The organism is Pseudochrobactrum asaccharolyticum (assembly GCF_003314995.1).
GTDB classification, from domain to species: Bacteria; Pseudomonadota; Alphaproteobacteria; order Rhizobiales; family Rhizobiaceae; genus Pseudochrobactrum; species Pseudochrobactrum asaccharolyticum.
Genome location: NZ_QNRH01000003.1, coordinates 57,328 through 114,998 on the forward strand (window position 1 = coordinate 57,328; position 57,671 = coordinate 114,998).

Annotated in this window: 50 protein-coding genes (2 of these 50 only partly in view); 25 read left to right on the forward strand and 25 right to left on the reverse strand. The window is 50.0% G+C overall.

Translation table 11 applies throughout. The features are described from left to right. The 5 genes in view from DFR47_RS08815 to DFR47_RS08835 are tightly spaced (at most 49 nt apart) and all read left to right on the forward strand, a layout consistent with a single transcriptional unit that may run on beyond the window. Positions 1-857: the 3' portion of an ABC transporter ATP-binding protein gene (locus tag DFR47_RS08815; protein ID WP_113944057.1), read on the forward strand. The gene continues 928 nt to the left of window position 1, outside the view; 857 of the gene's 1,785 nt are visible here — the last part of the coding sequence; its start codon lies off the left edge, out of view; it ends in the stop codon at positions 855-857. A gap of 31 nt (positions 858-888) precedes the next feature. After that, on the forward strand, positions 889-2,214 hold the full coding sequence (locus DFR47_RS08820; RefSeq protein ID WP_113944058.1) for an MmgE/PrpD family protein: 1,326 nt from the start codon (positions 889-891) through the stop codon (positions 2,212-2,214). Between the two features lie 17 nt (positions 2,215-2,231). After that, entirely contained in the window at positions 2,232-3,794 is a 1,563-nt protein-coding gene (locus tag DFR47_RS08825; protein WP_113944059.1) for an ABC transporter substrate-binding protein, read from the forward strand. A 49-nt stretch (positions 3,795-3,843) separates the two neighbouring features. Then, on the forward strand, positions 3,844-5,136 hold the full coding sequence (locus tag DFR47_RS08830) for an NAD(P)/FAD-dependent oxidoreductase (protein ID WP_113944060.1): 1,293 nt from the start codon (positions 3,844-3,846) through the stop codon (positions 5,134-5,136). A gap of 16 nt (positions 5,137-5,152) precedes the next feature. Then, positions 5,153-5,521, forward strand: coding sequence for a RidA family protein (locus DFR47_RS08835; protein ID WP_113944483.1), 369 nt, complete (start codon positions 5,153-5,155; stop codon positions 5,519-5,521). Positions 5,522-5,608: 87 nt separating this feature from the next. Here the strand turns inward: DFR47_RS08835 and DFR47_RS08840 are convergent, their stop codons facing one another. From DFR47_RS08840 to DFR47_RS08855, 4 genes are all read right to left on the reverse strand, one after another. Further along, positions 5,609-6,850: a Gfo/Idh/MocA family protein gene (locus DFR47_RS08840; protein ID WP_113944061.1), complete on the reverse strand. Its 1,242-nt coding sequence runs from the start codon at positions 6,848-6,850 to the stop codon at positions 5,609-5,611. Positions 6,851-6,954: 104 nt separating this feature from the next. After that, positions 6,955-8,136, reverse strand: coding sequence for an ABC transporter substrate-binding protein (locus tag DFR47_RS08845; RefSeq protein WP_113944484.1), 1,182 nt, complete (start codon positions 8,134-8,136; stop codon positions 6,955-6,957). A gap of 58 nt (positions 8,137-8,194) precedes the next feature. After that, positions 8,195-9,205 (reverse strand): N-acetylglucosamine-6-phosphate deacetylase, encoded by a 1,011-nt coding sequence (locus DFR47_RS08850; RefSeq protein ID WP_113944062.1) that lies wholly within the window; start codon positions 9,203-9,205, stop codon positions 8,195-8,197. Next, the gene (locus DFR47_RS08855; protein ID WP_113944063.1) at positions 9,187-9,936 is read right to left on the reverse strand and encodes a glucosamine-6-phosphate deaminase; all 750 of its coding nucleotides are present in this window, start codon (positions 9,934-9,936) and stop codon (positions 9,187-9,189) included. The genes DFR47_RS08850 and DFR47_RS08855 overlap by 19 nt, the downstream gene beginning before the upstream one ends. 212 nt (positions 9,937-10,148) lie before the next feature. Between DFR47_RS08855 and DFR47_RS08860 the strand changes: the two genes are divergently transcribed. After that, on the forward strand, positions 10,149-11,354 hold the full coding sequence (locus DFR47_RS08860) for an ROK family transcriptional regulator (protein ID WP_113944064.1): 1,206 nt from the start codon (positions 10,149-10,151) through the stop codon (positions 11,352-11,354). A gap of 167 nt (positions 11,355-11,521) precedes the next feature. On the opposite strand, the gene DFR47_RS08865 is transcribed toward DFR47_RS08860, so the two are convergent. From DFR47_RS08865 to uxaC, 6 genes are all read right to left on the reverse strand, one after another. Beyond that, positions 11,522-12,361, reverse strand: a complete 840-nt coding sequence (locus tag DFR47_RS08865) for an ABC transporter permease (protein ID WP_022710252.1) — start codon at positions 12,359-12,361, stop codon at positions 11,522-11,524. 1 nt (position 12,362) lies between these two features. Then, the gene (locus DFR47_RS08870) at positions 12,363-13,262 is read right to left on the reverse strand and encodes an ABC transporter permease (protein WP_113944065.1); all 900 of its coding nucleotides are present in this window, start codon (positions 13,260-13,262) and stop codon (positions 12,363-12,365) included. 8 nt (positions 13,263-13,270) lie between these two features. Next, positions 13,271-14,350 (reverse strand): ABC transporter ATP-binding protein, encoded by a 1,080-nt coding sequence (locus tag DFR47_RS08875; RefSeq protein ID WP_113944066.1) that lies wholly within the window; start codon positions 14,348-14,350, stop codon positions 13,271-13,273. 59 nt (positions 14,351-14,409) lie between these two features. Then, the gene (locus DFR47_RS08880) at positions 14,410-15,588 is read right to left on the reverse strand and encodes an ABC transporter substrate-binding protein (RefSeq protein ID WP_113944067.1); all 1,179 of its coding nucleotides are present in this window, start codon (positions 15,586-15,588) and stop codon (positions 14,410-14,412) included. Between the two features lie 119 nt (positions 15,589-15,707). Further along, a complete protein-coding gene (locus DFR47_RS08885) occupies positions 15,708-17,204 on the reverse strand; it encodes a mannitol dehydrogenase family protein (protein ID WP_113944068.1) in 1,497 nt (498 codons plus the stop codon). Then, positions 17,201-18,601 (reverse strand): glucuronate isomerase, encoded by a 1,401-nt coding sequence (uxaC, locus tag DFR47_RS08890; protein ID WP_113944069.1) that lies wholly within the window; start codon positions 18,599-18,601, stop codon positions 17,201-17,203. Before uxaC ends, DFR47_RS08885 begins: the two co-directional genes overlap by 4 nt. A 232-nt stretch (positions 18,602-18,833) precedes the next feature. On the opposite strand from uxaC, the gene DFR47_RS08895 reads away from it, so the two are divergent. The 4 genes from DFR47_RS08895 (at position 18,834) to DFR47_RS08910 (ending at position 23,303) form a co-directional block, all read left to right on the forward strand. Continuing rightward, entirely contained in the window at positions 18,834-19,544 is a 711-nt protein-coding gene (locus DFR47_RS08895; protein WP_374788411.1) for a GntR family transcriptional regulator, read from the forward strand. Between the two features lie 70 nt (positions 19,545-19,614). Then, complete coding sequence (gene uxuA, locus DFR47_RS08900) at positions 19,615-20,823, forward strand: mannonate dehydratase (protein ID WP_113944070.1); 1,209 nt, start codon at positions 19,615-19,617, stop codon at positions 20,821-20,823. A 3-nt stretch (positions 20,824-20,826) separates the two neighbouring features. After that, positions 20,827-22,359 (forward strand): UxaA family hydrolase, encoded by a 1,533-nt coding sequence (locus DFR47_RS08905; RefSeq protein WP_113944071.1) that lies wholly within the window; start codon positions 20,827-20,829, stop codon positions 22,357-22,359. Positions 22,360-22,421: 62 nt separating this feature from the next. Then, on the forward strand, positions 22,422-23,303 hold the full coding sequence (locus DFR47_RS08910) for a sugar kinase (RefSeq protein WP_113944486.1): 882 nt from the start codon (positions 22,422-22,424) through the stop codon (positions 23,301-23,303). A gap of 101 nt (positions 23,304-23,404) precedes the next feature. Here the strand turns inward: DFR47_RS08910 and ehuB (DFR47_RS08915) are convergent, their stop codons facing one another. Together ehuB (DFR47_RS08915) and DFR47_RS08920 are read right to left on the reverse strand one after the other, a co-directional pair. Beyond that, positions 23,405-24,292, reverse strand: coding sequence for an ectoine/hydroxyectoine ABC transporter substrate-binding protein EhuB (gene ehuB, locus DFR47_RS08915; protein ID WP_113944072.1), 888 nt, complete (start codon positions 24,290-24,292; stop codon positions 23,405-23,407). Between the two features lie 27 nt (positions 24,293-24,319). Further along, positions 24,320-25,567 (reverse strand): peptidase dimerization domain-containing protein, encoded by a 1,248-nt coding sequence (locus DFR47_RS08920; RefSeq protein WP_170137467.1) that lies wholly within the window; start codon positions 25,565-25,567, stop codon positions 24,320-24,322. Positions 25,568-25,759: 192 nt separating this feature from the next. On the opposite strand from DFR47_RS08920, the gene DFR47_RS08925 reads away from it, so the two are divergent. The 8 genes from DFR47_RS08925 (at position 25,760) to lhpI (ending at position 31,800) form a co-directional block, all read left to right on the forward strand. After that, on the forward strand, positions 25,760-26,137 hold the full coding sequence (locus DFR47_RS08925; protein ID WP_113944074.1) for a RidA family protein: 378 nt from the start codon (positions 25,760-25,762) through the stop codon (positions 26,135-26,137). 10 nt (positions 26,138-26,147) lie between these two features. Further along, entirely contained in the window at positions 26,148-27,020 is an 873-nt protein-coding gene (gene ehuB / locus DFR47_RS08930; RefSeq protein ID WP_113944075.1) for an ectoine/hydroxyectoine ABC transporter substrate-binding protein EhuB, read from the forward strand. 54 nt (positions 27,021-27,074) lie between these two features. After that, on the forward strand, positions 27,075-27,905 hold the full coding sequence (gene ehuB / locus DFR47_RS08935; protein ID WP_170137468.1) for an ectoine/hydroxyectoine ABC transporter substrate-binding protein EhuB: 831 nt from the start codon (positions 27,075-27,077) through the stop codon (positions 27,903-27,905). Then, positions 27,902-28,585 carry an amino acid ABC transporter permease gene (locus tag DFR47_RS08940; protein ID WP_113944077.1) on the forward strand — a complete coding sequence of 228 codons (684 nt, stop codon included), beginning with the start codon at positions 27,902-27,904 and terminating at the stop codon, positions 28,583-28,585. The genes ehuB (DFR47_RS08935) and DFR47_RS08940 overlap by 4 nt, the downstream gene beginning before the upstream one ends. Then, the gene (gene ehuD / locus DFR47_RS08945; protein WP_113944078.1) at positions 28,582-29,229 is read left to right on the forward strand and encodes an ectoine/hydroxyectoine ABC transporter permease subunit EhuD; all 648 of its coding nucleotides are present in this window, start codon (positions 28,582-28,584) and stop codon (positions 29,227-29,229) included. The genes DFR47_RS08940 and ehuD overlap by 4 nt, the downstream gene beginning before the upstream one ends. Before the next feature lie 16 nt (positions 29,230-29,245). Beyond that, on the forward strand, positions 29,246-30,013 hold the full coding sequence (gene ehuA, locus DFR47_RS08950; RefSeq protein ID WP_113944079.1) for an ectoine/hydroxyectoine ABC transporter ATP-binding protein EhuA: 768 nt from the start codon (positions 29,246-29,248) through the stop codon (positions 30,011-30,013). Positions 30,014-30,106: 93 nt separating this feature from the next. Then, the gene (locus tag DFR47_RS08955) at positions 30,107-30,763 is read left to right on the forward strand and encodes a GntR family transcriptional regulator (RefSeq protein ID WP_162993676.1); all 657 of its coding nucleotides are present in this window, start codon (positions 30,107-30,109) and stop codon (positions 30,761-30,763) included. A 62-nt stretch (positions 30,764-30,825) separates the two neighbouring features. Next, positions 30,826-31,800, forward strand: coding sequence for a bifunctional Delta(1)-pyrroline-2-carboxylate/Delta(1)-piperideine-2-carboxylate reductase (gene lhpI / locus DFR47_RS08960; protein ID WP_113944081.1), 975 nt, complete (start codon positions 30,826-30,828; stop codon positions 31,798-31,800). Positions 31,801-31,984: 184 nt separating this feature from the next. Here the strand turns inward: lhpI and DFR47_RS08965 are convergent, their stop codons facing one another. The 6 genes from DFR47_RS08965 to DFR47_RS08990 form a co-directional block, all read right to left on the reverse strand. After that, complete coding sequence (locus DFR47_RS08965) at positions 31,985-33,394, reverse strand: AcvB/VirJ family lysyl-phosphatidylglycerol hydrolase (RefSeq protein WP_113944082.1); 1,410 nt, start codon at positions 33,392-33,394, stop codon at positions 31,985-31,987. Continuing rightward, positions 33,391-35,976: a bifunctional lysylphosphatidylglycerol flippase/synthetase MprF gene (gene mprF, locus DFR47_RS08970; protein WP_374788414.1), complete on the reverse strand. Its 2,586-nt coding sequence runs from the start codon at positions 35,974-35,976 to the stop codon at positions 33,391-33,393. Before mprF ends, DFR47_RS08965 begins: the two co-directional genes overlap by 4 nt. Positions 35,977-36,367: 391 nt before the next feature. Beyond that, on the reverse strand, positions 36,368-37,957 hold the full coding sequence (locus tag DFR47_RS08975; RefSeq protein ID WP_113944084.1) for a peptide ABC transporter substrate-binding protein: 1,590 nt from the start codon (positions 37,955-37,957) through the stop codon (positions 36,368-36,370). A gap of 240 nt (positions 37,958-38,197) precedes the next feature. Then, positions 38,198-39,295, reverse strand: coding sequence for an ABC transporter substrate-binding protein (locus DFR47_RS08980; protein WP_113944085.1), 1,098 nt, complete (start codon positions 39,293-39,295; stop codon positions 38,198-38,200). Continuing rightward, on the reverse strand, positions 39,292-40,683 hold the full coding sequence (locus DFR47_RS08985) for a sensor histidine kinase (protein ID WP_113944086.1): 1,392 nt from the start codon (positions 40,681-40,683) through the stop codon (positions 39,292-39,294). Before DFR47_RS08985 ends, DFR47_RS08980 begins: the two co-directional genes overlap by 4 nt. After that, positions 40,670-41,344, reverse strand: a complete 675-nt coding sequence (locus DFR47_RS08990; protein WP_113944087.1) for a response regulator transcription factor — start codon at positions 41,342-41,344, stop codon at positions 40,670-40,672. The genes DFR47_RS08985 and DFR47_RS08990 overlap by 14 nt, the downstream gene beginning before the upstream one ends. Before the next feature lie 301 nt (positions 41,345-41,645). On the opposite strand from DFR47_RS08990, the gene DFR47_RS08995 reads away from it, so the two are divergent. The 3 genes from DFR47_RS08995 (at position 41,646) to DFR47_RS09005 (ending at position 45,642) form a co-directional block, all read left to right on the forward strand. Beyond that, positions 41,646-42,716: an ABC transporter substrate-binding protein gene (locus DFR47_RS08995; protein ID WP_245416513.1), complete on the forward strand. Its 1,071-nt coding sequence runs from the start codon at positions 41,646-41,648 to the stop codon at positions 42,714-42,716. Between the two features lie 120 nt (positions 42,717-42,836). After that, the gene (locus DFR47_RS09000) at positions 42,837-44,588 is read left to right on the forward strand and encodes an ABC transporter permease (RefSeq protein ID WP_245416514.1); all 1,752 of its coding nucleotides are present in this window, start codon (positions 42,837-42,839) and stop codon (positions 44,586-44,588) included. Beyond that, positions 44,581-45,642, forward strand: coding sequence for an ABC transporter ATP-binding protein (locus DFR47_RS09005; protein ID WP_113944089.1), 1,062 nt, complete (start codon positions 44,581-44,583; stop codon positions 45,640-45,642). Before DFR47_RS09000 ends, DFR47_RS09005 begins: the two co-directional genes overlap by 8 nt. An 820-nt stretch (positions 45,643-46,462) precedes the next feature. Here DFR47_RS09005 and DFR47_RS09010 read toward each other — a convergent pair. Then, complete coding sequence (locus DFR47_RS09010) at positions 46,463-47,818, reverse strand: esterase-like activity of phytase family protein (protein ID WP_113944090.1); 1,356 nt, start codon at positions 47,816-47,818, stop codon at positions 46,463-46,465. A gap of 309 nt (positions 47,819-48,127) precedes the next feature. Between DFR47_RS09010 and DFR47_RS09015 the strand changes: the two genes are divergently transcribed. The 4 genes from DFR47_RS09015 to DFR47_RS09030 all read left to right on the forward strand — a co-directional run bounded on the left by DFR47_RS09015 (position 48,128) and on the right by DFR47_RS09030 (position 52,357). Next, positions 48,128-49,885 carry an alkaline phosphatase gene (locus tag DFR47_RS09015; RefSeq protein ID WP_113944488.1) on the forward strand — a complete coding sequence of 586 codons (1,758 nt, stop codon included), beginning with the start codon at positions 48,128-48,130 and terminating at the stop codon, positions 49,883-49,885. Between the two features lie 62 nt (positions 49,886-49,947). Beyond that, a complete protein-coding gene (locus tag DFR47_RS09020; protein WP_113944091.1) occupies positions 49,948-50,409 on the forward strand; it encodes a hypothetical protein in 462 nt (153 codons plus the stop codon). Beyond that, positions 50,409-51,119, forward strand: coding sequence for an ABC transporter ATP-binding protein (locus tag DFR47_RS09025; protein ID WP_113944092.1), 711 nt, complete (start codon positions 50,409-50,411; stop codon positions 51,117-51,119). The genes DFR47_RS09020 and DFR47_RS09025 overlap by 1 nt, the downstream gene beginning before the upstream one ends. Then, positions 51,116-52,357 carry an ABC transporter permease gene (locus DFR47_RS09030; RefSeq protein WP_113944093.1) on the forward strand — a complete coding sequence of 414 codons (1,242 nt, stop codon included), beginning with the start codon at positions 51,116-51,118 and terminating at the stop codon, positions 52,355-52,357. Before DFR47_RS09025 ends, DFR47_RS09030 begins: the two co-directional genes overlap by 4 nt. Before the next feature lie 44 nt (positions 52,358-52,401). Here the strand turns inward: DFR47_RS09030 and DFR47_RS09035 are convergent, their stop codons facing one another. The 6 genes in view from DFR47_RS09035 to DFR47_RS09060 are tightly spaced (at most 53 nt apart) and all read right to left on the reverse strand, a layout consistent with a single transcriptional unit that may run on beyond the window. Continuing rightward, positions 52,402-54,135 (reverse strand): fatty acyl-AMP ligase, encoded by a 1,734-nt coding sequence (locus DFR47_RS09035; protein ID WP_113944094.1) that lies wholly within the window; start codon positions 54,133-54,135, stop codon positions 52,402-52,404. Beyond that, positions 54,135-55,052 carry a hypothetical protein gene (locus DFR47_RS09040; RefSeq protein WP_113944095.1) on the reverse strand — a complete coding sequence of 306 codons (918 nt, stop codon included), beginning with the start codon at positions 55,050-55,052 and terminating at the stop codon, positions 54,135-54,137. The genes DFR47_RS09035 and DFR47_RS09040 overlap by 1 nt, the downstream gene beginning before the upstream one ends. Before the next feature lie 53 nt (positions 55,053-55,105). Next, a complete protein-coding gene (locus DFR47_RS09045; RefSeq protein WP_113944096.1) occupies positions 55,106-55,969 on the reverse strand; it encodes an SDR family oxidoreductase in 864 nt (287 codons plus the stop codon). A gap of 1 nt (position 55,970) precedes the next feature. Beyond that, positions 55,971-57,218, reverse strand: coding sequence for a cytochrome P450 (locus tag DFR47_RS09050; protein ID WP_113944097.1), 1,248 nt, complete (start codon positions 57,216-57,218; stop codon positions 55,971-55,973). After that, a complete protein-coding gene (locus DFR47_RS09055) occupies positions 57,215-57,460 on the reverse strand; it encodes an acyl carrier protein (protein WP_113944098.1) in 246 nt (81 codons plus the stop codon). The genes DFR47_RS09050 and DFR47_RS09055 overlap by 4 nt, the downstream gene beginning before the upstream one ends. Continuing rightward, positions 57,453-57,671: the final stretch of a GNAT family N-acetyltransferase gene (locus DFR47_RS09060; protein ID WP_210207287.1), read on the reverse strand. It continues 453 nt past the right edge of the window; only the last 219 of its 672 coding nucleotides appear in the window; its start codon lies beyond the right edge, outside the window; the stop codon is at positions 57,453-57,455. The genes DFR47_RS09055 and DFR47_RS09060 overlap by 8 nt, the downstream gene beginning before the upstream one ends.

A 57,671-nucleotide genomic window follows, 5' to 3' on the forward strand; every position in this document is an offset into this window, starting at 1 on the left:
TGACCGGCAATGTCCATGCGGTGGAAAATGTTTCCTTCGCAATCGGCAAAGGCGAGACACTTGGACTGGTCGGGGAATCCGGTTCCGGAAAATCGACGATCGGGAAAGCGATTATTGATCTGGCACCTGTTCATGCAGGCCGGATTCAGCTTTCCGGACAAGAAATCGATTATAAAGATCCCAAAAGTCTTTCGGCTCTGCGCCGTGATGTGCAGATGATTTTTCAGGATCCGTTCGGTTCCCTGAATGCCAGACAAACCATCGGTTCCGCAATCATGGAACCGATGACTGTGCATGGTCTGGCGCAGGGCAAAGAGGCGCGGGAGAAAATGCACTGGCTCTTGGAAAGAGTGGGGCTTGATCCGCGCCGTGCTGCCAGCCTGCCGCACGAATTTTCCGGCGGACAGAGGCAGCGTATCTGTATTGCCCGCGCGCTTGCGATGTCACCGAAACTCATTATCGCGGATGAGGCCGTTTCTGCACTCGATGTGGCGATCAAAGGACAGATCATTGATCTGATGATTGATTTGCAAAAAGAATTCGGCGTTTCGTATCTTTTTATCAGCCATGACATGGCAGCGGTCGAGAAAATCTGTGATCGCGTTGCAGTCATGTATTTCGGCGAGATTGTAGAGATCGGCGCCAAGAAAGACGTCATTGCCAATCCGGTTCATCCTTATACGCAGCGCTTGCTGTCCGCGATTCCGGTCACGCATCCGGCACAGAGAAAAGCGCGCATTATAACCGCTGCCGATAAGGAAAAACCACGCAGTCCGCTGAAATCACTTGATTACAGCCCGCCGGTCAGCCGGTGGGCGAGGGCATCCGACGGGCACTATATCCGGCAATCCGCATAACGAAATGCAATGAGAACGGGGCATTTATTCAATGCATATCATCAATAAACTTGCTGCTTTTGCTGCGGAATACCCGCAGGGGCAATTGCCTGCAGATGTAAAGGAACGCATCAGGTTACTGGTTCTCGATCTGATTGCAGCAACCGGTGCAGGCTTTACATCTGATCTGGCAAAGGCGGCTCGCTACACAGCAATTCATGCTTATGGGGGAAATGCAGCGACACTCTGGCTCTCCGGAGAAAAATCTTCCGTTACCGGTGCTGCTCAGGCGAATAGTGCGGCGGCCAGTGCACTGGATATAGATGACGGTCATCGCGGAGCTGCTGGTCATTCCGGTGCCGGTGTTATTCCGGCAGCTTTGGCGGTGGCTGAAGCTTTGGGCAGTGCTGATGAAGAGATTTATGATGCGATTGCCCTTGGTTATGACATTGCGCTACGCATTGCCACCTCTAGACCAACGACTACGATTGACAGCTATAATAGTGGACGTTGGGTTGGGTATGGTGCCGCTGCGGCCGCAGGTCGGCTTTTAAAGCTCGATGCAGAGACAATGGCTCATGCATTAGCAATTGCCGGTGCTGAAGGGCCAATTGGTTATCCGTCCGGGACATCACGCTATCAGGGCACGACGGTGAAAGAAATGATCCCGCCTGCGGTTGTAGCAGGTATTACCGCTGCCTATCGCGCTGCCGCCGATGCTACCGGCCCCCGCGATTTGCTGGATAATGCAGAAAAATATGACCCTGCAATATTGCTGGCTGACCATGGTCAGCAATGGTGGCTGATGCAATGCTATCTCAAACCTTATGCCTGCTGCCGGTATATGCATGCAGCGGTCGATGCTATTCTGGCAATGCGTAAGCCGGAATTGCCGGTGCTTTCACTTAAAATCGAAACATTTCCGCAGGGGCTGCGCCTGTCCAATGAGCGCGCGCCGCAAGCACTCGAAGGCGGGCAATATAGTTTTTACTTCAGTTGTGCTCTGGCGGCTCTCAGGGGCGAGGCGGCACTACAACCGGTCAATCCGGATATGCTGGCTGACCCGGAAGTATTGGCACTGGCAGAACGAATTACGCTTGAGGCCACCTCTGACTTTGCTTTGGCTTTTCCAAAGTCAACACCGGCACGTGTGTCATTAGATCAGGGGCAGGGTATTCAGATTATGGAAGTACTGCACCCGCGTGGAGATGTGGCTAATCCGCTTGGTTATGCAGATATTGTCACGAAATTCCGGCGGATTACTGCAACCTATATTACTCCGGAAGATCAGCAGTTTTTACTTCAAGCTTTTGCGGACTTTCCGCAAGCAGGATTTACCCCCGTGCATGCTGCTTTAAGCAGACAAATTATAAAATAAAAGAGGAGGAGCATCATATGTACAAAACAGTTTTAAAAACCGGAGCGCTGGCAGCTTTTATGGCTTGCTCGGCACTGGTAACGGTACCGGCTTTTGCGGCTAAAACCGATCTCGTTTTAGGCGCTGCCGCAGCAGATGTCGGTAAGCTTGATCCGCATTTTGCCAATTCGACATCGGATCGCACACTGGTTGCATGGATTTTTGGCGGATTGGTGCGTTTTGCTCCGGGGAGTACCGACCCTTCAACGATTGAGCCTGATCTTGCTGAAAAATGGGAACATTCAGCAGATAAAATGGAATGGACGTTCCATTTACGCAAAGGCGTGCAGTTTCAGCAGGGATATGGCGAGGTTACAGCAGATGATGTCGTTTTCTCGCTCAATAAAGCAGGCAAGCCAGAAACATCAGCTTTTGCAACCGATTATGTTGCACTGAAATCGGTCGAAGCGGTTGATCCCTATACGGTGAAGATCACGCTTGCGAAAGCGGTGCCAAGTCTGCTCGGTCTGGTATCAAACTATTCCGGCGGTTTTATCCTGAGTAAAAAAGCCTATGAGGAACGTGGCGATGAGTTTCAACGCCGTCCGGTCGGTTTCGGGCCTTTCTCGCTGGAAAAAATCGAACCGAGTGTTTCAATCGAGTTCAAAGCCCATGATGCATATTTCCGCGGTAAGCCGAAGCTTGAGAAAATCATCTATCGCTTTTTGAATGCTGCTTCTGCACGCGATCTGGCCTTTATCTCCGGTGAGATTGATGTCTCCGCAGGTACTACAGATCAGAAATGGCTGGCGCGGACACGGGAAGTTCCGGATTCCGTCGTGGATATTTTTGATCCGGCTGAACTGACGCTGCTTCATGTCAACCGCACCAAAAAACCCTTTGACGATATCCGTGTCAGACAGGCGCTTGCTTATGCGGTTAATGCCGGGCAGATGGCACAGTTCCGCGGCAAGGAATTTACCCGTGAAGTGAAATCTGTCATTCCGAGTAATAATCTTGGTTATACGGATGAGGCAGGTGTTGTCTCCAACGATACTGCTAAGGCTAAGGCACTGCTGGCCGAAGCGGGTTATCCGGACGGCGTAACGATTAAAATGCTCTCCAGTCAGCTGCCAAGTCTGGAACAGTCAGCACAAATGCTGCAGGCTCAGGTTGCCAAAGCGGGCATTAAACTGGAACTGGAACCGGTTGAACACGCGACCTGGCATCAGATGATCCGGAAAGATCTGAGTTCTATCGTGATGTATGGTGCAGCCCGTTTTCCGGTTGCAGATTACTATCTCACACAGTTCTATCATTCAGACAGTATTGTCGGCAAACCAACGGCAGTAACCAATTTCAGCCATTGTGCTGTTGCTGATGAGCAGATTGTTGCTGCACGTTCAGAGGTTGATGCTGATAAACAGTTGCAGCTTTGGCACGAAGCACAAAAGCTGATTGTTGCAGATGTCTGCGCAATTCCGCTGAATGAAACTGCACAGGTTTGGGCGCGTAAGAAAAGCCTCGATTGGGGCTTCGAGCTGAAAGGCTCTTTGTCGCTCGGACCGCTTGTAACTGAACAAACACATTTCACAGATTGAAACCCTTCGTGGCTGGCGTCATGCCAGCCGCATTTCTCGTGGTTTGAACATGTCAAAACTGACTTATCCTGATTATTCTAATATTTGTGGCTGGAACGCGATGCTCTCGCCGCGTACGCCGCGAGCTGCACTTGATGGCGATATTCATGCGGATTATGCCGTTATCGGCGCAGGTTATACCGGACTTGCCGTTGCCCGACGTTTGCGTGAACTCCGCCCCGATGCCCGTATTGTTGTTGTTGAAGCGACGACAGTGGGAGAAGGCTCTTCCGCCCGTAATTCCGGTTTCACCGGTACTGATGTGCTGCCACGTAATATTACCGTGGAAATGTCTGAGAAGGCACGTTTGCAATCAAAGCTTTTCTCTGAATCTTTTGAATGGCTGACAGATGTTATCCGTAAAAACGATATTCAATGTGACATGCAGCAGGTTGGAGCAATTCGCGGTGCCGCCACAGAGCGTGGTGAAGCCTCCGTCCGTTCCGTTCTTGAGGTCGCTAAAAAGCTGGGTCTTCCTCATCAGGAACTGTCGCGCAACGACATTGCTGACAAAATCGGTACAGATTATTACCGATTTGGACTATATCTTCCTGATACGTGGTTACTACAGCCCGCAGCATTAATCCGCGGGCTGGCGGATGCTCTGCCTTCCGATGTTGAACTTTACGAAAATACACCGGTTGAGCGGATTGAACATCAGGGCAACTGGATATTGTCCACACGGTCGGGACAGATCAGAGCTAAAAACATTGCTTTGGCGAATAATGGTTTTATCCGGCGGTTTGGTTATCTGAATAGTAAAATGACGACCATCTATACCTATGCAGCTGTAACACAATCCGTAGCTGTGGCAGACAGAGCGCTGCTGGGCCACGACCAGTCATGGGGGTTGCTGCCGTCTCACCGGCTTGGCACAACATTGCGACGCATTGGTTCTGACAGGTTGATGGTGCGCAGTCTTTATGCACATGAGAAAGAGCTGTCACAGACTTATGTGGAAGCAGAATTGCGAAATCGTTTTGAACGCCGCTGGCCGGGTCTACGTCATGTCCAGTTTGAATATGTCTGGGGCGGAACCACAGCGCTGACGATGAATGGCTCCCCGTGGTGGGGCAAACTGGAAAACGGACTTTATGCTTCAGGCGGCTGCAATGGCAGCGGGATTGCCAAAGGCACGATGCTGGGGCGGCATCTGGCTGAACTGATGTGCGGTTTTGGCGATCATTCCATTCTTGAGCAAGTTATGGGGCAGGCTAATTTTATTGCACCAGAACCGTTCCGCAGTATTGGTTTTCGTGTGATCTCTGCTCTTGAAAGCCGCAAAGCCGGTCTTGAAATTTGATAATCGTGAGGATGAAATGAAACTTGAACGCAGTGATATTAATGCGCGGCGCAGCCGCTTAGTAAAATATAACGGTGTCTGTTATTTGTCCGGCCAATTTTCTGATAATGGCGGCACGATTGAAGAGCAGACGAAAGAAACGCTTGGAAAAATTGATGACCTGTTACAACGTGCAGGCAGTGATAAATCCCGTCTTTTAACCACGGAAATCTGGATTACATCCATGGCCGATTTTGAAGGCATGGATCAGGTCTGGAAAGACTGGATTGCTCCCTATGCACCACCGGTCAGATGTTGCTGTGCTGTTGAGCTGGGTGATCCGTCGATGCGCGTTGAGATTATGGTGAGTGCAGCAACGGGCGATGTTGAGCATATTGAGTTTTGACGAACCAAAATACCCCTGATCTGTCTGAAGCAGATCAGGGGGCACATTTCTCTTTGATACAATTTTGGTTTTGGTGCGCAGGCTTGATTAAAATCTTTGCAACTCAATAACTTTGCGACTGACACGTGCTTGTTCGGCAGCCAGCGCCATTAAATGACTTGTGACTGATTTATGTGCAGCGGTTCTGATCTCGTGACCGAGTGGTGCACGCAGCGCAGCAGCAAAGTCTTCCATCAACCGCAGATCGCCGCCCATATGATCACCGGCAAGTGTTTCAATTTGAATTGTGACATCCGGCCGGTCGTCAAAGAATTTAATCACCAGGCTGTCGTCTTCAAAACAGCCGGTCAGCTCTCCCTCGCTGCCGCCGATGTGGATATGGCGTTCGGTGCGCTTGTTGAAGGCGTGCACTTCAAAACTGGCGGTAATATTATTGGTAAATTCGATGCCGACAATCTGCCGGTCAACCACCGTATTGTCACTGTGATACACGCAGCGGCCATAAGGTCCGCTAAGGATCGCCTTTGTGCGTGCTTCAATGCTGGTATCAACTGAAATCATTGATACCGGCCAGCCGGTATGGTCTCCCAGATAAATCCGGCGTGCGGAATAGGGGCATGTCATTTCCAGCAGACAACCATCGAGACAGCGCTCAGCAGCGCCTTGCGGGGCATTTTCCGGTGTAAATTGTTTGAGGCTGCCGAAACTGGAAATACGTAAAGGCGTTTCATCGGTCAACCAGTGCAGAATATCCATATCATGGCTGCATTTTGCCAGTATTAGCGGACTGCCGTCTTCTAAGCGCCGGAAATTGCCGCGCACATAACTGTGCGAGTGATGATAATAGCCAATATTTTCGGAAGCGCGGATACTTTGAACAGTCCCGAAAGTCCGGTTCTCAATCAGCTCTTTGATTTTGGCAAAAAACGGTGTGTAGCGCAGCACGTGGCAGATCATCAAAAAGCGCTGGTTGCGTTCCGAGGCTTCTGCCATACGTTGACAGGCTTCAACCGTGGAAGCCATCGGCTTTTCCAGCAGCACGTTGAATTTTCGATCAAGGGCGGCAACGGCAACAGTTTCATGATCCTTGTCGAGATTGGCCACGACAACTGCATCAATATTTTTGAGTGTATTGAGCAGGGTGATGCTGTCTGAAAAGCAGTTTTCCGGCGCGATACCGTGTTTTCTAGCGAAAGCAGCAACTGCATCCGGTTTGATGTCGCAAACGGCGACAAATTTCATGAGATGCGGGTTTTTCAGGGCAATATCGCCATAGGCATTGCCGCGATAACCGGCACCGATAAGAGCAACCTGCGGGATCTGTGTCATACTGCTATCCGCTGTAACGGGAAAAAATGCGGAGCTTTAGAGCGCTGTATATCTGATAGACACAAGGCTGCAGGCTCCGCAGTCTGGGGGTGAAGGTGTAATGGTTATGATTTGCGTGCGCCGACCAGTTCATCCCACTTGCGGAAAGCCTGCACCATTTTTTCCGGTTTCAGCGGTAGCTCAATCGGATTATTGGCGATCAGGTCATCATATTCAGGGCGTCCGAATTGCTTGATAATGTCTTGACTATGCTGTGGCGCCATCGAAAGCGGTACATTTTTCACTGCAGGGCCCGGATAGAGCGAGCCTTCATTATAGGCAAAGGCCTGTGCTTCCGGTGTGAGCAGGAACGCCATGATATCCAGCGTCACCGCCAGAACATCCTCTTTCACGCCTTTTGGAATGCACATGAAGAAGGCATCGGAAACCCAGTGGAAGCCTTTCAGTGTAGAGATTTTGGCTGTCTCCGGCACAATGCCGACTGCGCGCGGATTAATATCCCAACCGGTGGTGGTCACGATAATATCGCGTGAACCTTCGCCGAATTCTTTCATCGTTGCGCCGGTACCCGCCGGATAATAATCAATATAATCGCCGAGTTCCGCGAGATAGTTCCATGTTTTCTCCCAGCCGTTGATCGGATCGGTCGGGTCTTTGTCGCCGAGAATATAAGGCAGCCCCATCATGAAAGTGCGGGCAGGGCCTGAATTTGTCGGGCGGGCATAGAGGAAGCGCCCCGGATTTTCTTTTGCCCAGGCCAGCAGTTCTTCAGCACTTTCCGGTGCTTTTGCCACACGCTCCGGTGCATATTCAAGCAGCGGGCCCGAAGGGTAATAGGTGACAACCACACCGTAACCGGCACCCTGAATTTTATGCAGGTTCAGGGCTGCAGGCTCGTAATTGGTCTCAATATCAGGGAAAGTTTCGTTAAATTCCGGCAGGATTTGCATCCATGTATCTTCGACAAGACCGGCTGCCAGTCCGTCACTGCCGGTCAGCACAAGATCAATATCAACGCGGTTGCTTTTTTGCTGCACTTTGAGCTTACCGGCGAGTTCCGTCACCGGTGCTTTCAGAAACACAATACGAGAAACCTTATCCGGATTGCGCTCGGCATAAAGCTCAAGGGCAGGCTGGACGAGCGACAAAGCTCCGCCGACATCCATCAGCTTCACTTCGACCGGTTTGGCAGGCAGCGGCATTTTGCGGGCAAAACTTAAGCCGCTCCCAGCCAGAAATGCGGTGGCGGATGCACCTGTAATCAGCACGCGCCGGTTCATTCTCAGATCATTGACTTTCATCCTGTTCCCCTTTTTATTTTTATAGGTTGAGCGGTTTTGATGCTTATGCGTCATGCTCCGGAAAGGTTGCTTTCCGTATAAACAGATCAGATGTCCATTCGATGAAACTCACAGGCTGCTTAATGCTTCGGGCAGTGAGGGCAGGTGCAAGAAGTGCCTCAACATTCTCGGATGCCATGCGCACTGCTTCATCAAAGGAGGCAATGCCCCATGTCACAAGATTGCGTACAGCCTGATCGAGACATAGCGTTGAACCGGCGAGACCGGCACCATTCGGGTTTTTGACCATGCCATTGTCATAGCGCTCAATCCGCATATCCGCGAAATGATAAAAGCCTGTCTCCGCCGCTGCTGCGGAAACCGCATCGGTTACCAAAACGGAGCGTGAAATCCCCTTCGCCCGTATCATGACTTTGAGCGCTTGCGGCGGAATATGGAACCCGTCGGCAATGAAGCAGGCGGTGAGGCGGTCTTCAGCTAACTGGGCAAACAGCGGATTATCCAGCTTTGGCATATGCTGCGGCAGGCCATTGCCGAGATGGGTGGAAAAACTGGCTCCGGCCGAGGCCGCTTGTGTTGCAGTTTCAAAGTTACAATCGGAATGACCGATGGCTGTGAGAATATTGCGGGCCTTCATCGCTGCAATGAATTCTTCAGAACCGGACAGTTCCGGCGCCAGTGTCACCAGCAGGATCGGTGTGGTGATCCGCGCCTGCAACTCATCAATCAGGCTGGCATATGGTGGTGTCATAACGCCAGCAGGATGGCATCCGGCAAAACCCTGTCGCGGATTAAGAAACGGCCCTTCAATATGCAGGCCTAAGCACATCAGGCGGCCAAGTCTGCTATGCTGAATGGCATTATCCAGCATTTGAATACGCTGCAGCAACACATCCGGTGCGGCAGTGATCAGCGTCGGCAAACAGGCGGTAACACCTGTCGCGAGCATGGCTTCTAATGCATGGTCGAGTTCAGATGCGGTAAGCATGCCGGAGTTGAAATCAACACCGGCAAAGCCGTTGACCTGAAGATCAGTTAAGCCTTTGGTGCGCATGACAAAAGCGACGCTGATTGTGTGTCGAGCAAAGCCACTGTGTTGTTGTGGTTTTGCAAAATGGATGCCGGATGAAGCGGCGTTACTGATCCCTCAAGGGCGTTTTTAACGGCTTGCGCCTTGCGTTGATCCGGCACGGAAAGAATGATCAGGGACGATTTCATAATCTGTTTAATGCTCATGGAGATGGCCTGAGCAGGCACATCTTCCAGCGTGGCAAACCAGCCTTCACCCATTTGCTGGCGGCGGCAGGCTTCGTCCAGATCAACAATAATATAAGGTTTGTCGGTCTCAAAATCGGCCGGCGGGTCATTAAAAGCCAGATGGCAATTTTCCCCGATGCCGGCAAAGCAAACATCAATGGTTTCATCCATGATCAGCTTGCTGAGCCTGCCGGCTTCTGCTTCCGGATTATCTTCGGCATTGATTTCATGGAGTGTGACTTTACCGCCGAGCGGTTCAACAAAACGCTCAATCAGATAGCGACGGAAGCTTGCCGGATGGCTCTTTTTCATGCCGACATATTCATCCAGATGGAAAGCGGTGACTTTGGACCAGTCAATATCCGGCTCACGGATCAGCACTTCCAGCATTTCAAACTGGCTGGCACCGGTCGCAACAATAATTGAGGCTTTCCCCTTGTTGCGCAGAGCCGATCTGATGGCTTGCGCACCACGTTTTGCCGCAGCCTCTCCCAATTGTTGTTTCGTGTCGAAAACACGTATTTCCACGCCACTCTCCCCGTTTAAAAAGGCAAAGCATCAGCATTCCCGCGCGTGACGCAGGCTGCTAAGCTCTGATTGTAAGGCTGATCGGTAATGTCGCTTTTTTAAGCTGACAATGACCTCTGCCTCCTCCTGATTAAAAGAATACACCTTCATTTTAGGCTTGCAAGTTATTTTTGAATAATATTATTCAAAATAATAATATGGGATGAGTTGCTATGCAGAATTTTCAGAATCTCCGCTTTTCCGATGCGCATCAGCGTGATTGTGCCCGTGTTGTCAGCAGTCTGCTGGAGGCGGACGGGCAGTCCCGCGCCAGCCTTGCGGCTGCCCTTGAACTCACGTCCATGACAACCTCCCGCATTATAGCGGATTTGCTGGATAATGGTTTTGTAACGGAAGACGTGGCGGAAAGGCGCGGACGCGGGCGCCCCGGAACACTTGTACGATTGAATGCAAAGCGGATCGGTTTCACTGTTATTAAAATGACCAGCTATCTGGTGGAAGGCGCTTTGCTGGATTTGCAGGGGAATATTATTGCCTCGCAGACAAAGCGTTTGAATGATGCTGCTGATAATCAGCAGATGACGGTTTTTCTGCAACAAATGATACAGACATTGCGGGCTTCACAACCGGATATGATGGTGCATGTCGGCACGACAATTCTCGTGGCCGGTATTGTCGATGTTAAAAAACGGGTCTGGCTGATTACATCCCGCTGGCCGCAGGTGCGGGACTTTAATCTCGCTGAAGCCTTGAACCCTGTTACGCCGATTGTCTGTTTGTTCCGCCAGCTGGATATCGAGCTGGATGTGCATTTCAAAGCAGAGACTGCGCCGGTCAATACAGCCGCATTATTGCATTGGGGCTGGGGGATCGGACTTGCCTATTGTTCCCGCGATGTCACCAGCATTGCCCATCAGGGGCCTTTTGGTGAGATCGGCCATTGGCGTTTTGATACATTACAGGATCGCCCTTGCGGTTGCGGAAACCGAGGTTGTCTGGAAACAGCCGTTGCCCTGCCGGTCTTGTTGCAGCAATTGGGGCTGGATGAACTGATCAGCTTGGGTCAAGAGCAGGATATCGGCGGATATTTGCAGGATGCATCATTTGCAGATCATGCTGATATGCAGCTGGCAACGCGTCTTGTGGCACGGGCGCTGGGCAATATGTGCCGCATTCTGTTTCCTGACAGAGTGTATCTGACAGGGCCGTTTACTTCTAATCAGGCTGTTTTTACTCAGTTATGCAGTCAGTTTCAGGCGGAAGGGCTGGTTGGTGCTTTAAAACTGCCCGATGTGATTATGGTACAAACCGAAAATCAGGACATTTTGCACAGCGCTATTCGTCCGCTGATTGAGAGTGCTCTCGGAAACTTACCCGCTATTGCAGCGGGGAATTATAGCGTATCCCGAAAAGTGTGAAGCGCCTTCGCGGGGAAATCAGTCCACCGGACTGATTTCTAAATCCCGCTTCGATCAGATAAGATACGCGTTGAAACAAATATTTAGAGCGATTTTACCGATTTAATTTTAACGGGAACCGCTCTAAACCCGCCGTCAGATCATATGCTCTGACGGCGGGTTTATTTTTAATTGTTAGACTGTTTGGCGCGAGCGACAATCTGTGTCGGATTAACAAAGCGCAGTGCCAGCAGCAGCCATACCAGAGTTGTAATCATATAGATCACTGCCATGGCATCAATAGACTGGACTGAGCGTACGCCCGAGGCAAAGACAGAATAATAGAGCGCCACAACAAGGGTTTGACTGGTTGGTCCTGCGGTGAGGAATGTCAGCTCAAACATGGCAACTGTGCGGACAAGCACCAGCAGCAATGCAGCCAGAATGCCGGGCAGCAGCATCGGCATCAGCACATAGCGGAACAGCTGGAATTTATTCGCACCAAAGACATGGGCAGCTGCTTCCACTTTCGGATCAATCTGTTCGATGAACGGGATCATCACCAGAATAACAAAAGGAACGGTCGGCACAAGATTGGCCAGTACCACACCCCAGAATGTCCCCCCGACACCCGCCTGATAGAGCACGGTTGCCAGCGGAATACCAAAGGTGATCGGCGGCACCAGCAATGGCAGCAGAAACAGCAGCATCACCAGATTGCGGCCGGGGAAATTGCGGCGCGCCATGGCATAGGCTGCCGTAACACCGAGCAGACCGGACAGAGCCACAACCGTGAAGACGATCTGGAAGGTGACAATCAGCACATCACCGAGCTGGAATTCCCGCCATGCGGTGAAGTACCAGCGCGTTGTCAGTGCCTGCGGCAACCATGTGCCGAGCCAGCGCGTTGAAAAGGACGAGAGCACGACTGTCGCGATCATTGCCAGCAGGTTGATGACAAAAAAGGCAACAATGACCCAGACGGCGGTGATCCACAATTTGGATCCGATAGAGGTATCTCTGATCATATTAGCCTTTACCTCCGCTGGTCGCGCCGCGATAAAACAGACTGCGTATGCCAAGGACTGCCGCGACAATAGCGAGCTGCACAGTGGCCATAATCATGGCAACGGAGGATGCCATTGAATAATCATATTGCTCAAAGGCTGCCTGATAGGCGGCAATGGAAATGACGCGTGTCGGCCCTGCCGGAGCACCAAGCAGCACGGCGGAGGGGAAGACAGCGAAAGCCAGCACAAAAGACAGGCAGAAGGTAATTGCCAATCCCGGCATCAACAGCGGCAGAAGGACGTGGCGGAAACGCTGCCAGCTTTTGGCGCCGTGAGTTGCTGCCGCCTGTTCCAGCGCCGGATCAATACCGGTGACATAGGACAAAGTGAGCAAAAAGGTGAATGGAAAACCGGTAATAATCAGCGATGCGAAGACGCCCCAGTAATTATTGGTCAGCTTTAAAGGGCTGTCGACAAGACCGATAAACATCAGCGTACGGCTGAACCAGCCCTGCGGTCCCAGATAATTCAGCAAGCCTTCGGCCACCAGCACCGTGCCTAATGTGACCGGCAGAACAAGAATGGTAGTGAGCAGGCGCTGACGGCGCATCAGCCGGACACGAAATGCCACGGGCACAGCAATCAGCAGGCTGATCAGCGTGACAGGAATGGCCAGCCACAATGTCGTTCCGATGGTTTTATATAAAAACGGATCGGAGAAAAATTTGATATAATTGGCAAACATACCTTCGCCCTCTTGCGGGGTGAAGGAGAGCAGCAAGCCATAGATGAAGGGATAGATAAAGACCCCCAGCAGGAAGATAACCGCAGGCAGAACCAGCATGGTTGTGCCGTCGATCCCTTTGACGGCGAGCCTTTGTCGTAATGACAGTTTTTCAAGATCGGAAGAGGTGTTCATGTGTCACCTCACGCCGGAAACACAAGAGCACGGGCAGGGTCGATAGCCAGCGCGATAGCGCTGCCCGGTGCTGCATTCGCTGAAGCGTGAAACACCAGCTCATGTGCATTATCGGTGCTGGCAGTGCCGACAAAATCGCGGCCGCGATATTCAATTGTCTCAACTTTAGCCAGAATATTTGATTGGGTGGTTGATGCATTTGCAGCTGTGGTGCTCACATCATCCGGTCGCACTGCAAGAACAGCATTTTGCCCGACGGTCAGCGGCACCCTTGCGGTACCGGAAATATGGGCATTGCCGATATCGAGTGTGACCTTGCCGTTCTGTTCGGCGATAACTTTACCGGAAAGGCGGTTGCGGTAGCCCATGAACTCGGCCACATCCAGATGATCCGGATGTTCATAAAGTTCGACCGGTGAACCGACCTGCCGGATTTCACCATCGCGGAGCACCACAATCCTGTCGGCCAGCGACAGCGCTTCATCCTGATCGTGGGTCACATAAATCGTTGTGGCACCAAGCTGATTATGAATGCGGCGGATTTCAGCACGCATTTCCAAGCGCAGCTTGGCATCAAGATTGGACAATGGTTCGTCCATCAGAACCAGAGGCGGTTCAATCACGATGGCGCGGGCAATGGCAACACGCTGCTGCTGGCCGCCCGATAGCTGCCCCGGCAGTTTGTCTTCCTGACCGTGTAAGCGTACCATGGCAATGGCGGCTTCCACACGGCTTTTCATTTCCGCTTTGGGGGTGCCGCGCATTTTCAGACCGAAGCCGACATTCTGGCGTACAGTCATATGCGGAAACAGCGCATAATTCTGAAACACCATGCCGAAACCACGATCTTCCGGCTTCAGGGTGTCGATACGGGTTTTATCGATATAAATACCACCACCCGTTGTTGCGAGCAGTCCGGCGATACAGTTCAATGCTGTGGATTTTCCGCAGCCGGACGGGCCGAGCAGAGCAATAAATTCGCCTTTCCTGATCGAAAGGGAGATGCCTTTTAATGCCTGATGAGCTCCGAAAGACCGGCTGAGCTTTTCAAGCCGGATTTCCTCAAAGGGTAGTGACGCAAGTTGCATGAAATACCTCATTGCCGGATGTCACCTGAAAGGCAGATGACATCCGTCGTTTACCGGTTTTATTTTGGCTGGCTGGCGACTTCTTCGTCCCAGCGGCGGAACGCGACGACCATGGCATCCGGATCAAGCGGCAGCTCCACCGGATTATTGGCGATCCAGTCGGCATATTCTGCGCGGCCATATTCTGCGATGGCATCCTGACTGGATTGCGGTGCCATGGAAAGCGGCACGTCTTTGACCGCAGGACCCGGATAGAAATAGCCTTCATCATAGGTATAGGCCTGCTGCTCAGGGGTGAGCAGGAAGCTCATCAGATCGAGCAGAACAGCGAGTTTTTCATCGCTGACACCCTTCGGCACGCTCATAAACTGCGCATCGGCAACCCAATGGAAGCCATCCAGTTTGGCAACAGCTGCCTCTTTTGGCACCACGCCGAGCACGCGCGGATTGATATCCCAGCCGGTTGTGGTCACAGTCATATGACGGGTGCCTTCGCCGAGCTCTTTCATCAGAGCGCCGGTGCCGGTCGGGTAATATTCAACATATTTATGCAGCTCTTTCAGATAAGCCCATGTCTTATCCCAGCCTTTGACCGGATCGCGCGGGTCTGCATCACCGAGCAGATATGGCAGTCCCATCAGGAATGTGCGGCCGGGGCCGGAATTAGCCGGACGGGCATAGGCAAATTTATTCGGATTTTCTTTTGCCCATGCGAGCAGTTCTTCCGCATTGCTTGGCACTTTTTTCACATGCTCAGGCATATATTCGAGCAGCGGGCCCGACGGATAATAGACAACTGCAACGCCGTGATCTTTGGCAAAGGCCTGCATGCGCCATGCCGGTTCCAGATAAATAGATTGCAGGTCGGGCAGCGCACTTGCGTGATCCGGAAACAGTTTGACCCACAGGTCCATTTCCAGTCCGGCAGCCAGCGCATCTGCGCCGGTTAAAACCAGATCAATATCGAGACGTTTGGCAGCCTGCTGCGCTTTCAGCTTGCCCGGAAGTTCCGGTGCCGGTGCTTTGGTGAAAGTGATTTTTGAAACCAGTTCCGGTTTAGCCGCAGCATAATTTTCAATGGCTTTCTGGGTCAGTGCCAGATTACCGGCAACATCAACAATGTTGATTGCGACCGGCGATGTCGGCAGTGCCAGTTTGCTCTGCGCCCAGAGTTTTGTTGCCGGAAGTGTAGCAAGAGCTGCCAGACCACCCAATGTCTGTCTGCGTGTGAAATGCATGACTGTTCCTCCCCGTTGATTTTTATTGGTCGTACGGCCTGCCTCCTCAGAAAGGCCGCTCTTTTATTTTAATATATTAGTCTATCAATTTTGCAGGGCAAGCAAAAAATATTCCGTTTTTACGTCTTGGTGCTTGCTGGTTTGAAATTCTGAACTGTTTTAGCTGCGCCATTTGTCAGTAATGTTTCAAGCTGCTGTAAAATGACGGATTTGAAATGTGCATTTTGAGTAAATTCAGGCGCGAAAATACTGTCAAAAGCCAGCAATGCACTCAGTATATCCTGTGTAGTAGTGAGCCCCGCCGTTGCTCGTAAGAGTTGATCACGCAGCGGATCACGAATGTCGATAACCTGCCCGTGTTCATCTTTACCGGTTACAAAGCGCATCCATGCGGCGACTCCCAATGCCAGACGATCAAAAGACTGACCGGCCAGAAGACGGTTATGGATTGTATTCAGCAGACGCTGCGGCAGTTTCTGCGAGCCGTCCATAGCAATCTGCGCAGTCCGGTGATGCAGAGCCGGATTACAAAACCGTTCAATCAGCTGATCTTTATAGGTTGAAAGATCAAAATCCGGCAGAGCGGGCAGTGTCGGCGTAATTTCTTCATCCATCATGGCGCGGATGAATGTTTTGAAACCGGCGGCGGCCATGGTTGCGGATACGGTTTCATGACCGGCGAGAAAGCCGAGATAGGCAAGTGTGGAGTGACTGCCGTTGAGCAGACGCAGCTTCATCAGCTCAAAAGCGGCGACATCGCGGACAAAACTTGCGCCGGATTTTTCCCATGAAGGGCGACCGGAAGGGAAGTGATCTTCAATCACCCATTGGCTGAACGGTTCTGTGCAGACCGGCCATTGATCTTTCACGTTCAAAGCACGGCTGACACTTGCGCGATCCTGATCGGTGGTCGCGGGTACAATGCGGTCGATCATACTGGACGGGAATGCAACATGTTCAGCGATAAAGCGGCCAAGTTCCGGATTTGTCAGCGCGGCAAGCCGGACGGTCACACGCTTCAGTGTTTCTCCGTTGGCTGGCAAATTATCACAGGAGAGAACTGTGAAAGGCTGTAGTCCTGATGCGTGTCTTCTCCTGATAGCCTCTACCAGAAAGCCGGGGGCAGAGCGCGGCGCATGCGGGTGTTTCAGGTCATGGATAATATCGCTGTTGCTCTCATCCAGCGTGCGGCTGGAGGGGGCGTAGCAATAGCCTTTTTCGGTCACAGTCAGCGTGACAATGCGGATATCTGGCTGGCACATGGCTTGCAGCACGGCTTCCGGATTTTCCGGTGCAACCAGTATATCGGTCAGGCAGCCGATAACATGCAGTTTTTCACCGGCACCATCACGCACGGCAACACTATAGAGATAATCTTGCGGGGCGAGCGCATCTCTGGTGTCGGGGCTGCGCAGAGAAACACCGGTAATGCCCCAGCTCGGGTCATCCTGCAGAATATTTTCTGTATACACTGCCTGATGCGCACGGTGAAATGCACCGATACCTAAATGGATAATCCCTGTTTTCAATTGAGAGCGATCATAGGCAGGCTTGCCCACAGTTGCAGGCACATCGGTCAAGGTTCTGTCAGATAGAGAATTGAGTGTTCCGGTCATAGTTTATAAGCCTGTTTAGCCAGCCGGTAGCTGAGGTCATGAGCGACTTCATAGGCTTCTTCCTCATCAAGGCGGTGCTCTGCAACAAGACGGGCAAGGAAGGCACAATCCACACGGCGCGCCATATCATGACGGGCGGGAATGGAGAGATAAGCGCGGGTGTCGTCATTGAAGCCGACAGTATTGTAGAAACCGGCACTTTCCGTTGTCAGCTCACGATAGCGTCTGATCCCCTCCGGGCTGTCATGGAACCACCATGCGGGGCCGAGCTTGAGGGCAGGGTAATGCCCTGCCAGCGGTGCGAGTTCGCGGCTGTAAGCCGTCTCATCCAGCGTGAACAGAATAAGCGTCAGGCGCGGATCATTACCATGTGCATCCAGCAGAGGCTTGAGTTCTTTCACATAGCCGGTCTGGTTCGGGATATCCGCACCTTTGTCAAAGCCGAAAGCGGAGAAAACTTGCGGATTATGATTGCGGTATGAGCCCGGATGGATCTGCATCACCAACCCGTCATCAATGCTCATGCGTGCCATTTCAGTCAGCATCTGTGCACGGAATAATTCCGCATCTTCCGGTTTGACCGGCTGTTTGATGATGCGTTCAAACAGAGCTTGCGCTTCCCCTGCCGAGAGATTGGCTGTCTGTGCAGTCGGGTGACCGTGATCAGTGGATGTTGCGCCGCGTGCCTTGAAATAGGCGCGGCGGTTGCGGTGCGCCTGCAAATAACCCTGATAGGTCATCGGATTATTTGTCAGTGCGATAAATTTTTCCAGTTCTCTATGAAAATCAGGGCGGGATGCATCAACCACCGCATCCGGCCGGTAGGCGGGAACAACGCGGCCATGCCAGCCTGAGCTAAGGATCGCATCATGATGTGTTAAAGGATCATTGGCGGAATCCGTAGTGGAGATCACCTCAATATTGAAGCGGTCATATAGCGCACGCGGACGCATTTCCGGCGTCGCCAGCTTTTCGGAAATCAGGTCATAAAGCCGGTCGGCATTGTTCTCGCTGAGACGTTCCGTAATACCGAAAACGCTCTCCAGAGAATGTTCAAACCAGAGGCGGGACGGTGTGCCGCGAAACAGAGGCCAGTGTTTTGCAAATAATCGCCAGATGGTGCGGCTGTCGGTTTCCACCGCTGCGCCATCCAGACGGGCAATGCCTAATTGCTCCAGCGAAATGCCCTGTGAGTAGAGCATACGGCAGATATAATGATCGGGTTTGACAAACAGGGTTGCCGGATCGGGAAAAGCGGCATCTGTCGCATACCATGACGGTTCGGTATGTCCGTGCGGGGAGATGATCGGCAGTTTTTCGACCGATGCGAACAAGCGTCGCGCTATGGCGCGGCTGTCTGCCTCCGCAGGCAGAAGGCGATCCGGATTGAGTGCCATTGCTGGTCTTTTCCTCCCTGACAGACTTTGAGGTCTGTTTCCCGTCATTGCTGTCCGGCTTGTCCTGTCCGCGGTTTTGATCCGTCTTGTACAGAATTTGCATCCGGCGCTTGGCGAACAGTAAATAATAATATATTAGTATGTCAACAGCGCATGGATTTTTTGTTTCGGATCGCAGTTGCGAGCGGATAAACAAGACCTGAAGATTTGAGATTCAGGCAGGAGAACAAGATTGAATACGCAGGCGACATTCGGGCAGATATCCTCAGTAAGGCGGCCTGCCGCAGGGCGTGAAACCGCAGCAAAGCTGATTTATCGCGCATTGCAGGCCGATATTGTTGCAATGAAGCTGCTGCCTGGCACGGCGCTGAACGAGAAAACATTTATTGAGCAATTCGGTGTGAGTCGCACGCCGGTGCGTGAGGCGCTTATTCGTCTGGCTGAGGAAGGACTGGTCGATATTTTCCCGCAGTCCGGCACTTTCGTGGCGCGCATTCCGGTTGATCTGATACCGGAATCTGTGGTGATCCGTCAGGCGCTGGAAGGAGCGACGGCGGAACATGCGGCATTATCATCAACACCGGATGCCGTCGCTAAGCTGGATGAGCTGATTGATATGCAGCAATTCCATGCCAGCCGTGAAAAGCTCGGACTGTTTCATGAAGCAGACGATGCTTTTCATGAGACAGTTGCGGAAATCGCCGGTTATCCCGGTATCTGGCAGCATCTGAAACTTGTGAAAATCCAGATCGACCGTGCACGACGTATGACCGTTCCGGTGCTGGGGCGTATGGATCAGGTTTTGCGCGAACATAAACTCATCAGGGATGCCATTGCCGCTAAAGATGCACCGGAAGCGATAAAGGCGATGAAGCATCATCTCAGCGCGGTTTTGCCGGATATTGACGAGTTGCGGAAAAGCCATCCGGATTTCTTTGTCTGATCAGGCGTTCGTCCGCTGTCGCAGATTTTCAAAATCATAAAATATAAAAACTTATTCGGAGGAGGGGTTAATGCGTCAAGCGTGGAGATGGTTCGGGCCGGATGCCGGTGTGTCTTTGGATGCTGTACGTCAGGCCGGAGCGACAGATATTGTATCTGCTTTGCATGATGTGCCGATCGGACAGGCATGGACGCCTAGTCAGATTGCAGAACGCAAGACGTTGATTGAAAATACCCCTGCTGACCGCACGCCGCTTGTCTGGTCTGTGGTGGAAAGCATCCCGATTTCAGATGCGATCAAGCGTGAAGGCGGTGCCGCAAAACAGGATATCGCCGCATGGATTGCCTCAATGGAGGCATTGGCGGCACATGATATTAAAGTCATTTGCTATAATTTTATGCCGGTTGTGGACTGGTGCCGCACCGATCTGGACTATGTCACGCCAAGCGGCGCGACAGCCATGCGTTTTGATCAGGATCGTTTTGCTGCTTTTGATCTGCATATTTTGCAGCGTAAAAACGCGGAACGGGATTATTCCGAAGCTGATCGTCTTGCTGCCCGCGCAACCTATGAGGCAATGAGCGAGACTGAGATTAATCAGCTGATTTTCAATATTGCCAGTGCTTTGCCAGGTTCAACAACCGAACCGCTGACGATACCGGCTTTCCGAGACAAGCTGGAAACTTATACGCATGTGGATGCCAATAAGCTAAGACAAAATCTGATTGCGTTCTTAGAGGAAGTAACCCCCGTTGCGGACGAGCTGGGTGTGCGGCTGACCCTGCATCCGGATGATCCGCCGCGCTCCCTGTTCGGACTGCCGCGCATTGCTTCAAATGAAGCCGATTATGCAGCGATTTTTGATGCAGTGCCGTCTCCGGCCAATGGTATGTGTTTCTGTTCCGGCAGTCTTGGTGTGCGGGCGGATAATGATCTGCCTGCAATGGCGCGCCGCTTTGCATCACGTATCTATTTCTCGCATTTACGGGCAACCACGCGACAGGGTGACGGACGCAGCTTCTATGAAGCCGCCCATCTTGAAGGCGACGTGGATATGGTTGCATTGCTGCGGGCGCTGGTTGAGGAAGACCGCAAGCGGGATAGCGGATCAAAGATTATTTTCCGCTCTGATCATGGTCACCGTATGCTGGATGATCTGGCAAAACAGGTGACACCGGGCTATCCGGTTATCGGCCGGTTGCGCGGCCTTGCAGAATTGCGCGGCGTAATCACTGTATTGGATGCCGGTGCTTTATGTTCGGCAAAGGCGGGCGGGTGAGCTATGACCCGTCAGAACAGCCCGGTTATTGTCCTTCATCCGTCTGACCATGTGGCGGTTGCGCGGGTGACAATCCGTGCCGGAGAACCTGTCGGCAGTGGTGAACTTGTAGCCGCTAATCTGATCGGCAAGGGGCATAAAGTTGCACTTGTGCCCATCACAAAAGGACAGGAAATTCGCAAATACGGCAATGTGATTGGTGTTGCGACAGAGGATATTGCTGCGGGTGCGCATGTGCATCTGCATAATCTGGCAATGCTGCCGTCACAGCACGAGCATGAATTCTGTGTTGATTATGCGGAGCCGGAACTGTTTCCTGACGCGGAAAGGCGCAGCTTTTTGGGCTTTGATCGCGGCGCGGGCGGGGTTGGTACGCGCAATTATATTGGTGTGATTGCGACGGTGAATTGTTCCGCCACTGTTTCACAATATGTGGCGGATCATTTCAACCGCATGGGCGGGCTGAAAGACTATGACAATATTGACGGTGTTGTGGTGCTTGGTCATGCGGGCGGCTGCGGGATCAATACGCAGTCGGAAGCCTATAGGGTTCTCACCCGCACGATACAGGGCTATGCCCGTCATCCCAATTTCGGCGGTGTGTTGCTGATCGGGCTTGGTTGTGAAACCAATCAGATTGCTCCGATCCTTGAGCATTATAAGCTGGAAGAAGGTGCGCGCTTGCAGACGCTGACCATCCAGCAATATGGCGGCACACGGAAGACAATTGAAGCGGCGATTGCAGCGATTGAAACTATGTTGCCGGTTGTGAATGCGGCACAGCGCACGCAACAACCTCTGTCGCAGCTGAAATTGGGTTTGCAATGCGGCGGCTCGGATGGTTATTCGGGCATTTCCGCAAATCCGGCACTGGGCTATGCATCGGATTTACTTGTGCGGCATGGTGGCACCAGTGTTTTATCGGAAACGCCGGAGATTTACGGTGCTGAACATTTGCTGACCCGCAGGGCGGCGCGACCGGACATTGCTGAAAAGCTGTTGTCACGGATTGACTGGTGGCGTGACTACACGCAGCGCAACGGCGATGAGTTGAATAATAATCCGTCTCATGGCAACAAATTGGGCGGGTTGACCACAATCCTCGAAAAATCGCTCGGTGCCGTAGCGAAAGGCGGCTCTATGCCGTTGCGTCAGGTCTATGAATATGCGCAGACGATTGATGAAGCGGGTTTCGTATTTATGGATACGCCGGGTTATGATCCGGTTTCTGTGACCGGACAGGTGGCAGGGGGGTGCAATCTCATCTGTTTCACCACAGGACGCGGCTCGGTCTCGGGTTTCAAGCCGGCACCGAGTATTAAAATCGCAACCAATTCAGATATGTACGAGCATATGAAGGAAGACATGGATCTGAATTGCGGTGAGATCGTTACCGGTGAAGAGAGTATTCAGCAGGCAGGGGAACGTATCTTTGAGGAGATTATCGCTGTTGCTTCCGGCCGCAAGACAGTGAGTGAAATTTACGGCTATGGCGATAATGAATTTGTGCCATGGCAGCTCGGGGCAACGACCTGACAAACAAATAGCATGACGGGGGAATAGTGAGGAAAAAGCTCTTTTTGTCTGCCGGTGAATGTATGATTGAAATGTCCTCACTGGGAGGCAGTGAGTTTCATCTTGGCTTTGCAGGCGATACTTTAAACACCGCATGGTATGCACGCGCTTGCCTGCCTGCGCAGAACTGGGATGTGTCATATTTTACCCGTATTGGTACGGATAGTTTTTCTGCAAAAATGAAAGATTTTCTGAACCGGAACGGGATCGAAACGGGCTACATTGAGGAAGATGCGCAGCGTCAGGCTGGACTTTATTTGATCGAAGTTGAGAACGGCGAGCGGCATTTCACCTATTGGCGCAACCAGTCGGCAGCACGTCTGCTGGCGGTCAATCAGACATTGCTCGCCAAGGCTTTTTCTGATGCCGATATCATCTATTTTTCTGCGATTACGCTGGCTATTCTTTGTCCTGAACAGCGGGCAGTATTTATCTCTCATTTGCGAGATGCTGCTTGTGCCGGAAAAACGGTGGTGTTTGACACCAATATCAGACCGCGTTTGTGGGAGAGCCACGATATTTTGCGCGAAACAATTATGCAGGCAGCAGCGGTTTCACAGATTATTTTGCCGAGTTTTGATGATGAAGCGGCAATGTTTGGCGATCGCAGTTTGGAGGATTGCGCTGCTCGCTATCGCACTGCCGGTGCGCAAGCTGTTGTGGTTAAAAACGGCGGCGGCATAATGCTGGTTGCCGATGATAATGGTATGCGCCAGATCACGGATATTGAACCGCTCATGCCGGTGGACACAACCGGTGCCGGAGATTCATTCAACGGTGGTTTTCTCGCGGCACTGTTGAGTGGCAAAAATCTTGAGACTGCTGTCAAGGCCGGACATGCTGTAGCCGCACAGGTCGTGATGCAACGCGGTGCGTTAATGCCGATGGAACAGCTGACTCTCTAGCGGTTGTCTTGCAGGACTTGGTACGGATTGCCGGAGAAGGATCGGGCAAAGACAGCAGATCATCGCCTGATCATTTCTCCGGTCATGCCAATGCTAATGGTCTATTGATTGCAAACATCATCCGCCGTCAGACTGGACGGAGGGATAGTTTCAGGGCCGAAACCAAAAGGTTCTGTAATTTTGGTGACGGTTCCGTTGGCCAAATTTTGCGCGAGCCAGCTATTCCATGCTTCACGCAGATCTGTGTCATCCTGACGAAACGCCATTGCACCATAGCGGGTTGCGGGCGTGCCAGACTTGGTTTTGGGTTGTTCGGTGAGGCTTGCGTATTCAATCGCCGGATTGGCGGCACGGGTAATGGCATTGTTAATTGTGATTGTTGAGGCAACAACTGCATCCACACGATCTGCCTGAAGGCCTGCCATAGCGGTGGCCAGATCCGGAAACAGTACCTGACGGTCTTTAGGAATATTGGCGTTTGCGGCCAAAGCAATCTCACCGGAGCCGGAAATCATGCCCAACCGTGCCGCAGGCGACTCCATAACTGACTGATAACTTGTCAGTCCAAGCGGGTTGCCTTGTTTAACGGCAAAAGCGTTATCTGACCGGTACTCGGGATTGCCGAAAGCAACGACACTGCACCGGTCATGCTGGATCAGCATACCTGTGCTGACAATGTCAAAATGTCCGGCACGTAAACCGCCGATTAACGCGCCGAACTCAGTGACAACAGGTGTGACCCCAACATTTTGTTCTGCAAAAAAGGCTCGTAATAATTCTGCTGACTGTCCGGTAACGCGTCCTTCGCCATCGACATAACCATAGGGATTGATATTGGCGATACCAACTTTGACTTTGCCTGAAGCGCGAATGCGTTCCAGAGTTGTCTCGGCTGCGGCCATTGAAACCGTGCCGAGTGTGAGTGCCGCGATGAGCGGCAGCCATAACAGCTGCACGCCCCGATTTTGTCGCTTATAGCGTTGTTTCATTGAGTTCCTCCCAAAACCATGATGTCTTTATTCTATATCTGAGTCCCGATTAATCTGGTCGTACGCAGTTAATGCGAGTGCTTCAATCGTTGGTAGCAGCAAACTTGCATCGAAGACGTCATCTTCCGGCTCTACAACAACTTTGTTATGGCCGATGGCGCCCGGATTATAGGAAATAACCTGACTGTCCCAAGCCTCAGTAAAGTAATGCATGCCTAAATAATGCGACCAAACCACGGGCTCTGCCGGTTTGCCGCTTACATCATGCAGATTATTTGCAAGTGTCTGGTAGAGTGTGCTCTCAGGCGATGTGTAGGAAGGCTCTACTGTGTGCGGCATAGAAAGCGAGATTTCAAATCCGGTCTGCTGCCGTACTTCCGCAGCCAGTGTTTCAAGCTCTTGTCTGACTTGAGCGACAGTTTCACCCGGATTAAGCCGGCGATCAATGAACAGTGCACAATCAGGTGCTACAAATCCGCTATCCAGATTGCCGGCGATACGGCACATCGTGATGGAAGGGGCAGATGCTTCAACGGGCCTGATCGGTACGGCGCTTAAGCGGGTCGCATATTGTTTGCTCATCTCAAGGATGCGGTTTTGCACCCACATCATAGCTTCAATAGCATTGCGGCCTTCATGTGCCCGTGCGCCATGGGCAGCTTTGCCACGGATTGCCAGTTTAGCCCAGATCATCCCTTTATAGCCGACTGTAATCAGATTAGGTCCGCTCAAGCCGCCTGCAATAACATATTTGGAGCGGCCAATATCAGCGGCGGCAACATAACCGGCACCGGATTCTCCTCCGATATAGGCATCCGGTGTGGCTGATAAAAAGACAGATTTTTTGAGAGAAACGCCGCTCTTTTTGAGTGCCCTCATGGCCATGATTTGTGCGACTGTGCCTGCACGTTCTTTTTTCGGGCCCCAGTAAAGATCGTAATTATTAGTAAAATGCAGGCCAATCTCTGCAGAGGCGCCGTTGAGCTGAGCGGTTGCAATGCGTCGCGGGGCAAACTCCTCCACATTCAAATAATCTTTTGCATTCTCCAGATTTTCTCCCCAGCATTCATGCAGATATGAATTGGGTACATCAATTTTCGCAACTGTATCCGCAGTGTCGCTCAGGGCGGCGGCGATATAATCGACCGTTTCAGTATAGCCCTCTGTGGTTTGCGGATTGGCCGGAATTGCAACCAGATCAGCATGAAGCCTGAGTGCCTCGTTTTCCAGATTTTTTACAATTTCACGGATGTTTTGACGTTCAGAATGGTGCATTTTAATCTCCTCACGCGTTACGTGTAACATATTAGTTGGTGGACGCAAGTTGAATAATATGATTTTGCAAAATTGGAAAAATCGGCTGAACGGCAAAAGCAATAGGCAGAAAACGTGAAATATGGAATTGACAGGCTAATATGTAATATATTACACATTACAAATCGCTTGAGATTTTGGGAGGAATTCAAGATGCGCGAAGTTATGTCTCATAAAAACGGTCCGGTTAAATTCTACTCGGATGTCGTTAAGGCAAAGGGGACGTTTCTGTTTCTGGCGGGGCAGGTTGCCCAGCATGCGGATGGCAGCTGGGCTGAGGGATTTGAGGCGCAGACAGAACTTGCACTGACCAATCTGAAAAAGACGCTCGACCTGGCCGGTGCTACTATTGATGATATCGTCAAAGTATCCGTGTTTATGTCAGATACCCGTTACGGTGACATATTCAACCGTATTTACGGGCGTGTATTCACGGAGAATAAGCCGGTGCGCACACGTATCCAGTGCGGGCTTCTGGCACCGGAATGCCTCATCGAAATCGATGTTATTGCTGTCGTAGATAGCGAATGAGGTCGATATTATGGGCAATAAACTTCACTATGTCGTGCCCGTTATCGCAGCGCTGATTGCCGGTTCCGGAGTGTGTGCTGCACATTCCGGAACATTAGAGGATATCAAAGCCTCCGGAAAAGTGCGCATCGGTATTCCGAACATAAATCCTTACGGATATATTGACGGCGATGGTCACGTTACAGGACAGGCTCCTGAATTAACACGGGCTTTCTTTGCTGATATGGGCGTAAAAGAGGTCGATCCTGTTGTTACTGAATGGGGTGCGCTGATCGGCGGCCTTATGGCGGGGCGTTTCGATATTATTGCAACGGGTATGCTCATTCAGCCGGAGCGTTGCCGGCAAATATCTTTCGGCAATCCGGAATATAAAATCGTGAGCGCTTTCGCTGTCCGAAAAGGCAATCCGCTGGCATTGACGAGTTATCAGACTGTCGCAAAACATGATGCGGCAAAGATCGGAATGCTGACTGGTGCGGGTGATATTCGTTATGCGGAACTGGCTGGAGTTCCTGCTGCACGGCGAATTCTGTTTCCGGATTTTACGGCTGCTTTGGCCGGATTGCAGGCCGGACGTGTGGATGCGGTGGTTGCTTCCACTGTTACAATCCGAAATGCGCTGACACGGCTGGCTGATCCCGAACTTGAATATGCGGAACTGACGGAACAGCCCTTGGGAGAAAATGGCAAACCTGTTGTCAGTTACGGGGGGATGGGCTTTCGTAAAGAAGATGTCGCGTTGCGCGAGGCTTGGAATAGCTGGCTGACTACACAACTGCAATCAGGGAAGGCGACACAGATTATGGCGCCTTTTGGCTTCGGGCCGGAAACGCAACCATCAGCAGATATCACAGCAGATCAGATCTGCAGTGAAACGAAATAATCGGGGAAGCAATGATTGATGAGAAAATATCGCAGATCTGTCAGGCTGGCTGCATTGTCAGTATTACTCTCTGTCTTTGCACATGGTGCTGAGGCGGATACTCTGAGCAAAATCAAAGAGCAGGGATTTGCTCAGGTCGGTTTTTCTAACCTGACTCCGTGGGGATTTGTTGCTGAAAACGGTGAGCTGGATGGTGTCGAGGCGGTGTTGATCCGTGCCTTTTTGGCATCGCAGGGCGTTGAAGGAATGGACGGCGTTTTAACGCAATATGTTTCGCTTATTCCGGCATTACAGGCGGGGCGTTTTGATCTGATCGGTGCGGGTATGCAAATACGTCCCGAGCGTTGCAAGCAGGTTGCTTTCGGTGATCCGGAGTGGATCAGTCAGCAGGCCTTTGCAACATTGTCCGGGAATCCGAAAGACCTGCGCAGTCTTGAAGATATCACCCGAAAGAAAGCCCGTCTTGCTGTCGTCAGCGGCGGTGCAGAGCGTGAATATGCTGTTTTGAACGGCGTTCCGGAAGAACAGATTGTTGTCTTTCCTGATCTGGCAACAGTTGCAGCCGGATTACGGGCAGAGCGTATTGATGCTGTCATGTTTGCGGCTGTTTCAACCCGTGGTTTTGTAAAAACACAAGGTCAGGGAGATATTGAAATGGTGACGTTGACGAAACAACCTGTTGGTAAAGACGGCAAACCGGCCATCGGTTACGGAGCTATTGGCTTTCGCAAGGGCGATGATGCGCTGATTACTGCATGGAATGACTGGTTGCGGAAAGCCAAACAGTCAGGTGAATTGCTGCGCCTTGTGGAGCCTTACGGGCTGGAGGCGACGGATATTCCCGCTGAAGATATCACTGCTGAAAGTCTGTGTGCTTCCAAATGAATGATTATAGTCTCGCAGAGTTTTTGATACGGATTGCGCCGACCCTTGGTCGGGGCGCTCTGGTTTCAATTCAAATCGCGCTGGTTGCAGCGGTTGGCGCAATGGTGATTGGCTTCATCACAGGGCTGGCCCGTTTGTCTCCGCACTGGTATGTGCGGCTGCCTTTTGTTGTTTATGTCGAGCTGTTCCGTTCCACATCATCACTGGTTCAGATTTTCTACTTTTTCTATGTTTTGCCTTTGGTCGGCATCAAGCTTGACGCATTTTTGACGGGTACTTTGGTACTGTCGCTGAACTTTGGCGCCTATGTATCGGAAGTGGTGCGCTCAGCTGTGCAGTCTGTCAGTCCGGGGCAGTGGCAGGCAGGTATTGCATTGAATATGGAGCGCGGACAGATATTCCGCCGTATTATATTCCCGCAGGCTGTTCCGGTTATGCTGCCAGCCTTGGGAAATTATGCCCTTGAGCTGCTCAAGGCAACGTCTCTGGTTTCCCTGATTACCATTACAGAGCTGACCTTTGCGGGGTCGCAATTGGTGCAGTTCTATGGACGGCCGACAACAATCTACTTAGCTGTTTTTGTCATTTATCTCATTATGGCGATGCCGCTTGTCGCCCTGAACAATCATCTTGAGAAACGTGCCGGTGGTATCTGGCAAGGAAAGGTTCGGAACAAATGAATTTCGACCTTAACAGTATTCCTGTGATTTTACCGTTGCTATTGCAAGGTTTGAAAGTCACGGTCATTGCCTCTGCCGGTGCTGCGGTAGTGGCAATTGTACTCGGCTTTGTGATTGCAATGTTGCGCCGTTCAGCCCGCCGAAGTCTGTGTCTGGTGATCGACACTGTTGTGACAGTGATACGCAGTACCCCGCTTTTGGTGCAGCTTTATCTTCTGTTTTATGTGCTGCCTTTATATGGTCCGGCGTTGTCGCCGATGACGACAGGTATTCTCGGGCTTGGCATCCACTACAGCGCATATCTCTCAGAAGTGTTCCGTGCCGGTATTGATGCGGTTCCGAAAGGGCAGTGGGAAGCTGCGATTGCTTTGCAATTTAAACGCTTTCAGACCTGGAAGCGCCTCATTATCCCTCAGGTCTTCCGGATCGTATTACCACAGGTCGGCAACTATTTTATCTCCATCTACAAACACAGCTCCCTTCTTGCCACAATCACAGTTGTGGAAGTGCTTGGCGCGACCCTGAATTATGCCGGAGAGACTTTCCGTTATCTGGAAGCCTTTACCATCCTCGGGATACTCTACTTTATCGTCGGATTTAGCTTGTCGCAGACAGTTGGATATCTGGAACGCCGTCTGGCCTGAGCGAAAGGAAACTCACATGCATAACAGCTCTACACCAGCCGCAGAATTTGTTGGCGTTACAAAGAGTTATGGTTCTCTCGAAGTTTTGAAAAAGCTTTGTTTCAAAATTGCGCCGGGTGAGCGCGTCTCATTAATCGGGCCGAGCGGTTCAGGCAAAACCACGATTTTGAGAATGTTGATGACATTGGAGCAGCCAACTTCAGGTGAAATCCGCGTTTTCGGTAAAACCATGAGCTCAGCTGATGGTACACCGGTAAAAGAACAGGCGATGCGTGCTGCGCGTGCTCATATTGGTATGGTGTTTCAGCAGTTCAATCTGTTTCCGCATATGACTGCGCTTGAGAATGTCATGGAAGCACCGGTTCATGTGCTGAAAATGCCGAAAAATGAAGCGCGTGATATGGCGCAGGCTTTGCTGGATCGTGTCGGATTGGGGAATAAAGCCGGTTCATATCCGTCTCAGCTGTCCGGCGGTCAGCAGCAGCGTGTTGCGATTGCCCGTGCACTCGCCATGAAACCGCAAATTATGCTGCTCGATGAAATCACGTCAGCGCTTGATCCTGAATTGATTGGCGAGGTACTTGATCTGGTCCATGCCCTTGCCAGTGAAACACGTATGGCAATGCTGGTTGTGACGCATGAAATGGGATTTGCACGCGATATTGCTGACCGTGTTATCTTCATGGAAAAGGGGCATATCGTAGAGGAAGGTTTGCCGGATCAGGTATTCGGGGCTCCCGATAATGAACGAACCCGTGCATTTTTACGGTCAGTTCGCCGGTAATATGCAGCATAATCTTGGAAGCCTGTTCAATAGTCTTTCCAGGTCTTCAGTGATAAGAGAGACAGAGGTTTTTGAAAAACAATGACGGAATCTATGTTTAAACCAGGCGCTATCCCGAAACAGGTCACACTGCGTGAATCTGCAGCCAGAATTCTGCTGGCGCAGATTATGTCCGGCGAATTAAATGAAGGTGAGATTTATTCGGTTGCAATGGTTGCGACCAATCTCGGAATTTCGCCGACGCCGGTGCGGGAAGCTGTATTGGAGCTTGCAGATAAAGGCTTGCTGACAGTTCATAAAAACCGTGGCTTTACAATTCCGGTGCTGACCAAGCCCATGATGCAGGAGATCCATCATATCCGGTTTTTACTGGAGGCACCTTCCACAGTGCGTGCCGGTATGCAGCTGAGCGATGCAGATGCCGCAGAATTGCGGGATCTTGCGGAAATGACGGTTGAAGCGGCAAAAAGCGGTGACCTCGTCAATTATGTAGAGCTTGACCGTGAGTTTCATGGTCGTTTTCTGAGTGTGCTGGAGATGCCGCTGCTTGTGCGCTTGATCATGGATTATCGGGATCGTGCGCGTCTGATTGGCTTACGTGCGCGCCTTGGCAGCGATGAGATTATCGAGGCAGCAAAAGAACATATCGCACTCGTTGATGCAGCCGTTGCCAGAGATGAAGCGGCGTTGGCACGGATTATCGCTAACCATCTTGAGATGACGCTGAAGCGCTCTCTCGAAGGTTGCTAATTTCCCGGACTTGTATCGCCTGCGTATAGCGCGGCAATATCAGATATAAAAGGATAACAACCATGTCTTCGTTAGGGACACCAATATCAATTGGTGCGGCTGATGCTGCACGTCTTCTTTCCATGAAAGAACTCATTGAAGCTTTGCGTACCGCTTTTATCAATGGCTGTACTGTGCCGGAGCGCCATCATCACACAATTCCTGTGCCGGGTGAGGAAGCTGCTACATTGCTTCTGATGCCTGCATGGCAGGAAAAACACGGAGATGATGGCTTTATTGGTGTTAAGCTGGTCAATGTTTTTCCGGGCAATGCTAAAAAAGGATTGCCGGGGCTGACATCAAGCTATTTGTTATATGACAGCGGTACCGGTGCGCATCTCGCTACAATTGATGGTGGTACAATTACAAGCCGTCGCACTGTTGCAGTATCTGCTTTGGCAGCTTCTTTCCTTGCCCGGGAAGATGCGAATAAGCTTTTTGTTGTTGGCGCTGGTCGCGTGGCTTCATTGATACCGGATGCTTACAGAGCTGTCCGTAATATTCAGCAGATTAAGGTCTGGGATATTCATCAGGATAGTGCGATTAAACTTGTTGAGCAGCTGCGCGGGCAGGGAATTGATGCTTCTGTAGAAACTGATCTAGAGGCAGGGACACGCTGGGCGGATATTATTTCATGTGCAACGCTCTCAACGGCTCCTTTAATTCGCGGAGACTGGTTGCAGGCAGGTGTGCATCTTGATTTGATCGGCGCTTTCACACCGGAAATGCGTGAGGCTGATGATGCAGCAGTTGCGAAATCTGCTGTCTTCATTGATGCAGATGAGGCGTTTCATGAGGCCGGAGATCTTGTACAACCAATCGTTTCGGGCGTGTTTAAACAGGAAGACTGTCAGGCAAAATTGAGTGAATTGTGCAATGGCACAGCAAGCGGACGAGACAGCGCAGAGCAGATAACGCTCTTTAAGGCTGTCGGAACGGCACTGTCTGATCTGGCGGCGGGTTCATTGGTTTATAAACTCTATGGTCGCTCCGGCTGAGGCTGTGAGCTTACCGTTTCGATTTACGAGAATGTTATCCCTTTCCTACAGTTGATGGTGAAGAAAGGGATAATGTACCTAAAATTGGCATCTATTTTACGTCAGACGGTGATTGAGCGGTTCAAGCATCATGACGCCTTCGGTTTTTTCTGCCTTGTGTCTTTTTTCAGTTTATACACCGGCTTCAGCGCAGCGCTTCAACTGTATCAATATTGGCAAGCTTATGCATTTTTTGCAGCAAGGCCTGCGCAACTGCCTCATAATTGCCGTCAAAATGGTGCCCGCCGCTGAGTTTCATAATATCAGCACCTTTTAAGGCATCTGCCGTGCAGGCCGTATCGTCCTCGTCCTCTCCGTAAGCACAAACAACACGATCCAACGGCATGGAAAGAATAGCCGGCAGCGTTTTCTGGTCTCCCTCAGCACCAAACCAGCCCTCGACGGAAACCTGAAAAGATGTGGTGGTTGAACTCCCTAAAAGACCTATCATTCTGATGCGCTTCTGTAATTCAGGATCAAGATATTTCCATGCGAAAGGAAATGTATCCGCGCCAAATGAATAGCCGAGTACGGCGACCGGCAATTTTCCGCCAGGGTCTGCTTTTTTGATCAATGCCGCAGTGTCACGGGCAATTTCCTCCGGTTTACGCTCATTCCAGAAGTAGCGCAGGGAATCCACGCCGATGACATGCACGCCTTGCGTTTGCAGCCATTCACCGATTGATTTATCAATATCGCGCCAGCCACCGTCACCGGAATAGAATATCGCCACATAATTGGCTTTGCCGCCGCTGGCCGGCAGATCAATAACCGGCAAAGCAGCATTCTGTGTGTCCTGAGCGCCCATCGACAACACTTCATCAGCCGCTACTCGCAGACGCGCGTTCAGATCAGGCACATTTTGCAACATCGCAATATTCTGCTGGCGCGCTGTGTCCGGTTGATTGGCCTGCAGGCCATCGGCAGCAACAAGCAGAGCAGATACGGGCAATGTCTTTCCATATTCATAAGTAAAGCCGCCTCCCGTCGCTTTGACCGCCTGTGCCTGCTCGGTACAGGATGGCAGGCGGGTGCGGGCGGTTACAGGATCAATACCAACAGCTCCCGCAATGGTCGCATCCGGTGAATCCGATGCCGCGGCATAAGCAATCATTGCCCCTTCTCCGATACCGGTCACAACCGGATGAAAGTAGACATCAAGATCCAGAGCACGCAGGGCTTCTTTGGTAATCGCCTCAAAGTCGGAATCCAGATAATTGCATTCGCCGTCCTCTTTATCGAGTGCTGCACGCCATATTCTGAGATCAACCGGCAGAACAATCAGGTTTCGTGCCAGTAAGGCATCTGTGAACCGCCGTTCACGCTCCCCGATGCCGCCCTGATCACTGATAACAATCGCTAGACCAGCCGGATCGCTCTTCGGCATATACACCGGAATATCCGACAAGCGCTCGGCACTGACCTGCGTTACCGGTTTTTCCGGCGCAGTCAGACTTGCCCAGAAACGGGTCACCTTGCCTGGGTGCAGGGTGAAATAAGTGCCCGCGATAACCACAAACAATCCAAAGATACCCAAAAGCAGTTTTGTCTTCATTTGCGTATGAACTCCAGAGGACTGCCGTTAATCAGCCTTGTTACATCCAGAAGTGCGCGCGGCGTTTCAAATCCGCCGGGGCAAACCATGTAATGCGGTGTCCAGACGGGATCAAACTTTTCTTTAAATGCCTTCAGCCCGTCAAAATGATAGAGATCAGCACCGCGCCTGTAGATAAAGGAGCCGAAGCGGTTCCAACGTGAGGCAAGCCTGCTGCCGCTCAACCCTGACAGAGGCGCGGCACCAAGGTTGAACCATTTATAGCCCTGCTCCTTGCTATACATTAACAGCTTTGCGAACAGCGCATCCATCAGCAATTTATGCACGTTGGGCATATAGCGCATCAGATCAACGGTAATTTCATAGTTGTCACCACCGCGCCACAGATTGGCGAAAGCAACAATTTCACCGTCCTTGCGTAAGACTGCAAGATCAAACCGGCGGAGATAATCCTCATCGAAATAACCGAGTGAGAAACCTTTCTCACTGCCGGATTTAAAGTCGAGCCATGCATCAGAAATCTCCCGCAAACGCGGCAATAAAGGTGGCACATCGATTGCCGGAATGATTTCAAAGACAAGGCCGTCTTTCGTAACCTTGCGATCCGCATAGCGGAAAGGCTGACGGCTTGGCCCTTCCAGAGAGAAATCTGTCAGTTCAACCCGAGCAACTTCTCCAAGTTTAAGCGCCACCAGCCCCATATCAAGAAACAGCGGCAGGCTTTGTGGTCCGACACCGTAAAACACTGTGCGCAAAGCCAGCTTGTCTGCCAGAGCATGAAACGACCATGCCAGCTCTTTTGCCGTTGCCGGATGCCCGATCGGCTCACCCAGTGTAATCAGGCTACCCCCCGATTGCGCATACATGATGAAAGCACTGTCATCCGGTGCAACCAGAAACTGTTTATCGCCGACCATAGCCAGCGCCGCATCCGTATGCGGCCAGGCAGCAACAAGCGGCGGTACAGCAGCGGGTATAGAATAATCAATGTGCCGTTTGCGCTGGCTGTGATTGTTAATCAGTATATGCAACCCGAAGGCCGCCACGGCAACAAAAACCAGTACTGTGGCACGCAAAAATCGCGGAGCATTACCGTTCCATGCAAAGTCCCACCACAGATCGCCGGAATATTCGACATGACGGTAAACGAACAAGCCGAGCCATGTGGAGACCAGCAGTGTTGTGCCGACCGTCAACAGCCAGTTCCAGTTGAGTTCAAAATTGCCTGAGATCGGGCGACGATAGAATGAACCGCGAAAGCCTGAGAGCAGGACAGCAAAGAGGCACAGAATAACGGCTTCTTCCCAATCCAGCCCTTTCGCAAGGGAAAAGACCGCGCCGCTCAGCAGCAGGATCATCGCAGCCAGCCATGCACGCTCCAGCCGTTTTGCCAGTCCGCGCGCCACAACAAGCAAAGTAACACCGACCAGACTGGCCGCCAGATGGGACATTTCAACCAGAAACTCCGGAACAATGTCAGACAGCAACTCGACACGATAGCGTTTATCCGGTGTCGCACCGGAAACCAGCAGAATAATTCCGCCCAGAAAAATAATGCTGGCCGTCAGCGTCGGAATGAGCGGTTCAACCAGACGTTTGGCAATACGCGCCTGCTTGCCGAGCATATGGCGCCGACGCATAATTTCCCAGAACAAAAGCCCTGCAGCGGCCGTAACCAGTGGCAAAACCGTATAGATCACACGATAAGCAAGCAATCCAGCAATCGCCTGCGGATTGCCGCCAAGGCCGAGACCGGCGATGATCGTTGCTTCAAAAGCCCCGATACCGCCCGGTGCATGACTGGCAATACCCAGCACGACAGCAACCACATAAACAATTGCAAAAACTGCGAAACTCGGCACCGCACTGTCCGGCATCAGTACATAGAGCGTGGCAGCAGCAGCAGCGACATCAACCAGACCGGCAAAAATCTGCAGCATTGCCCCTTTGGAATCCGGCAGACGCAAGCTGAAAGAACCAATCCGGATATGGCGCTCACTATGAGAGAGCCAATAGATGAGCCAGCCAATCGCACCAAGAACGACGAGGCCAACCAGAATATCAATGCGCCGATCGACAGAAGACAACCACGGCACATCCTGCGGATCGATCAGCATTGCCGCGCTGAGCATGATGATCAGAGCAAACCAGATAGCAAACCATGATGTGCCGACAATTTTTCCGATATCGGCAAGGCTTATACCTTCGGCTGCATAAATACGGTAGCGAAGCGCGCCGCCTGTGAGCAATGAAAAGCCAAGAGCATTGGAAATTGCATAGCCTGCAGCACCGGCAACAGCAGCCAGCCTCTTCGGTATCTGATTAGGAGCAATCGTCTCTACAGCAACCACGTCATAAAGCGCGACCGCCGCGTAGCTCAGCATTGTAAAAAATATCGCAAGCCCGATTGTCTGCCATGAAATCGCATGAAATGCTGCCATCGTCTGTGATCGGGATGTATTTTGCAGCATCGTTTCCAGCACATAGATGGCCAGCAGAACGATAATGAAACCCGCCAAAGGTAATAATAAATGCTGAAAACGCTTCAGCCATCCATATCGCTGGACGGATGTTTGCGGCATGTCAGAATATTGTTGTGAGTTAATCGGATTAATTTGAGTTTCATGATCCGGGATTGTCATTCATTACGGCCTACGAGATGTGAACCCGTGAATACTACGTCTCAGATTATGATCAATTTGTGGTGTTGTAACAGCAGCCAATCAGAAAAATGAATGTGCGCATGGAATTAAAAAATCTATGGTTGTTGATAGGTGATGTGCAATATTAATTTTGTATAATTTGATGATAAGGGCACTAAATATTGTTCGCAACAGGCGGAATTTTGGCTCTGTCTTTATTCAATGGCAGATCGGGGGCATTTAATCTAAGTTGCCCCATGAATAATATAATCCAACGCCATTAATATGTGGTGTGAAATCGTATGTTTGAGCGACGATTGATTGATGATCGTTACTGTTGCATCTTCTTTTTCAGCGATAGCCAACGTGTTGCATGTACATTCATCACATTGTCGCTGTAACCTTCAATCGTGTCTGATACAAGCGCTTGTGATGACGGTGCAAGCAAGGGGATGACAGGAACTTCTCTCAATAAAATCCGTTCCGCATCCGCCAATATTTCGGCACGCAGTTTGGCATCGGTTATGGTTGCAGACCTGGCAATCAGTGCGTCATATTCTTTGTTTGACCAGTCAGAATAATTGAAATAGCTGTCGGACGTAAACAGGCTCAGGAATGAATAAGGATCATTGAAGTCGCCGATCCATGCCTGATATGCGAGATCATACATGCCTTTTTCCTGTAAATAGTTGAAATAAGTCACGCCTTCCACTTCATCCTGTTCAGCATTAATACCGATATTTTTAAGCATATCGGCAATGGCAACCATTGTGTTTTTATTGTTAACGGTCGTTGCGTAGCGCAACTTTACAGACAGGCTGCCAGGTGCAACACCTGCCTCCTCAAGCAGCGTCTTGGCTGTATCTTCACGATCAAGAATATCCTGATTTGCATAAGGTAATTGGGGAGAGTCTGTGACATAATTTTTGGTGCCGGATGGTACGATTGCATAACTAGGCAGCATCATACCCCGCCGAATTTGTTCGGCTAAAAATTTGCGGTCAATTACCATGGAAATAGCTTGGCGCACACGTTGGTCACGTAATTTACTGTTCGGCTCTCCTTTAATGCTGAGATAGAAGATGCCAAAGTAAGGGGCAATGCGCAAATATGGTTTCAAGTTGGCATTAATATAATCCATCTGTTCTGCGGCAACAGTACCGCAGATATCCATTTCTTTAGCCTCAAAACGACGCATACAGGAAGCTGGCTGCTCAAATGGCACCCAATTCACAACATCAATTTTTACCGTTGCGGCATCCCAATAATAAGGATTTTTCTTTAAGGTAATTTTGTCATTCGGGGTAAAGCTAGAAAGTTTGTAGGCGCCATTTGTAACTATATTCACAGGCAGAGTGAATTTATCGCCATATTTTTCGATAGCCTTTGGGTTTACCGGATAACCGGTTTGATGCGTTAAAAGTGACAAGAAATACGGAGTAGGTGAGGTCAGCGTAATTTTTAGGGTGAGATCACCCATGGCTTCAACACCAAGCTGATCAAGTGGTAGTTTTCCGGTGTTGACCTGTGGCGCATTTTTAATCGGATAAAGAACACTGGCATATCCGGCGGCAGTCTTTGGATTCATGATGCGGCGGAATGAATAGACAAAATCGCTGGCAGTGACCGGATCGCCATTTGACCATTTTGCATTATCCCGTAAATGAAAAATGTAGGTCAAACCATCAGGTGATGTCTCCCATGATTTCGCAACACCGGCAATCACTCTGCCCTGACCATCAAAACTAACAAGCCCTTCATAGAGATCCCGTAATATGTAACCTTCATTCACAGTTGTTGTATGATGTTGATCCAGTGAGGCCGGATCAGTGCCACTATCACGGTTGAGAACAGTATCCGCTAGAGCATTTGCAGCGAGTGAGAACAAGCAGGTGCATGCAAGTAATAAGCGGCGATACATGGAATCCTCCTCTATATGATGTGGCTTTTTTGAAAAAGCCGTAGGATGATTTCAGTGTAGATCTTTCAAAGAGGGTTTACTATTTTAGGTAATTGCCCCTGATTTATTGCTTCCCACACTTAAATATATCGTCAATTTTCTGAGGCAGCTAACTTGATCGTTAAGCCACCAATCAGACCGTAAATTACTAAAATCTTTATTTGCTTACCAATAAAGAATATGCGGGCGGTTACGATGACATCAATTCTTTACGTGTTCATCAATCGTCACCATGACATTTGTCCAGTCATCGATGAATCTTTTGCGTTGTGCTGCGTCCTGTGTTGCAAGGAGGGCAGGGCCAATCTTTACCGGCCTGCCTACGCCGCTTTCAATCAATGATGGCGGGCCATCGACCCCTGCGGGCAGGGCGCCATCTTGTGAGAAGAAAAAGGCTTTTTCTCTGGCAACACGCCGACCGCGCTCGGACAGAAGATAGTCGATAAAGCGTGCTGCAAGTTCAGGATGTTTCGCTTTTCGGGGAATGAAGGTCGCACGGCTCAACACAAGTGTGTAATCGCGTGGCAATACGATTTTCAGCTTAGGATTTCTCAGGCTTGCAGCATAGGCATATGATCCTATGATGTTGTATCCTATGTATATTTTTCTATCCTCTATGTCTTCGAGAATAGAATTATTACAGCAGCGCAATTGTGTATCAACACGGCTCATACTCTCAAGCAATCGTCCGTAAGCCGTGGAGTTTTGTTTAGCGTCGAGGAAGGCAAGAAGATAGCCTACGCCGGACTGACGCAGGTCATATGTTGCCACATGTTCTTTGTAATAGTCTTGTTTGCGACGCAGGAGATCGGCAAGTTCACCGCGTGTCCGGGGTACGTCCTGCGGTAAAACATAATCACTGTGATATACGATGACAGATGGTTCAAAAGTAAAGCCATATACTTCATTGCGCCAGTTATTCGTCTGGTTTGCGGTCGCCCGTGTTTGAGAAGAAACATGCGGTAAAGCACATCCGTCATTGGCGAGTTTCACCATCTGATCAACAGAGGATGACATGAGCAAGTCGCCGAAATTACTTTCACCGCGGCAAGCTAAATCAGCTTCACGATAGAGATCATTGGTAACAAAATCAGTGTATTCGACTGCAATATTCGGCTCAGTTTCCTGAAAATCCAGCACCAATGGTTTCAAGGCCGAAGTGTCGGCAGCGCCGTTGATCACAAGTCGTCCGGTCTCCTGTTTTAATGCCGGAAATTGCGTTGTCATACCTTCATTTGATTGGGCGTGAGCGATACTGACAGTGGCACTGAGCAAGGCAAATAAGAAATATGATCTCAAGACGGGTTCTCCCCAGCACACGGGATATCGAGTATCACTGTAAAACCGGTCGCGCCCTTTTCTTTGAAGCGAAGCAACCCGTTATGGGCAAGCGCAACTTCTGCAGCTATTGCAAAACCGAGACCTGATGCAGCGCCGGCTTTAGGAGACATTGCATTAAAACGGCGTGACATCTGATCCCATTTCTCCGGAGGAATGCCAGGCCCGTCGTCTTCAACTTCCAGACAGATGCGTTGTCCGGCTTGAATGACGCGGACATCAAGCCGCGATATTGCGCCGTGGCGCAACGCATTGCTGATAATGTTGGCGATGGCTTCCCGCAGACTGATGGGGTCACCGTTAACAATCAAACTGGGGTCGGCTGCTTCAAAAGAAATAACCATGTCAGGATCCACAGTCAGTGGGATTGTATGATGAAATGCTATTCGTGCTACGTCGACAAGATTAACTTTCTCAAGTTTGATAACACCTGAGCGGTGAATGACCATGGCGTGGCTGAGCAACTGGTTGGTTAGTTGCACTAACTCTCCGGTGCGTATTTTTATGCGTTCAGTGCGTTCCCTGTCTGTTTGGCTCATCCGGTTTTCATCGAGCATGGAGACCTGAGCCGAAAGCGCAGTTAACGGCGTTCTTATTTGGTGGGCGGCATCAGCAATGAACTGTTGAAGGCGTATGACCCGTTGATCCAATCGCGTCATGAAATGATTGATGGCCTCGACAAAGGGTTGCAATTCTTGTGGTGCCACTGTTTGCATCGGGGTTAAATCTTCAGGATTACGCAACCGAAGTGCATATGCCAGTTTCGTTACAGGCTGTAATGCGTAGCGAACCGCCAAATAGGTTCCGACTAATCCGAGGAAGACCATGATGCCGACAATGAGCATCGCGCCTTGTGTTACCTCGCTGGCAAGGGTTCGGCGTGCCTCAGTTGTCTGCGCTAAAATAACATAGGCCCAGCCGCTATGCGCCTGATCTGAAAGCGCACGAGCGACCGTAATCACGCGGACTTCCGCGCCGCGATATTCAGTCGTTTCCAATTCGGGGCTATGACGTGCAGCAAGAAGGTCATCGTTCAGATGAAGATCAGGATAACCGCTGATGGCTTTGCCATCGAGACCAACGATCCGATAGAAAATGCGGTCTCTTTCAGCGAAACCAAGAAGTTCAAAAGCTGACGGGGGGAGGTTGACGATCAGCTCACCATTGGTCTGGGTGATGCCGTCGGCGATCTGGAGAGCTGCTCCGCGCAAGAGCTGATCATAAGTTTTATTGGCAGCAGTCTGCCCGTAATACCATGCAGCCGTAATCAGGATGCTCGCGCCGATGAGCAAAACCAGACCGACCCGAATAACAAGGCGCGAAAAGAGTGAGGGTTCACGTACTCTCATCAATCACCAACTGATAGCCAATCCCGCGTTGCGTGATGATCGATACGCCTGATCCGTCTATTTTCTTACGTATTCTGGAAATATAGAGTTCAACAGCATTATGATTCACACCTTCATCGAAGCCGAAAAGCGTGTCCATCAGCTCATCTTTGCTAAAAAACCGGCCGGGACGTGTGGCAAAGACCTCAAGAATAGCAATTTCACGACGCTTCAGCTGAACCTCACGATTGCCTATGCGCACATTACGGCTTTGCCGGTCCAGCTGCAGATTACCGCAAACGATGATATTGGTCGTTTCTCCGGTATTGCGCCGTAATAAAACCCGCACCCGCGCTTCAAGTTCGCGAAAATCAAAGGGTTTGACCAGATAGTCATCTGCACCGAGGTCGAGAGCGCTAACCCGATCTTCAATTTCCGAGCGAGCCGTTAACACCAGTACCGGAACAGTTTTTTTCGCGGCACGGATACGGCGCAATATCTCGAAACCGTCAAGCCCGGGCAGCATGACGTCAAGAATAATGAGATCATAATCGGTAAAGTCGAGAATTTCAGCTGCGGATAACCCGTCTGTCTCCCAATCAACGGAGTGCCCCACCCGCTCCAATTGTTGATTGATTGCCTCCCCGACATCCCGTGTGTCTTCGACCAATAAGATGCGCATAGAAAATAGATTGCATGAAAAATAAAGGCTAGCAACAAAATACTTTCTGATTTTGACAGGTTGCTGACAGTTTGAGCGATTAGTCTATATATCATGGCGGCTTTTCGTGGGAGCGAAGAGTTTTCCTGTGTCCTTGGGAGGATATCCATTTGTTAAAAACTTTAATCTGCTTCTAATTGAAGCGGAAATACTAGAGCTATGTCTGGTATTGTAAATATTTAGCAAATTTAAATAAGTATAATAATTATTATATTATGCGGAACATCCTTCCTCGGAAATGAAAAATGATTTTGGGAGGATTATGGAAGTGAAGCATTCTTTTTCTTATGCCCTGATTACGAGTACAGCAGTTCTCGGTCTCGCCATGCCAGCCTTGGCGGCAGGTGAAGAGCTTGCAGAAGCAGCCCGCAAAGAAGGCTCCGTCACAATTTATGCGGCGACCGATCAGGCGCAAGCACAAGCTGCCCTGGACGCATTTACCAAAAAGTACCCTGGCATCCGTATCGACTATAATGATATCGGCACAAACGGTGTTTACAACCGTGTGATCTCTGAAGCTGCCGCAAAGCAGGTCGGTGGTGATGTATTCTGGACCTCGGCGATGGATCAGGGCGTGAAGCTTGCAGTCGACGGTTATCTGGAAGCCTATAAATCATCTGAGGCTGCATCACTGCCAAGCTGGGCAATCTATAAAGATATCGTTTATGCGACGTCTGTCGAGCCAATCGGGATGATTTACAACAAGACGGCACTATCGGAAGATAAGGTGCCGCAAACACGCGAAGATCTGATCAAATTCATTTCCAGTGGTGAATATAATGGCCGGATCGCGACTTTCGACCCTGAAAAATCAGGGGTTGGCTTCCTTATTCAGACCAATGATCTGGATAATACCAGCAATTTCTGGGAGCTCACTAAAGCGCTCGGCACGGCTAAGGGAAAATCTTATTCTTCTACAGGCTCTATGCGTGAAACCGTGGTTTCCGGTGAAAATGTGCTCGCCTATAATCTGATCGGCTCCTATGCGCTGGATTGGGTCAAGAGTGCGCCAAATCTGGGTGTTGCTTTTGGTAAAGATTACACGCCGGCTTTCTCACGAGTGGCAGGTGTGCTGAAAGATGCACCGCATCCAAATGCCGGAAAGCTTTTCATTGATTTCCTGCTTTCTCAGGAAGGTCAGTCAGCTCTTGCATCCAAAGGTATGCCTGCACTGCGTAAGGATACGACAGAAGGTTACAATATGGACACGCTGAATGAGCTGGTTGGTGGCAACCTCAAGCCAATCGCTCTTGATGAAACACTTTTGAATTTCATGGATCCTACGAAACGCATGAAATTCCTCAATGAATGGCGCTCAGCTCTGAAAGGGTAATCCTTTACCAGCCTATGTTGGTCAGGCAGGGCATCTTCTGATGCCTGCCTGCCTCAAGGCAATATCGCGCCTACCTCGTCAGTTTTTTCTAAATCGCTTGTTTCCCGGAGGTTACAACCCATGCCGGCGGATACCTATACCCAAAAATTAGTTGATCAGGCACCTAGTCAAGGGCGTCTGAGGACACCTCGAGCGCCCGGTGAGGCATTGCTGTTCCGGCGTCTTGTGATCGGTGTGCTGACACTTTGCGTACTGACACCAATCTGCCTGATTGTTTATCAAAGCTTTCTTGACGGCCCGTTTTTTAGTGCCAATGCCCAATTAGGGCTAAGCGCCTATGAATATATCCTCGTCGATCCGATGTTTTATGATGCCTTGTGGAACACTGTCATCATGGCGGTGGGGATGGTGATGATCGCGGTGCCTCTTGGTGCAGCACTTTCTTTCCTACTCACACGCACAGATGTTCGTTTTCGTAAGGCGCTCGAGGTCATCGTTTTGGTGCCGATGTTCATTTCGGCACTGGTTCTTGCATTCGGATATACTGTTGCTATCGGCCCGTCAGGATTTGTGTCGATCTTGGCGCGGGACATTTTTGGTTTCGTGCCGTGGAATATCTACTCTTTAGGCGGCATTGTCCTCGTGACCGGCCTTGCCCATGTGCCGCATGTTTATCTGTATGTTTCGGCGGCAATGCGCAATCTGCCGTCAGATCTCGAAGAGGCAGCGCGTATTACCGGCGCACCTATTTGGCGCGTGTGCTGGGATGTGACCGTACCGATGGTGCTGCCTGCGCTGATTTTTGCAACTGCGCTTAATCTGCTGATCGGTTTTGAGATGTTCGGCGTGCCTTTGGTGTTGGGCGATCCGAGCGGCATCAACGTTCTGACGACTTATATTTATAAACTCACCACGCTTTTTGGTGTCCCGACCTATCAGCTGATGGCTGTTGTGGTGGTGCTGCTGGTGCTTCTGACCTTGCCTTTGGTTTGGTATCAGCGCCGTCTGTTGCGCCATAGCCGCCGTTATGCGGCGCTCGGAGGCAAAGGAGCACGCACGACTGTGATGCGGTTAGGGCGGACGGGACAGATTATAGCGCTTTCCCTGATTGGTTTCTGGCTCTTCCTGTCGGTCATTCTGCCAATCGGCGGTATCATATTGCGTGCTTTCGTTGATGCATGGGGGCAGGGTGTTAATCCCTTTGCTCATCTCACAACCAAGCATTTCAATGCATTGTTTGAAGTTCCGAGCCTTTATCGTGGTGTTCTGAACACGATTATTCTGGCCGTCGTAGGCGGAGCCATAGCCGTAGCCTTCTATCTGATCGTTGGTCTTGCCGGTCATCGCAACCGTGATGTCTCCAATACGGTGCTTGACTATATGGTTTTGTTACCGCGTTCGATGCCAAGTCTGATTATTGGTCTCGCATTCTTCTGGCTCTTCCTGTTCATTCCTTTCCTCGTGCCGTTGCGTACAACACTGATAAGCTTGTTTATTGCCTACTTGATTGTCGGTCTTTCTTACGGGCTTCGGCTTTTGCAAGGCACGCTTATTCAGGTTAGCCCTGAACTGGAAGAGGCTGCACGCACAACCGGTGCAACCATCGGGCAGACCTGGCGTGATGTTGTCATTCCGATCGTGCGTCCGGGTCTCGTCGGCGCATGGGCACTGATCATGATCGTCTTCTTACGTGACTACGCAACCGGTATTTATCTCATGAGCGCCGGAACTGAAGTCATTGGTTCGCTGATGGTGTCGATGATCCAATCCGGTGCAATGGATACGATTGCAGCACTCGCCTTTGTTAGTATCGTTCTTACCGGCGCAGGCCTTGGTCTCGCCCTTCGTCTGGGAGCAAAAATCCATGACTGAACTTATTGTACGTGACGTTCATAAATATCTCGGTGGCTTGCATATTTTGCAAGGTGCGTCTTTCACTGCGGAACGTGGCTCTATTGTCTCCCTGCTTGGCGCATCGGGCAGCGGAAAAACAACCCTGTTGCGCTGTATTGCTGGTTTGGAACAGCCCGAAGAAGGCTTAATCAGTATCGGCGGTAAACCGGTGCTTGACGGCAGTAAAGGCATGAGCGTCGCTCCGGAAAACCGTAACATCGGTCTTGTGTTTCAATCCTATGCGCTTTGGCCTCACCGTACGGTTATGGAAAATGTTGCTTATGGTTTGAAGTTGCGTGGCGTCAACAAGGTGGAAGCTGGCAAGCGGGTACAAGCAACTTTGGAAAAGATTGGTCTTGGCCATCTTGCAGAGCGTTATCCGGATCAGCTTTCCGGCGGGCAGCAGCAGCGCGTCGCTATTTGCCGTGCTTTGGTCTATGAGCCGCGTGTATTGCTGATGGACGAACCGCTTTCAAACCTTGATGCGAAACTCCGCGAAGAAGCACGCTACTGGATACGTAAGCTGATCCTCGATCTCGAAATCTGCGGTGTCCTTGTTACCCATGATCAATCCGAAGCGCTCGCCGCGTCGGACAATATCCTGCTGTTGCGTAACGGAGCCATTGTGCAGGAAGGAACGCCGCAGGATATTTATACCAAGCCAAAGAGCTTCTATGCAGCTGATTTCCTTGGTGCCAATAATGTCGCCAATGGCGAGATCCGCCAGACAGGAGAAGAGGCCAGTATTCACGGAAGTAACTGGCAGCTGGATGGTGTGCTTGTCGGAAACAGTGACGAGAACAATGATAAGGCCGTAATCCGTGTTGAGCAGATCGCTGTTCATGACACGCCTGCCCAGCATCGCAAAGAGATGCATCTCGATGCATGCCTGTATCTTGGGGATCGCTGGGAGTATCGTTTACGCGCCGGAGACTTTGCCGCCAAAGCATTTGGCCCTAAGGCGTTGCCGGAAGGACCTGTCTGGGTCGATATCCCGCGCGAAAGTGTCTGGCTTTTCGCAAAGGCTGCCTAAGATCGAGAAACTGCCCGCCAGCCAGTACATTGTCTGGTCTGGCGGGCAGGTGAAATCCGGCGCTGGCAGATCACGGGTATAATTTAGACCTGAAAAATTGCACAAGAGCGGCCTGAGGCTGGTGAATATTTTCGGCTGCGGAACGGCCGGATTTTCATACCTAACTGATTGACCCATGTTTGGGTTGATTTGCGCCCCTGATCAGGCGCGATATTAGACCTGCAGATTTTTTATTGCATTTTGCAAAGGGCTTTCGAAACGTCAAGATTCATTACTATTTTCAATAATGTAGTCATGATGAGTGAGACGATCCTGCAGTGTTGTGATGATTTTTAGATCACCAAGGTCAGCGTGTTTTCAGATTGGTTGGTGAGTGAACTTTCTGGTGGTCAGCACCAGTGTGTCCAGATTGCACGGTGTTGGCACAAGAAACACCAATCTTGTTGTTGGACAAACCAACTATGTTTCTAGATCTTGCCTATCAGATTGAACTGATGGAGCGACTGAAGAGCGTGAACGCAGAACGGCGTACGCTCATGGCCATGGTGCATAAATCATAATCAAGCTGTCGCTATGCTTCACATTTGATTGCGATGAAAGATGGTACAATTATCGTCGAGGGTGCTCAATCAACCTTAAGTCACGCATCATCAAAACCTAATCACAAATATTTCTTTGACACTGTCCAGGTGGATATAATGAGATTTCCTAGTCTTACACATAGGATATTCCAGACAGATACTGTCCTGTATCTATCTGGATTTTTGATAATCTGTTTACCAGTGGCCTGCGCAGCCTTTATAAGCACAAGCCAATTGTTTTATTTAGCAGCCAGAAAATCGGCTACTTCCAGCAAGATAAACTCATTATTCGCTGCTTCACCGATCTGACGTCCGGCGGAGAATGGCAAATTATTGTCATTGCCAACCAGAATATGGTTCTCGTCGACACGCATCACATCTTCAATGGTGAAAAACGGGAAGGTGAATTTACCTTTGAGATCACGGGCGGCACCGGTTTTCAGGATTGCCTTATTATCCGGATCCTGAATATCCATCAAATTGATATGACCGATACGGTGAATATAGCCGTCCGCATCAATTTTAGCTGTATCAACCAGAACGATATTCTTCACTTTGGCCGGCAGCGGATAGCAGGCTGAAAGATCGTCTGTCTTACATGCAAGGCTCGGATCGCCTTCACCATTATCGCGTTCAATCACCAATGCGCGGGTATCATCAATGAAATTGAAATCACCGATGGCTGTTGCACCTTCAGCAAGGCGGAAACGGTAATTATTGCCTGTCCATTCGCCTTTGCCGGTGTCAAAAGTCATGACACGGAGGAAATCGCCTTCCGGCTTGCCGCTCTCATCGTAAAGTGGTTTTTCCAGCATTGCCCAAAGCTGATTGGTTTTTGGCTGCAAGGCCATGCCTTCATAACCACCGGAACGCTGAACACGATAATCTTTACCGGCAACGGCCGGTACAACTGTCCCCGGTGTATCAGGACCGGTCAGTTGTTTGCCATCGAGCATGGTCGGATAGACAGCTTTCACGCGGCCATCAAGACCCGCGCGGATGATATAAGGTCCGAACTCATCACCGATCCAAATCTCATCATTAAGATATTGAATGCTTTCCGGATCGAAATCAGCACCGGTCAGATAGCGGCTGTCTGTACCTTCATAGGCGATACGAAATGGCACTTTCTTATCCGGATCGTGCAGGAAGACGGAGTCTACACGCTCAACTTTGCCGCTCTCAAAATCCGGTTTCATGCGATGGAAAAACAGCAAAGCATCAGGGCTGTTCGCCTTGGTGCCAAATCCATTATCCGTCAGGGTGAAGATGCTGCCATCAGCTGCACGGTTCATCGCAAAGCCGGACATGCCCTGCACAGGCTGTCCAATAAAAGGCAGAGAAATGCCGGTGGTATGGCTGCCATAGGCTTTACCAACATCACCCATGACAGTCATCGGCTTGTCATTGCGTGTTTTGCCGGTGAATTTGCCGGAAACCCATGCATCGCGAGGCGCATCTGCCGGTGGTGTAATCAGTGTTAAGGCCGGCAGATATGCATGGCCTGCCAGTTTGGCAGAAAAGACTTCTTCGGCCAGACTTGGTGTGGATAAGGTAATTGCAGCAATGGAAGCGAGCAGATGGCTAAGGCGCATAGGGTTTCCTTAAGTTACGAAAACGAACACGCTGATCCTTAGCTCTGGAGTATGACGTCTGATTATCATTTGAATAAAATTATTTGCGCGTGGATGTGAAATAATCATTGCAGTTTTATGTCGTCTCCATGTCTGCAATGGCATGATTTAAGCATCAGGATTGTCATTTTAATGTAAAATCCGTCTGATTTCCGGTGATAGCTGAGCCGGATTGCTGAATTTCACAAATCTGTCGGCGGACTGTTATATAACTGTCATCCGAAATTCTTATTCGGGTTCTGTATGGGACTCACTGTAGGAATTTCTGATATGCGCAAATTGCTTCTCGCTCTCGCTTCGGCGACTATGCTTACGACAACAGCCGGTGCTGCAACCGTCTATCCGCTGGACAGGGCAACAATCCTCGTCAATTCACCATTTGATTTCAAAGTTGAGTTCGACAAAGTTGTCAAACCGGAAGACATCAAAGTCACTGTGAATGGTCAGAACTACGAAGCAGTGTTCGGCAGCAACGCCGAGTTCGTTGCTGAAGAAAAGGGCGCTGAAGATAAAGTTCTGGGCTCAGCTCTCATCCTGCGCGGTCTTAAAATCGGTAAAGCCGGTGATTACAAGGTTGAAGTTTCTGCAGGCGAAGAAACCAAATCTGTAAACTGGGATGTTTATGCAACCGGTTCAGAAGCCAAAGCCAAGAATGTGATTTTCCTGATCGCCGATGGTTTGTCGGTTGCTCACCGCACCGGTGCCCGCATCATGTCCAAAGGCATGACAGAGGGGAAGGCCAATGGCCGTCTCAATATGGATGACATTCCTCCGGTTGCTTTCATCGGTACATCCTCAACCCATTCGATCGCAACCGATAGTGCCAATACAATGTCGGCTTATATGACCGGCCATAAATCGCGCGTGAATGCATTGGGTGTTTATGCTGATCGTACACCGGACAGTCTGGATGACCCTAAGGTTGAAACAATCGCCGAAGCAATGCGCCGCGAGACTAAAAAATCCATCGGCATTGTGACAAATTCTGAGCTTCAGGATGCAACGCCTGCGGCACTGGTTGCACATACACGCAAACGCGCCGATAAAGCTGATATTGTCGGTATGATTTATGATGTAAAACCTGATGTATTGCTCGGCGGCGGTTCGGCCTATTTCCTTGCCAAGGATGTGCCGGGTTCCAAGCGTAAAGATGACAAAGATTACATCCAGCTTTTCAAAGATGCAGGTTATGCGCTGGCGACCAGCAAAGATGAGCTTGCTGCAGCCAATACCTCTAATCAGGATAAACTGCTTGGTCTTTTCCACACCGGCAATCTTGATGTGACACTTGATCGTGAGTTCCTCAAGAAAGGCACTGTTGAGAAGTTCCCAAACCAGCCGGGTCTGGTTGATATGACCAAAACCGCTCTGGAAAAACTGTCCAAGAATCCGGAAGGCTTCTTCCTGATGGTTGAAGGCGCATCGGTCGACAAAATGAGCCACCCGCTCGACTGGGACCGTGCTTTGATTGAAACCATCGAGTTCGACAAAGCTGTCGGTGTTGCCCGTGAATTTGCTGCGAAAAATCCGGATACACTGATCATCGTGACCGGTGACCATACACATGGTGTTTCGATTATCGGTACCGTTGATGATGAAAAACCGGGCGATGATATGCGTGAAAAAGTCGGCACCTATGACAATGCCGGTTTCCCGAATTACGTAGACAGCAATGGCGATGGCTATCCGGACACTGTTGATGTATCCCGCCGCCTGTTCCTCTCGGCCAATAATGGTCCGGACCATTATGAAACGTTCCGTCCGAAAATGGATGGTGCTTTCGTACCGGCACTGAAGAACGAGAAAGGCGAATATGTAGCCAACGAGGCTTACAAAGATGTTCCGGGTGCGGTTTTCGTGCAGGGTAACATCCCGCGCGAAGATGACACCGGCGTTCACTCTGTGGATGATGTTGTGCTGCAGGCAACAGGACCGGGTTCTGAAGGTCTGCGTGGTTATATGGAACAGAGCGATGTCTATCGTGTGCTGGCTGACGTCTTGGCACTTGGCAAAGCAAAATCTGAATAATCATTCTTTGAACAGGGGCAGGCGGGGCTACCCGCCTGTCCGGTTTTTCTGCGGAGAGTAAAATGCGCACAGGACAATATCTCAACCGCAGGCAGCTTATGCTTGCTGCATTGGCAAGTGCACCTTTGCTGAGCTTGACTAACCGGACATCTGCCAGCGAGCAGCTTGGCTTTGACAAACTCTATAAAAGCTTTGGTGTTCTGGGGCTGGAGTTTTCGGATCAGGTAAAAAATTCTGCGGGAAAACAAGTCGAAATTAGTGGTTTTATGGCGCCGCCGCTGAAGGCTGAGGCCAATTTCTTTGTTCTGACCGAAATTCCGATGTCGATTTGTCCGTTTTGTTCATCGGATTCCGATTGGCCGGATAATATTATGGTGGTTTACCTCGCTTCCAAACAGACATTTGTACAGTTTAATGCGCCGATCCTGACGCGCGGTACTTTGGAATATGGCTCATGGACGGATCCGGAAACCGGCTTTGTTAGCCAGCTCCGCCTGCGTGACGCTTCTTTCAAAACGGTCTGATGATGATACCTGCCAAAGTCTCTGGCCTGCCGCTTGATATTACACAGCTGGAAGTTCGTTTTGCCGGACTTCAGCTTCCGGTTTTATCCATTGAAAAATTTAGCCTTGCTGCCGGAGAGCATTTAGCCATTACCGGTGCATCAGGCTCGGGCAAAAGTACCCTCGTTAATGCGATAACTGGTCTTGAAGCAGTTAAGACCGGAAAAGTTATCTGGGGCGATACGGAAACCAGTAGCCTTTCCGCTTTCAAACGCGATGCGTTTCGTGCCCGCAATATCGGCTTAGTCATGCAGGACTTTCATCTGTTCGCCGGTCTTTCAGCGCTCGCCAATGTGCTTTTGCCGCTCAAGCTGAACCGTGGTGTAAAAGCTGCCGATCGTGAGCGTGCACTTGGCCTGCTTGAAACTGTTGGCATTAGCCGCCCTTCACAACATATCGAAACTCTGTCGCGCGGAGAGATGCAGCGTGTGGCGATTGCGCGTGCCTTGCTGGCAAAGCCCGGCGTGATTGTGGCAGATGAACCGACGGCAAGTCTTGATCAGAAAACCGGTGCGGATGTTGCGGAACTGCTGGTACGTCTTGCAACAGAGGAGCAGGCAACACTGATTGTTGTCACGCATGATCCGCAACTGATGCAATATTTGCAGCGGCACATCCGGCTGGAAGGCGGCAAAATCAGCAGCGACAGTACGAAGGCAGAATTACCATGATCGCATTTATCTTTGCCGATCTGCGTCGATTTTGGGGCGGTGCTGTTGCTATTATCGTGCTGCTGGCATTGTCGGTGGCATTAAGCTCTGTCGTCACATTGCAGGAGAGGGCGGTACGTCTTGGCACTGCACGCGCATCAGACAAGTTCGATCTGGTCATCGGTGCGGCCGGTAGTGATACACAGCTGACATTATCATCTGTTTTTCTGCAGCCTTCACCATTACCGCTTATATCCGGCGCAATGCTGGACAAACTCAGCAAAGACACTCGCGTCGCTTTTGCTGCGCCGATCGGTTTTGGTGACAGTGCGATGGGGTTCCCGATTGTCGGCACAACCACCGATCTGATTTCAGCTCTGTCACTGGAGCTTGAGGAGGGGAAATTGTTCTCGCGCTTGGGAGAAGCGGTGATTGGCTCGGCCGTTGATCTGGATGTGGGCGGCAGGGTAAGCCCGATGCATGGGACAGTGGAAGCCGGTGGTCATGCCCATACCGAAATCAGATATCAGATATCAGGCAGAATGGCGCCGACCGGTACGGCATGGGATCGTGCTATTCTTGTGCCAATGCGAACGGTCTGGCAGTTGCACGGCATGGAAGCGCATGAAGAGCATGACCATAGTGAGCACGCCGATACGCCGCACGATCATGATCACGAGATTGATGTTGATGCGCCTCTTGATGAAGTTTTTGATGCGAAAAGCCCAGGCATTCCGGCAATTCTGGTGAAGCCTAAAACCATTGCCGATGCTTACCGGTTGCGTCAGGAATATCGCTCTGAAAATACATTAGCCGTTTTTCCGGCAGAAGTGCTCACACGATTATATTCGACACTTGGTGATGCGCGCAGTCTGCTGCTTGGTATTGCTGTCGGGACACAAATTATTGTTGTCTTCGCGCTCTTACTCGTAGCCATTATGCATATCGGCGCGCGCAAACGCCAGATCGGTGCATTACGGGCATTTGGTGCTCCCGTCCGCTCTATTATTGCAATTGTCTGGGGCGAGTTGTTCCTGTTGCTATTGCTCGGAATTTTTCTCGGCCTCGCAATCGGCTATGCGGTGGCACATGCGATTACATCATGGCTCACGGCGACAACTGCAGTGCGAATGCCGGTTGAATTCGCGATGAATGATGTTTGGCTGATTGCTGGTTTTATCGCGGTTGCTGCTGTTGTTTCTCTGGTGCCGGCTCTGCTGGCTCTGCGTGTGAGTGCAGCAACAGCTTTGCGTTCTTAAGAGCGAGCCTGTGATATTTCAATCAGCTTTTATAGCTGTAGAAGTCATTCTTCTGAATGTGTCTTCCCGCTCATATTTGTTGAGCTGTAAGACAAATATAAAGCTTTGGCTTTAGCTCGGGAGAGTTTACCGGAGGATGTGTATTCAAGGCTTTTGGGCGCAACCAGTGTTACCCTAATGCTGGTGCCTTCACTGGTATGAATGGCTGTTTTGATTTTCCGTATCAGATCTTCCCGTTCCTCATCATTACGCAGAGTGGTCTCGATCAGAATGATAATGCTCTCAGAGTTATCTTCTTTCACTGAAAATGCTGCGCTGCGTGCAGCAGACATGCTTGGAAGGCTTGCGATAGTATTTTCAATATCTTGCGGCCAGATATTCCGGCCATTCACAGTCATCATATCCTTATAACGACCGGTGATAATGATCTCTCCGTCACACAGATATCCCATATCTCCTGTATCCAGATACGTGTTTTCTTGTTGATCTGGTTTTGGACCGGTGCATGGATGACTATAGCCGGACATCAGGCTTGGTCCGTTTATATAAATATGTCCGATATGACGTGGAGCTAATACTTTGCCATCAATATCGCCGACATATACATTGTGACTGGTCAGAGGTTTTCCACAAACTGTGAAAGTCAGGACGGGGCTGTCTGGATTAACGCACGGGACAGCAATACCGTCTCTTTCCAGTTTGGTTTTATCGACGAGGTCGGTTTTAAGGCCATGCCGGTAGCTTACCAATAGCGTGGATTCTGCCATGCCATAGCTCGGAGTTAAACTACCGGGATTGAAGTTGCTATCAGCAAAAACTGTACAGAAATGATGTAATTGTCCGGCATGGATCATATCGCCGCCGATGCCCGCGATTTTTATAGCTGAAAGGTCAAGGTTAGTATCTTCTGGCTTGAAGCGGTTTGCTGCAAGATGATAGCCGAATATCGGGGCATAAGTAATTGTCGAGCGAAGCCCGGACATGAGTTGCAGCCATAATAAAGGTCTGCGTGCAAAGGCAGAAGGACTAATGTAGTCAACATTCGTTTGGGCAAAAAGCGGCGCTATTGAAAAACCAACCAGTCCCATATCATGATAAAGCGGAAGCCACGAAAATGCGCGATCTTCAGGCGTAATACGAATACATTCACGCAATATGCCCCGCGCATTGTATGACACCGCCTGCTGAGAAATGACGATACCTTTCGGCTCTGACGTGGAGCCGGACGAAAACTGAATATAGGCAGTTTCATCCGGCTGCAGTGCGGTGCTGTGTTCTACAGACGAAAGATGGGCAAGATCGGAGAAACCAAAAGCCTGAACGCAGGTGGAATGAATAAATTGCTCTGACAGATCTTTTAAGTTGTCAGGATACCATAATGCTTTGGCATTGGCAGCTTTAAGCAGGTTGTTGATACGTTGAATATAGGCAGACTTTCCTCCGAGATAGAGTGCATGCGGGAGAGGGCATGCGATAAGCCCTGCATATTGACAGCCATAAAAGAGCGTAAAAAACTCTGCGCTCGTATCGGCGATAATCGCAACGATGTCGCCACGTCTGAGACCTGATGCAAGTAGTTTTCTTCCCGTCCGGACAGCCGTTTCTTGTAAATGTTTATAGGAAAGCTTCTGTTGAACTTCCCCTTTTGCATTGTAAATACGGATGCCATTGGTACCTTGAGCGGCATAATCCAGCGCCTGACTGATCGTGTCAAAATCACCGGTACGCTGTGCAAGCGAAATTGTTTGCATTGTTTTTTCTTCAGGTTGAGAAAACATTATAACATTGTTGTACTGACATTCTCAGTATCCAAAATTGTATTATGAGCTGTAAGTATAGCGGTTTCAAATTCTTGATTGTTATATATATTTTGTGTGTAGGTGTAATCTATTGCACCTTTAGCAATAGCCAGAGAAAGAATGATCATGTTTCTGCTTAATCTTTCAAGCAGTGGCATAATTTCAATTTCTTTGCCGCCGGGAGCCTGTAGTCTGATGAGCTTTGCATCATGTGCCGCTTGAAACATTTTCTGAACATGCGCTCTGGATACTCCGAAATTGCGGGACAGTTGGGAAAACGATAGTGCAATAGCTTGTTTATGATGACAGTGACGGGCAGTTTGCAGGATTTTCAATAAGATAGGATATCCGGCCTCTCGTTTAAGAAAAATATTTATTGCCGAATTGTTTTTAAAACAAAGACTCGATCCAAAATATATTTCCAAGAATTTTTCAGGTATAGATGAGTTATTTGTATTTGATTCAACTTTAATGCTCGGGAATATTAAATTTAAAGATTTCTTATTGATATTAATTTGATCATTTTTAATTTTATAAAATTTTTCTGTTGCTGCAAGGGAGTTATATCGTCTGTCAGTAACCGATGGTTTTGATGTTAAAAAACCAAGATGGACAGCAGTATCAATAATCGCTGAAGTTCGGTTCGGCGTGGCGAGTTGTTTGTCGCTTGTAAAAAATTGTAGCCGTGTTTTTGTGAATGAAGCTGAGGAATCTTTCAGTAGTTCTGCAATTTTTATTGATATTAAGTATTTTTTATATTCAGATATTAATTTTGATAAAAGTTTATTTTTTTCAAAAAAATCTATTTGATTATCTATGTGATTGTATATCGCATAGTTAACATTAGCCGAAAATTTTATTTTTCTTATATCTTGATGCAATTTTTCGTAAATCAATAAAATCATCCCGATTTTATTTGTGATATCATAAAAAAAACTTTAAATGATTATTAATCATCGTCAATAAAATTCATATCTGTATTTTTTGAAGATTGTTGCTGCAATTTTGCAGTCTGCAAACGTTTTTCAGTTTCACGGATTATATTTTTGTAGCTATCACTGCCCAGAATAAGTCGTAGTGGCGAATTTTTATCTGTAGTGATCTTAATAATCATTTGTGCGACTTTGTCAGGATCTCCGATCATAGGAAACCGCCCCATCGTTAAAAGCCGCAAATATGTGCCAACAGTTGTTTTACGATAATCGTCAAGCAGAGGCTCTATAATAACAGCATTATTATCAAATTCCGTTTTAATTCGCCCGGGCTCTATGAGTGTAACTTGGATGCCCAAATTTTGTACTTCTTTTGCGAGTGCGTCAAAGAACCCTTCAGCACCCCATTTGCTGGCATGATAAATACTTGCAGATGGATAAGTGATCTGACCGCCTTCACTGGAGATATGCAGAATATGTCCGGATTTTTGTTTTCTGAAATACGGTAAAACTGCTTTTGCCAGATAGATCGGTGCCAGCAGATTGGTTGTGATATGAGCGCGAATGGCCGTATCATCCAACTCTTCTGCGGCGCCGACCAGTGCGTAGCCAGCACAACTGAGTAAGATGTCTATGCCACCTGCGAGTTGAAAAGCATGGTGTATTGCAGGCGCGATTTTGTCTGACTGTCTCAAGTCAAGTTTGAGCACGAAGAGTGTTGTTGGGTATTGGTCAGATAATGCTTTGAGCTTATGAGGACTGCGAACCAAAGCAACAACTTTATGGCCACGCTGTAACAGCTGATTTGTCACGCTGAAGCCGATGCCGCTGCTTGCGCCGGTAATGAGCCATGTTTTTAAAAGAGGCGCACCCGCGGTCATCTCATAGCTCCACTACACGGACAGGCTGGCCGCCTTGACGCAGCATTTGGGATTTCCAGAGATAGGCAGGTGGCTCATCAGAAGTCAGTTCAAATCGTGCGCGTGTCAAGAATATACTTAAAAAAGTGATCATTTCCAACAGCGCGAATTGTTTCCCACCACAAACGCGCGGACCAATACTGAATGCCGTGGTGTCGCCAGAAGCAATTTGTGCACGGCTATCTGTAATATCGGGCTGCCATGGATTATCACGCAGACGCTTGTCATGCTGAATACCGATAAAGGACACCATGATATTCTGTCCGGCCGGTACAGAATTGTCGCTGAGATTGTCATCTTCAATCGCATAGCGTGCAACGATCGGGGTCGGCGGAAACAAGCGCAAGGTTTCTGAAATGAAACGGGCTAAAGGTGCGATTGAAGCAAGGGTTTTCCAGCTCGGATGAGAAGACTGCCAGAACGCCTGAGACAGGCTGCGTAACCGATCCTGAATTTCGGGATAAAGTGCCAGAAGATAGCAGGCCCAACTCATTGTTGCAGCTGATGTTTCCGCACCTGCCGCCATGAATGTCATCAGTTCATGTTCTAGAACGATACGGTCTGCCTCGCGCTGGTCAGCTGCCAGCAAATCATGCAACAAAGGCGATTGAGGCAGCTCAGGATCGCGGAAATATCCGAGCTGACGGAGAACTGTTCTGCGCAAATCGGGGAGTTGTTGTAATCTGTTGCGATAGAGGTCGGTGGTTTTGCCGTGCGGCACAAAGGAATAGTCTGAACCGGCTTCCATGAATGTTGCCAGTATTGATAAATCAATACCGGTAGCCTCCAGTTTGATATCGAAAAAATTCTCAACAAGAACACTTGCTGTCATTGTGCGCAATATAGCATCATCAATACGATCGCTGGCTGTAGCTGTTTTTGTGAGGGATGATATGGCCTGTGTGGCGTAATGACTGGCAAGCTGAAAAGTTTTCTCGCGGTCAAACTTATTGAAATAAGACTGGGTCAGCTCCCGTCTTATTTGCCATGCATGACCGTCTTCTGAGAACCGTGATGGGCCGAATACCAGGCGGAACCATGCCATGTTTTTACGATAATTGGCCGCATTAAGACGCAGAATGTGATCAGCATCTTCATGCCGCTGGATAATGCGAACATCCACACCATTCAGTGTTGTTGAGATATTCTGACCATTATGGGTACGCGCAAAATCATAGAGCTGTGCACATATACCGGAAGAAAGGCTCATTGGTGTGCTTGTTTCAAAAGCTCAGCCATATCTTTGACTGTGCGCATATCAAGAAGGGCAATCGGATCGACTTCCTGCCCGATAAATTTCTCAGTTTCCAGAACGATGAGTTCAAATGTAAGGCTGTCGATATCGCTGAGTGAGTTGATATCAGCATCTTCAGGAATTGTATCTGCCGGAATAAACAGGCAGCCAGCAAGAATTTCACGGGTTGTTTGCAGATAGTCAATTTTATCAGTCATCGTTTTGGTGTTCCTGATGGGACAGGGCATGGTGGGAAATGATTTGAGGTGGTGTGTCTTTAAAGGATGCAAACACCAGCAAATCAACGCGTTTACCATCGGGGGCGATACATTCCCTTTTAAGATGTGCCTCCAATGTAAAACGGGTATTGTTTTTAAAATTAAACAGCATGGCATAATTACGTGCCAGAATACGGGCTGTAAATTTCTC

What these genes read in the sequence shown, in the direction of transcription:
- DFR47_RS09035 (WP_113944094.1), bottom strand. Translation starts at nt 54,135, where the DNA reads ATGTTTTCTCAACCTGAAGAAAAAACAATGCAAACAATTTCGCTTGCA.
- DFR47_RS08920 (WP_170137467.1), bottom strand. Translation starts at nt 25,567, where the DNA reads ATGCACCATTCTGAACGTCAAAACATCCGTGAAATTGTAAAAAATCTG.
- uxaC (WP_113944069.1), bottom strand. Translation starts at nt 18,601, where the DNA reads ATGGCACTCAATCCGGATCGCCTTCTGCCTGCGGAGGCAGACAGCCGC.
- ehuB (WP_113944072.1), bottom strand. Translation starts at nt 24,292, where the DNA reads ATGAAACAACGCTATAAGCGACAAAATCGGGGCGTGCAGCTGTTATGG.
- DFR47_RS08840 (WP_113944061.1), bottom strand. Translation starts at nt 6,850, where the DNA reads ATGACACAGATCCCGCAGGTTGCTCTTATCGGTGCCGGTTATCGCGGC.
- mprF (WP_374788414.1), bottom strand. Translation starts at nt 35,976, where the DNA reads ATGCCGCAAACATCCGTCCAGCGATATGGATGGCTGAAGCGTTTTCAG.
- DFR47_RS08870 (WP_113944065.1), bottom strand. Translation starts at nt 13,262, where the DNA reads ATGAACACCTCTTCCGATCTTGAAAAACTGTCATTACGACAAAGGCTC.
- DFR47_RS08860 (WP_113944064.1), top strand. Translation starts at nt 10,149, where the DNA reads ATGCAGAATTTTCAGAATCTCCGCTTTTCCGATGCGCATCAGCGTGAT.
- DFR47_RS08820 (WP_113944058.1), top strand. Translation starts at nt 889, where the DNA reads ATGCATATCATCAATAAACTTGCTGCTTTTGCTGCGGAATACCCGCAG.
- DFR47_RS09030 (WP_113944093.1), top strand. Translation starts at nt 51,116, where the DNA reads ATGATCGCATTTATCTTTGCCGATCTGCGTCGATTTTGGGGCGGTGCT.
- DFR47_RS08835 (WP_113944483.1), top strand. Translation starts at nt 5,153, where the DNA reads ATGAAACTTGAACGCAGTGATATTAATGCGCGGCGCAGCCGCTTAGTA.
- ehuB (WP_113944075.1), top strand. Translation starts at nt 26,148, where the DNA reads ATGGGCAATAAACTTCACTATGTCGTGCCCGTTATCGCAGCGCTGATT.
- DFR47_RS09000 (WP_245416514.1), top strand. Translation starts at nt 42,837, where the DNA reads ATGCCGGCGGATACCTATACCCAAAAATTAGTTGATCAGGCACCTAGT.
- DFR47_RS08965 (WP_113944082.1), bottom strand. Translation starts at nt 33,394, where the DNA reads ATGAAGACAAAACTGCTTTTGGGTATCTTTGGATTGTTTGTGGTTATC.
- DFR47_RS08865 (WP_022710252.1), bottom strand. Translation starts at nt 12,361, where the DNA reads ATGATCAGAGATACCTCTATCGGATCCAAATTGTGGATCACCGCCGTC.
- DFR47_RS08825 (WP_113944059.1), top strand. Translation starts at nt 2,232, where the DNA reads ATGTACAAAACAGTTTTAAAAACCGGAGCGCTGGCAGCTTTTATGGCT.
- DFR47_RS08955 (WP_162993676.1), top strand. Translation starts at nt 30,107, where the DNA reads ATGTTTAAACCAGGCGCTATCCCGAAACAGGTCACACTGCGTGAATCT.
- DFR47_RS08985 (WP_113944086.1), bottom strand. Translation starts at nt 40,683, where the DNA reads ATGAGAGTACGTGAACCCTCACTCTTTTCGCGCCTTGTTATTCGGGTC.
- DFR47_RS08925 (WP_113944074.1), top strand. Translation starts at nt 25,760, where the DNA reads ATGCGCGAAGTTATGTCTCATAAAAACGGTCCGGTTAAATTCTACTCG.
- uxuA (WP_113944070.1), top strand. Translation starts at nt 19,615, where the DNA reads ATGCGTCAAGCGTGGAGATGGTTCGGGCCGGATGCCGGTGTGTCTTTG.
- DFR47_RS08905 (WP_113944071.1), top strand. Translation starts at nt 20,827, where the DNA reads ATGACCCGTCAGAACAGCCCGGTTATTGTCCTTCATCCGTCTGACCAT.
- DFR47_RS08875 (WP_113944066.1), bottom strand. Translation starts at nt 14,350, where the DNA reads ATGCAACTTGCGTCACTACCCTTTGAGGAAATCCGGCTTGAAAAGCTC.
- DFR47_RS08885 (WP_113944068.1), bottom strand. Translation starts at nt 17,204, where the DNA reads ATGACCGGAACACTCAATTCTCTATCTGACAGAACCTTGACCGATGTG.
- DFR47_RS08910 (WP_113944486.1), top strand. Translation starts at nt 22,422, where the DNA reads ATGATTGAAATGTCCTCACTGGGAGGCAGTGAGTTTCATCTTGGCTTT.
- DFR47_RS08990 (WP_113944087.1), bottom strand. Translation starts at nt 41,344, where the DNA reads ATGCGCATCTTATTGGTCGAAGACACACGGGATGTCGGGGAGGCAATC.
- DFR47_RS08940 (WP_113944077.1), top strand. Translation starts at nt 27,902, where the DNA reads ATGAATGATTATAGTCTCGCAGAGTTTTTGATACGGATTGCGCCGACC.
- ehuD (WP_113944078.1), top strand. Translation starts at nt 28,582, where the DNA reads ATGAATTTCGACCTTAACAGTATTCCTGTGATTTTACCGTTGCTATTG.
- DFR47_RS08880 (WP_113944067.1), bottom strand. Translation starts at nt 15,588, where the DNA reads ATGCATTTCACACGCAGACAGACATTGGGTGGTCTGGCAGCTCTTGCT.
- DFR47_RS09020 (WP_113944091.1), top strand. Translation starts at nt 49,948, where the DNA reads ATGCGCACAGGACAATATCTCAACCGCAGGCAGCTTATGCTTGCTGCA.
- DFR47_RS09050 (WP_113944097.1), bottom strand. Translation starts at nt 57,218, where the DNA reads ATGAGCCTTTCTTCCGGTATATGTGCACAGCTCTATGATTTTGCGCGT.
- DFR47_RS08995 (WP_245416513.1), top strand. Translation starts at nt 41,646, where the DNA reads ATGGAAGTGAAGCATTCTTTTTCTTATGCCCTGATTACGAGTACAGCA.
- DFR47_RS08850 (WP_113944062.1), bottom strand. Translation starts at nt 9,205, where the DNA reads ATGCGCACCAAAGGCTTAACTGATCTTCAGGTCAACGGCTTTGCCGGT.
- lhpI (WP_113944081.1), top strand. Translation starts at nt 30,826, where the DNA reads ATGTCTTCGTTAGGGACACCAATATCAATTGGTGCGGCTGATGCTGCA.
- DFR47_RS09015 (WP_113944488.1), top strand. Translation starts at nt 48,128, where the DNA reads ATGCGCAAATTGCTTCTCGCTCTCGCTTCGGCGACTATGCTTACGACA.
- DFR47_RS09045 (WP_113944096.1), bottom strand. Translation starts at nt 55,969, where the DNA reads ATGACCGCGGGTGCGCCTCTTTTAAAAACATGGCTCATTACCGGCGCA.
- DFR47_RS09005 (WP_113944089.1), top strand. Translation starts at nt 44,581, where the DNA reads ATGACTGAACTTATTGTACGTGACGTTCATAAATATCTCGGTGGCTTG.
- DFR47_RS09010 (WP_113944090.1), bottom strand. Translation starts at nt 47,818, where the DNA reads ATGCGCCTTAGCCATCTGCTCGCTTCCATTGCTGCAATTACCTTATCC.
- DFR47_RS09025 (WP_113944092.1), top strand. Translation starts at nt 50,409, where the DNA reads ATGATGATACCTGCCAAAGTCTCTGGCCTGCCGCTTGATATTACACAG.
- DFR47_RS09055 (WP_113944098.1), bottom strand. Translation starts at nt 57,460, where the DNA reads ATGACTGATAAAATTGACTATCTGCAAACAACCCGTGAAATTCTTGCT.
- DFR47_RS08830 (WP_113944060.1), top strand. Translation starts at nt 3,844, where the DNA reads ATGTCAAAACTGACTTATCCTGATTATTCTAATATTTGTGGCTGGAAC.
- DFR47_RS08975 (WP_113944084.1), bottom strand. Translation starts at nt 37,957, where the DNA reads ATGTATCGCCGCTTATTACTTGCATGCACCTGCTTGTTCTCACTCGCT.
- ehuA (WP_113944079.1), top strand. Translation starts at nt 29,246, where the DNA reads ATGCATAACAGCTCTACACCAGCCGCAGAATTTGTTGGCGTTACAAAG.